Source organism: Luteimonas sp. e5, from assembly GCF_054031035.1.
In genome coordinates, this window is record NZ_JBSTRX010000002.1 from 223,299 (window position 1) to 280,300 (window position 57,002).

Annotated in this window: 51 protein-coding genes (2 of these 51 cut by a window edge); 34 read left to right on the plus strand and 17 right to left on the minus strand. The window is 67.8% G+C overall.

Translation table 11 applies throughout. The features are described from left to right. Together gltS and ACW11F_RS06525 are read right to left on the minus strand one after the other, a co-directional pair. Positions 1-1,173: the 5' portion of a sodium/glutamate symporter gene (gene gltS / locus ACW11F_RS06520; protein WP_456996105.1), read on the minus strand. 36 nt of this gene lie to the left of the window's left edge; only the first 1,173 of its 1,209 coding nucleotides appear in the window; its start codon is at positions 1,171-1,173; its stop codon lies beyond the left edge, outside the window. Positions 1,174-1,203: 30 nt separating this feature from the next. Continuing rightward, the gene (locus ACW11F_RS06525; protein WP_456996106.1) at positions 1,204-1,380 is read right to left on the minus strand and encodes a hypothetical protein; all 177 of its coding nucleotides are present in this window, start codon (positions 1,378-1,380) and stop codon (positions 1,204-1,206) included. 110 nt (positions 1,381-1,490) lie between these two features. Between ACW11F_RS06525 and ACW11F_RS06530 the strand changes: the two genes are divergently transcribed. Further along, positions 1,491-3,773: an NADP-dependent malic enzyme gene (locus ACW11F_RS06530; RefSeq protein ID WP_456996563.1), complete on the plus strand. Its 2,283-nt coding sequence runs from the start codon at positions 1,491-1,493 to the stop codon at positions 3,771-3,773. A gap of 147 nt (positions 3,774-3,920) precedes the next feature. Further along, positions 3,921-6,611, plus strand: coding sequence for a pyruvate dehydrogenase (acetyl-transferring), homodimeric type (aceE, locus tag ACW11F_RS06535; protein ID WP_456996107.1), 2,691 nt, complete (start codon positions 3,921-3,923; stop codon positions 6,609-6,611). 58 nt (positions 6,612-6,669) lie between these two features. Here aceE and ACW11F_RS06540 read toward each other — a convergent pair whose 3' ends face one another. Then, positions 6,670-7,884 (minus strand): serine hydrolase domain-containing protein, encoded by a 1,215-nt coding sequence (locus tag ACW11F_RS06540; protein WP_456996108.1) that lies wholly within the window; start codon positions 7,882-7,884, stop codon positions 6,670-6,672. A gap of 176 nt (positions 7,885-8,060) precedes the next feature. On the opposite strand from ACW11F_RS06540, the gene ACW11F_RS06545 reads away from it, so the two are divergent. From ACW11F_RS06545 to ACW11F_RS06590, 10 genes are all read left to right on the plus strand, one after another. Then, complete coding sequence (locus ACW11F_RS06545; protein WP_456996109.1) at positions 8,061-9,074, plus strand: LLM class flavin-dependent oxidoreductase; 1,014 nt, start codon at positions 8,061-8,063, stop codon at positions 9,072-9,074. Between the two features lie 46 nt (positions 9,075-9,120). Beyond that, the gene (gene hslV / locus ACW11F_RS06550) at positions 9,121-9,672 is read left to right on the plus strand and encodes an ATP-dependent protease subunit HslV (protein ID WP_456996110.1); all 552 of its coding nucleotides are present in this window, start codon (positions 9,121-9,123) and stop codon (positions 9,670-9,672) included. 46 nt (positions 9,673-9,718) lie between these two features. Further along, entirely contained in the window at positions 9,719-11,092 is a 1,374-nt protein-coding gene (gene hslU, locus ACW11F_RS06555; RefSeq protein WP_456996564.1) for an ATP-dependent protease ATPase subunit HslU, read from the plus strand. A 105-nt stretch (positions 11,093-11,197) separates the two neighbouring features. Then, positions 11,198-12,484, plus strand: a complete 1,287-nt coding sequence (locus ACW11F_RS06560; protein WP_456996111.1) for an SDR family oxidoreductase — start codon at positions 11,198-11,200, stop codon at positions 12,482-12,484. A 3-nt stretch (positions 12,485-12,487) separates the two neighbouring features. Next, complete coding sequence (locus ACW11F_RS06565; RefSeq protein ID WP_456996112.1) at positions 12,488-12,952, plus strand: DUF2269 family protein; 465 nt, start codon at positions 12,488-12,490, stop codon at positions 12,950-12,952. Between the two features lie 114 nt (positions 12,953-13,066). Further along, positions 13,067-14,080, plus strand: a complete 1,014-nt coding sequence (locus ACW11F_RS06570; RefSeq protein WP_456996113.1) for a YVTN family beta-propeller repeat protein — start codon at positions 13,067-13,069, stop codon at positions 14,078-14,080. A 115-nt stretch (positions 14,081-14,195) separates the two neighbouring features. Next, positions 14,196-14,960, plus strand: a complete 765-nt coding sequence (locus ACW11F_RS06575) for a DUF4019 domain-containing protein (protein ID WP_456996114.1) — start codon at positions 14,196-14,198, stop codon at positions 14,958-14,960. A 145-nt stretch (positions 14,961-15,105) separates the two neighbouring features. Further along, positions 15,106-15,861 (plus strand): bifunctional demethylmenaquinone methyltransferase/2-methoxy-6-polyprenyl-1,4-benzoquinol methylase UbiE, encoded by a 756-nt coding sequence (gene ubiE, locus ACW11F_RS06580; RefSeq protein ID WP_456996115.1) that lies wholly within the window; start codon positions 15,106-15,108, stop codon positions 15,859-15,861. A gap of 97 nt (positions 15,862-15,958) precedes the next feature. Next, positions 15,959-17,890, plus strand: coding sequence for a M1 family metallopeptidase (locus ACW11F_RS06585; RefSeq protein WP_456996116.1), 1,932 nt, complete (start codon positions 15,959-15,961; stop codon positions 17,888-17,890). A 38-nt stretch (positions 17,891-17,928) separates the two neighbouring features. After that, positions 17,929-18,639 carry a hypothetical protein gene (locus tag ACW11F_RS06590; protein ID WP_456996117.1) on the plus strand — a complete coding sequence of 237 codons (711 nt, stop codon included), beginning with the start codon at positions 17,929-17,931 and terminating at the stop codon, positions 18,637-18,639. Positions 18,640-18,693: 54 nt separating this feature from the next. On the opposite strand, the gene ACW11F_RS06595 is transcribed toward ACW11F_RS06590, so the two are convergent. Then, complete coding sequence (locus ACW11F_RS06595; RefSeq protein WP_456996118.1) at positions 18,694-19,626, minus strand: carbohydrate kinase family protein; 933 nt, start codon at positions 19,624-19,626, stop codon at positions 18,694-18,696. A 147-nt stretch (positions 19,627-19,773) separates the two neighbouring features. On the opposite strand from ACW11F_RS06595, the gene ACW11F_RS06600 reads away from it, so the two are divergent. The 11 genes from ACW11F_RS06600 (at position 19,774) to lipB (ending at position 30,952) form a co-directional block, all read left to right on the plus strand. Next, positions 19,774-20,820 carry a rod shape-determining protein gene (locus ACW11F_RS06600; RefSeq protein ID WP_456996119.1) on the plus strand — a complete coding sequence of 349 codons (1,047 nt, stop codon included), beginning with the start codon at positions 19,774-19,776 and terminating at the stop codon, positions 20,818-20,820. A gap of 107 nt (positions 20,821-20,927) precedes the next feature. Further along, complete coding sequence (gene mreC / locus ACW11F_RS06605) at positions 20,928-21,863, plus strand: rod shape-determining protein MreC (protein ID WP_456996120.1); 936 nt, start codon at positions 20,928-20,930, stop codon at positions 21,861-21,863. Continuing rightward, positions 21,860-22,345, plus strand: a complete 486-nt coding sequence (mreD, locus tag ACW11F_RS06610; RefSeq protein ID WP_456996121.1) for a rod shape-determining protein MreD — start codon at positions 21,860-21,862, stop codon at positions 22,343-22,345. Before mreC ends, mreD begins: the two co-directional genes overlap by 4 nt. Before the next feature lie 3 nt (positions 22,346-22,348). After that, positions 22,349-24,325, plus strand: a complete 1,977-nt coding sequence (mrdA, locus tag ACW11F_RS06615; RefSeq protein WP_456996122.1) for a penicillin-binding protein 2 — start codon at positions 22,349-22,351, stop codon at positions 24,323-24,325. Further along, positions 24,322-25,431, plus strand: coding sequence for a rod shape-determining protein RodA (gene rodA, locus ACW11F_RS06620; protein WP_456996123.1), 1,110 nt, complete (start codon positions 24,322-24,324; stop codon positions 25,429-25,431). The genes mrdA and rodA overlap by 4 nt, the downstream gene beginning before the upstream one ends. A gap of 69 nt (positions 25,432-25,500) precedes the next feature. Further along, the gene (mltB, locus tag ACW11F_RS06625; protein ID WP_456996124.1) at positions 25,501-26,601 is read left to right on the plus strand and encodes a lytic murein transglycosylase B; all 1,101 of its coding nucleotides are present in this window, start codon (positions 25,501-25,503) and stop codon (positions 26,599-26,601) included. A gap of 2 nt (positions 26,602-26,603) precedes the next feature. Continuing rightward, a complete protein-coding gene (locus tag ACW11F_RS06630; RefSeq protein ID WP_456996125.1) occupies positions 26,604-27,881 on the plus strand; it encodes a septal ring lytic transglycosylase RlpA family protein in 1,278 nt (425 codons plus the stop codon). Positions 27,882-27,938: 57 nt separating this feature from the next. Further along, positions 27,939-29,177 carry a D-alanyl-D-alanine carboxypeptidase family protein gene (locus ACW11F_RS06635; RefSeq protein ID WP_456996126.1) on the plus strand — a complete coding sequence of 413 codons (1,239 nt, stop codon included), beginning with the start codon at positions 27,939-27,941 and terminating at the stop codon, positions 29,175-29,177. 158 nt (positions 29,178-29,335) lie between these two features. Next, on the plus strand, positions 29,336-29,836 hold the full coding sequence (locus tag ACW11F_RS06640) for a hypothetical protein (RefSeq protein ID WP_456996127.1): 501 nt from the start codon (positions 29,336-29,338) through the stop codon (positions 29,834-29,836). Positions 29,837-29,985: 149 nt separating this feature from the next. Further along, positions 29,986-30,264, plus strand: coding sequence for a DUF493 family protein (locus tag ACW11F_RS06645; protein WP_456996128.1), 279 nt, complete (start codon positions 29,986-29,988; stop codon positions 30,262-30,264). 43 nt (positions 30,265-30,307) lie between these two features. After that, positions 30,308-30,952 (plus strand): lipoyl(octanoyl) transferase LipB, encoded by a 645-nt coding sequence (gene lipB / locus ACW11F_RS06650; RefSeq protein ID WP_456996129.1) that lies wholly within the window; start codon positions 30,308-30,310, stop codon positions 30,950-30,952. Between the two features lie 113 nt (positions 30,953-31,065). Here the strand turns inward: lipB and ACW11F_RS06655 are convergent, their stop codons facing one another. Together ACW11F_RS06655 and ACW11F_RS06660 are read right to left on the minus strand one after the other, a co-directional pair. Continuing rightward, positions 31,066-31,449, minus strand: coding sequence for a hypothetical protein (locus ACW11F_RS06655; protein WP_456996130.1), 384 nt, complete (start codon positions 31,447-31,449; stop codon positions 31,066-31,068). 60 nt (positions 31,450-31,509) lie between these two features. After that, a complete protein-coding gene (locus ACW11F_RS06660; RefSeq protein ID WP_456996131.1) occupies positions 31,510-31,893 on the minus strand; it encodes a hypothetical protein in 384 nt (127 codons plus the stop codon). A gap of 116 nt (positions 31,894-32,009) precedes the next feature. Between ACW11F_RS06660 and lipA the strand changes: the two genes are divergently transcribed. The 3 genes from lipA (at position 32,010) to yedA (ending at position 36,458) form a co-directional block, all read left to right on the plus strand. Continuing rightward, complete coding sequence (gene lipA, locus ACW11F_RS06665; protein WP_456996132.1) at positions 32,010-33,014, plus strand: lipoyl synthase; 1,005 nt, start codon at positions 32,010-32,012, stop codon at positions 33,012-33,014. Positions 33,015-33,211: 197 nt separating this feature from the next. Then, a complete protein-coding gene (locus ACW11F_RS06670; RefSeq protein ID WP_456996565.1) occupies positions 33,212-35,431 on the plus strand; it encodes a carboxy terminal-processing peptidase in 2,220 nt (739 codons plus the stop codon). 115 nt (positions 35,432-35,546) lie between these two features. Next, entirely contained in the window at positions 35,547-36,458 is a 912-nt protein-coding gene (gene yedA / locus ACW11F_RS06675) for a drug/metabolite exporter YedA (RefSeq protein WP_456996133.1), read from the plus strand. 13 nt (positions 36,459-36,471) lie between these two features. On the opposite strand, the gene ACW11F_RS06680 is transcribed toward yedA, so the two are convergent. The 4 genes from ACW11F_RS06680 to ACW11F_RS06695 all read right to left on the minus strand — a co-directional run bounded on the left by ACW11F_RS06680 (position 36,472) and on the right by ACW11F_RS06695 (position 41,610). Then, positions 36,472-37,779, minus strand: coding sequence for an ABC transporter permease (locus tag ACW11F_RS06680; protein ID WP_456996134.1), 1,308 nt, complete (start codon positions 37,777-37,779; stop codon positions 36,472-36,474). A gap of 349 nt (positions 37,780-38,128) precedes the next feature. After that, on the minus strand, positions 38,129-39,289 hold the full coding sequence (locus ACW11F_RS06685; protein ID WP_456996135.1) for an ABC transporter permease: 1,161 nt from the start codon (positions 39,287-39,289) through the stop codon (positions 38,129-38,131). 390 nt (positions 39,290-39,679) lie between these two features. Further along, positions 39,680-40,378, minus strand: a complete 699-nt coding sequence (locus ACW11F_RS06690) for an ABC transporter ATP-binding protein (RefSeq protein ID WP_456996136.1) — start codon at positions 40,376-40,378, stop codon at positions 39,680-39,682. Continuing rightward, a complete protein-coding gene (locus ACW11F_RS06695; protein ID WP_456996137.1) occupies positions 40,375-41,610 on the minus strand; it encodes an efflux RND transporter periplasmic adaptor subunit in 1,236 nt (411 codons plus the stop codon). Before ACW11F_RS06695 ends, ACW11F_RS06690 begins: the two co-directional genes overlap by 4 nt. 151 nt (positions 41,611-41,761) lie before the next feature. On the opposite strand from ACW11F_RS06695, the gene ACW11F_RS06700 reads away from it, so the two are divergent. From ACW11F_RS06700 to ACW11F_RS06725, 6 genes are all read left to right on the plus strand, one after another. Further along, complete coding sequence (locus tag ACW11F_RS06700) at positions 41,762-42,685, plus strand: ATP-binding cassette domain-containing protein (RefSeq protein ID WP_456996138.1); 924 nt, start codon at positions 41,762-41,764, stop codon at positions 42,683-42,685. Then, complete coding sequence (locus ACW11F_RS06705) at positions 42,682-43,455, plus strand: ABC transporter permease (protein ID WP_456996139.1); 774 nt, start codon at positions 42,682-42,684, stop codon at positions 43,453-43,455. Before ACW11F_RS06700 ends, ACW11F_RS06705 begins: the two co-directional genes overlap by 4 nt. 13 nt (positions 43,456-43,468) lie before the next feature. Then, entirely contained in the window at positions 43,469-45,298 is a 1,830-nt protein-coding gene (locus ACW11F_RS06710) for a CIA30 family protein (RefSeq protein ID WP_456996140.1), read from the plus strand. Positions 45,299-45,368: 70 nt separating this feature from the next. After that, the gene (locus tag ACW11F_RS06715; protein ID WP_456996141.1) at positions 45,369-46,523 is read left to right on the plus strand and encodes a sensor histidine kinase; all 1,155 of its coding nucleotides are present in this window, start codon (positions 45,369-45,371) and stop codon (positions 46,521-46,523) included. Further along, positions 46,520-47,122: a response regulator gene (locus ACW11F_RS06720; RefSeq protein ID WP_456996142.1), complete on the plus strand. Its 603-nt coding sequence runs from the start codon at positions 46,520-46,522 to the stop codon at positions 47,120-47,122. The genes ACW11F_RS06715 and ACW11F_RS06720 overlap by 4 nt, the downstream gene beginning before the upstream one ends. Before the next feature lie 195 nt (positions 47,123-47,317). Then, positions 47,318-48,139, plus strand: coding sequence for an oxygen-binding di-iron domain-containing protein (locus ACW11F_RS06725; RefSeq protein WP_456996143.1), 822 nt, complete (start codon positions 47,318-47,320; stop codon positions 48,137-48,139). Between the two features lie 47 nt (positions 48,140-48,186). Here the strand turns inward: ACW11F_RS06725 and ACW11F_RS06730 are convergent, their stop codons facing one another. Genes ACW11F_RS06730 through ACW11F_RS06760 form a run of 7 tightly spaced genes read right to left on the minus strand, consistent with a single transcriptional unit; the run spans position 48,187 to position 54,264 of the window. After that, complete coding sequence (locus ACW11F_RS06730; RefSeq protein ID WP_456996145.1) at positions 48,187-49,569, minus strand: leucyl aminopeptidase family protein; 1,383 nt, start codon at positions 49,567-49,569, stop codon at positions 48,187-48,189. Then, the gene (locus ACW11F_RS06735; RefSeq protein ID WP_456996146.1) at positions 49,566-50,297 is read right to left on the minus strand and encodes an HAD family hydrolase; all 732 of its coding nucleotides are present in this window, start codon (positions 50,295-50,297) and stop codon (positions 49,566-49,568) included. Before ACW11F_RS06735 ends, ACW11F_RS06730 begins: the two co-directional genes overlap by 4 nt. A gap of 22 nt (positions 50,298-50,319) precedes the next feature. Beyond that, the gene (locus ACW11F_RS06740; RefSeq protein ID WP_456996147.1) at positions 50,320-51,435 is read right to left on the minus strand and encodes an AI-2E family transporter; all 1,116 of its coding nucleotides are present in this window, start codon (positions 51,433-51,435) and stop codon (positions 50,320-50,322) included. After that, complete coding sequence (locus tag ACW11F_RS06745) at positions 51,432-51,866, minus strand: hypothetical protein (protein ID WP_456996148.1); 435 nt, start codon at positions 51,864-51,866, stop codon at positions 51,432-51,434. Before ACW11F_RS06745 ends, ACW11F_RS06740 begins: the two co-directional genes overlap by 4 nt. 40 nt (positions 51,867-51,906) lie before the next feature. Beyond that, positions 51,907-52,455, minus strand: coding sequence for a phage holin family protein (locus tag ACW11F_RS06750; protein WP_456996149.1), 549 nt, complete (start codon positions 52,453-52,455; stop codon positions 51,907-51,909). A 5-nt stretch (positions 52,456-52,460) separates the two neighbouring features. Further along, positions 52,461-52,814, minus strand: a complete 354-nt coding sequence (locus ACW11F_RS06755; RefSeq protein WP_456996151.1) for a hypothetical protein — start codon at positions 52,812-52,814, stop codon at positions 52,461-52,463. Positions 52,815-52,839: 25 nt separating this feature from the next. Continuing rightward, positions 52,840-54,264, minus strand: coding sequence for a trypsin-like peptidase domain-containing protein (locus ACW11F_RS06760; RefSeq protein WP_456996152.1), 1,425 nt, complete (start codon positions 54,262-54,264; stop codon positions 52,840-52,842). Positions 54,265-54,700: 436 nt separating this feature from the next. On the opposite strand from ACW11F_RS06760, the gene ACW11F_RS06765 reads away from it, so the two are divergent. Both ACW11F_RS06765 and ACW11F_RS06770 read left to right on the plus strand, forming a co-directional pair. Then, the gene (locus ACW11F_RS06765) at positions 54,701-56,857 is read left to right on the plus strand and encodes an adenosylcobalamin-dependent ribonucleoside-diphosphate reductase (protein WP_456996153.1); all 2,157 of its coding nucleotides are present in this window, start codon (positions 54,701-54,703) and stop codon (positions 56,855-56,857) included. A 121-nt stretch (positions 56,858-56,978) separates the two neighbouring features. Beyond that, a protein-coding gene (locus ACW11F_RS06770) for a hypothetical protein (protein ID WP_456996154.1) crosses the window boundary here: on the plus strand, positions 56,979-57,002 show its 5' end (the start). The gene runs 612 nt beyond the window's last position; 24 of the gene's 636 nt are visible here — the first part of the coding sequence; it begins with the start codon at positions 56,979-56,981; the stop codon falls past the right edge of the window.

Sequence of the window (57,002 nt, forward strand, 5' to 3'; positions counted from 1 at the left end):
CAGCGCGTTGGTGAAGTCGATGAAGAACGCGCCCACCAGCGGCGCCACCATCCATGCGCGCGGCGCCGCACCGAAGCGCTGCACCAGTTTCTGCATCACCGCCATCGCGTTGGCAGTGGTGCCGAGCATGAAGCCGATGAAGCCACCGGCCATCACCGCGCCATCGTAGTCGCGTCCCATCAACCGGTACACCGGGCCGGCCACCAGCACCACCAGCACCAGCTGCACGGCGAGGATGACCAGCAGCGGCAGGGCGAGGCCCGCCAGTTCCCACAGTTTGAGGTTCATCAGCGCGACCGCGAGGAACAGGGCCAGGCAGATGTTGCCGATCATGTCGGTGGTCTTCATCGACAGCCCGAACCAGCCGGTGTAGTCATCGATGTTGCGCACGATCGCGCCGACCATCATCGCGCCGATGTAGGCCGGCAGGGTGATCGCATGCGACTTCAGCCAGCCGTCGATCACCGAGCCGATCCACAGCGCGACCAGCATCAGCACGATGCTCTTGAGCGCGATGTGCTCGCGTTCGTGCTCGTCGGCCGGCACCAGCGCGAGGTCCTGCGCCGGGGCGTCGCCGGCGTCCTTCGGCGTCGCCGCGCCGGGCACACGGATGCCGGCGCGGCCGATCAGCCGGGTGACCACCGGGCCGCCGACCAGCCCGCCCAGCACGATGCCGGCCATGGCCGCGGTCACCGCGATGGAATCGGCGCCGCGCACCCCGGCCTGCTCGAACAGCGGGGCGAAGGCCAGGCCGGTGGCCGGGCCGCCGGTGAGGGTGGCAGAGCCGGCCAGCACGCCGAACATCGGATGCAGGCCGAACACCGTGGCCACACTGATGCCGACCAGGTTCTGCACCGTGGCGAACACGCTGCAGATCAGCAGGAACAGCGCCACCTGCGGCCCGCTGACCTTGAGCAGGGACAGGCTGGCGTTGAAGCCGACGCTGGTGAAGAAGGCGATCATCAATGCCGATTGCAGCGAAGTATCGAGCTGGAACAGGGTGGCGCCGCGCGAATGCGCGGCCCAAGCGACGAGGGCGATCACCAGTCCGCCCACCACCGGTTCGGGAATGCTGTAGCGCTGCAGCACGCCGATGCGCTGGCACAGCCAGTAGCCGAGCATCAGCACCACGCCGGCGAAGGCGAGTGTCTGCACCGGGTCGAGTTTGATCATGTCATCACCATGGGAAGGGTCACAGGCAGGTCACCGGCAGATGATCCACGATGCATGCGACGGCGTCGCGGCGACATCTGCGGTCGCGGAATCCGCCAACGCGCAGCGAGGTGCACGGGCGATCCCGGCCACGGCGGTTGCCGCCGGAATCGTCCGGCGCACTGCCCGGATGAAGCGGAAAAGGGTTGGCCAGCGCGGCTTGCTCATGCGGTCGTGGAGTTGCAGGGCCCCGCCAACGGTGCCCTGTTGCCATGCACGACGCAAGACAGTGGCGCGAGGTGGGTAGAATGCGGGTGGACCGATTGTGACGGATGCCCATGGCCAGCCAGGACGATTTCAAGAAAGCCGCACTCGAATATCACCGGCAGTTTCCGCCGGGCAAAATCAAGGTGACGGCAACCAAGGCCATGGTCACGCAGCGCGACCTGTCGCTGGCCTATTCCCCCGGCGTGGCCTATGCCTGCGAGGCGATCGTGGAGGACCCGAACGTCGCCAGCGACGTCACCGCGCGCGGCAACCTGGTGGCGGTGATCACCAACGGTACCGCGGTGCTGGGCCTGGGCGACATCGGTCCCTTGGCCGGCAAGCCGGTGATGGAAGGCAAGGGCGTGCTGTTCAAGAAGTTCGCCGACATCGACGTGTTCGACATCGAGATCGACGAGCGCGATCCGGACAAGCTGGTCGAGATCATCGCCTCGCTGGAGCCGACCTTCGGTGGCATCAATCTCGAGGACATCAAGGCGCCGGAGTGCTTCATCGTCGAGCGCAAGCTGCGCGAGCGGATGAAGATCCCGGTGTTCCACGACGATCAGCACGGCACCGCGATCATCGTCGGCGCCGCGGTGACCAACGCGCTGGAAGTGGCCGGCAAGAAGATCGAGGACGTGCGCATCGCCACCACCGGTGCCGGTGCCGCCGGCATCGCCTGCCTCGACATGCTCGTCGCGCTTGGCGCGCGGCGCGAGAACATCACCGCGTTCGACCGCGAAGGCGTGATTTACCACGGGCGCCCCAACCTCGACCCGGACAAGGCGCGCTACGCCAGCGACACCGACGCGCGCAGCCTGGAGGAGATCGTCGCCGGCAGCGACGTGTTCCTCGGCCTGTCCGCCGGCGGCATCCTCAAGCCGGAGATGGTGCAGACCATGGCCGAGCAGCCGATCATCCTCGCGCTGGCCAACCCGCACCCGGAAATCCTGCCCGAGGACGCGCAGGCGGTGCGTCCGGACGCGATCATCGCCACCGGCCGCAGCGACTACCCGAACCAGGTCAACAACGCGCTGTGTTTCCCCTACATCTTCCGCGGTGCGCTGGACGTGGGCGCGACCGAGATCAACGAGGCGATGAAGCTGGCCTGCGTGCGTGCGATCGCCGCGCTGGCACGGATGGAAGCCAGTGACCTGGGCAGCGCCTACGGCAACGAGATTCCGCGTTTCGGCCGTGAATACCTGATCCCGCGGCCGTTCGATCCGCGCCTGATCCAGGTGGTCGCACCGGCGGTGGCGCGTGCGGCGATGGAGTCGGGCGTGGCGCGGCGCCCGATCACGGACATGCCGGCCTACGAGGAGCGCCTCGCCCAGTTCATCCACAAGACCGGCCTGATGATGAAGCCGGTGTACGAGCGTGCGCGTTCGGACATCAAGCGCATCGCCTATGCCGAGGGCGAGGAATACACCGTGCTGCGCGCGGTGCAGATCGTGGTCGACGAGACGCTGGCGCGCCCGATCCTGATCGGCCGCCCGGCGGTGATCGAGAATCGGATCGAGAAGCTCGGCCTGCGTCTGCGCGCGGGCGAGGACTACGAGCTGGTCAACCTCGACGACGATCCGCGCTTCAACGATTACTGGCAGCACTACCACCGCCGCAATGAGCGCAACGGCATCAGCGAAGAAGCGGCCAAGACCCTGGTGCGCTCGCGTTCCACGCTGGTGGCGGCCCTGATGGTCGAACGCGGCGACGCCGACGCGATGATCTGCGGCCTGGTCGGACGCTTCCACAAGAAGCTCGGCTATCTGCGCTCGGTGTTCGATTTCGAGCCCGGGATCACCGGCACCTCGGCCATGACCGGGGTGATCAACGACCACGGTGCGTGGTTCTTCACCGACACCCATGTGCAGCCCGACCCGACGGCCGAGCAGATCGCCGAGGCCACCTTGCAGGCGGCGTGGCGGCTCAAGCAGTTCGGCGTCGAGCCGCGTATCGCGCTGCTCTCGCACAGCAATTTCGGCAGCCACGGTGATGCTTCGTCGACCAAGATGCGACGCGTGCGCGAACTGGTGCTGGCGCGTGCACCCAAGCTCAACCTCGACGGCGAGATGATGGCGGACACCGCCTGGGACGAAGTCCTGCGCCATCGGATCTTCCCCAACACCACGCTCAAGGGGCGCGCCAATCTGCTGGTGATGCCGAACCTGGACGCGGCCAACATCGGCTACAACCTGATCCGCGTCGCCACCGGTGGCGTCGCGCTGGGGCCGATCCTGATGGGCCTGGACAAGCCGGCGCACATCCTGACCCAGGCGGCCACTCCGCGGCGGGTGGTCAACATGACCGCGATCGCCGCGGTGGATGCGCAGATCCGCGCCGCACGCCAGCGCTGAGGCCCACTGCCGGGCGGCTTGCGCGCCGCCCGGGCAGCGGGAAACCACATTCGCAAATAACCCCCGGGTAAAATTGCGCTGCAACACGGAGCGTACGGCCTGCTTGCTAGACTCGTCAGTTCCCAAGCTGAACTGAGCGGTGCGCGCATGAACTGGCTGAGCGAAATCCTGCACGACGATCCGGATCCGACCGAAACCCGCGAATGGGTCGAGTCGATCAAGGCGGTGATCGACCAGCGCGGCCCCGAGCGCGCCCACCAGCTGTTGCAGGGCATGGTCGAGCTGACCCGTCGTGCCGGTGCGCACATGCCGTTCGCGCCGACCACCGACTACATCAACACCATCCCCGCGCACCTGGAATCGAAGATGCCCGGCGATGCGCAGATGGAATGGCGCATCCGTTCGATGATCCGCTGGAACGCGATGGCGATGGTGGTGCGCGCCAACCGCAAGCCCGGCGAGCTGGGTGGCCACATCGCCAGCTTCGCCTCCTCGGCCACGCTCTACGACGTCGGCTTCAACCACTTCTGGCGCGCGCCCTCGGCTGATCACCCGGGTGATTTGCTGTACATCCAGGGCCACAGCTCGCCCGGCATCTACGCCCGCGCCTTCCTCGAAGGCCGCATCAGCGAATCGCAGCTCGACAACTTCCGCATGGAGGTCGATGGTCAGGGCATCAGTTCCTATCCGCACCCGTGGCTGATGCCGGATTTCTGGCAGACCGCCACGGTATCGATGGGGCTGGGGCCGATCGCCGCGATCTATCAGGCGCGCAACTGGAAGTACCTCGAGGCGCGCGGCCTGATGCCGAAGACCGACCGCAAGGTGTGGTGCTTCATGGGCGATGGCGAAACCGACGAGCCCGAATCGCTGGGCGCGATCTCGGTCGCCGGGCGCGAAGGCCTGGACAACCTGGTGTTCGTGATCAACTGCAACCTGCAGCGCCTGGACGGGCCGGTGCGCGGCAACGGCAAGATCATCCAGGAACTGGAAGGCCAGTTCCGCGGCGCCGGCTGGAACGTGATCAAGCTGGTCTGGGGCAGCTACTGGGATCCGCTGCTGGCGGCCGATCGCGACGGCATGCTGAAGAAGCTGATGATGGAAACCGTCGATGGCGAGTACCAGAACTGCAAGGCCTTCGGCGGCGCCTACACGCGCGAGCACTTCTTCGGCAAGTACCCGGAAACCGCCGCGCTGGTCGCCAACATGAGCGACGAGGACATCTGGCGCCTGAACCGCGGCGGCCACGATCCGCACAAGGTGCACGCGGCCTACCAAGCGGCGATGAAGCAGGAAGGCATGCCGACCGTGATCCTGGCCAAGACGGTCAAGGGCTATGGCATGGGTGCGGCCGGCGAGGCGCTGAACCCGACCCACCAGACAAAGAAGCTGGACGACGATGCGGTGCGCATCTTCCGCGACCGCTTCAAGCTCGACATCCCCGACGAAGCGTTCGCCGACGGCGCGGTGCCGTTCCTGCACCCGGGCAAGGATTCGCCGGAAGTGGAATACATGCTCGAGCGCCGCCGCGCGCTGGGCGGCTTCCTGCCGCAGCGCCGGCGCAAGGCCAGCGATTCGCTGCAGGTGCCGGGGCTGGAGGCATTCGAGCGCCTGACCAAGGCCACCGGCGAGCGCGAGATCAGCACCACCATGGCCTTCGTGCAGGCGCTGGCGGTGGTGTTGCGCGACAAGCAGATCGGCCCGCGCTGCGTGCCGATCGTCGCCGACGAGGCGCGCACCTTCGGCATGGAAGGGCTGTTCCGCCAGCTCGGCATCTACGCCCCGCAGGGGCAGAAGTACAAGCCGGTGGATGCCGACCAGCTGATGTTCTATCGCGAGGACCAGGCCGGTCAGGTGCTGCAGGAAGGCATCACCGAGGCCGGTGCGTTCGCCTCCTGGCTGGCCTCGGCCACCAGCTACAGCGTGAACGACCTGCAGATGCTGCCGTTCTACATCTACTACTCGATGTTCGGCTTCCAGCGCGTCGGCGATGCCGCCTGGCAGGCCGCCGACATGCGTGCACGCGGCTTCCTGCTCGGCGCCACCGCCGGGCGCACCACGCTCAATGGCGAGGGCCTGCAGCACGAGGACGGGCAGAGCCAGTTGCAGGCCAGCTTCATCCCCAACTGCCGCAGCTACGACCCCACCTTCCATTACGAAGTGGTCACCCTCCTGCAGCACGGCATGCAGCGCATGCTGGCCGAACAGCGCGACGAGTATTGGTACCTGACCCTGATGAACGAGAACTACCCGCACCCGGAAATGCCCGAGGGCAGTGCCGAGGGCATCATCAAGGGCATGTACCTGCTCAGCGATGCCGGCAAGGCGAAGAAGGGCGAGCTGCGGGTGCAGCTGATGGGTTCGGGCACGATCCTGCGCGAGGCGATCGCCGCGGCCGAGCTGCTGGACAAGGAGTTCGGCATCAAGGCCGACATCTGGTCATGCCCCAGCTTCACCGAGCTGGCGCGCGACGGTGAGGAGGCGGTCCGCCACAACCGGCTGAACCCGGAAGCGAAGCAGCGTCGCGTGCCCTACGTGACGGAACTGCTCGAAGGCCGCGCCGGCCCGGCGATCGCCGCCACCGACTACGTGCGCAGCTTCGCCAACCAGATCCGCGAGTTCGTGCCGATGCGCTACGTGGTGCTGGGCACCGACGGCTTCGGCCGCTCCGACACCCGCGCCAACCTGCGCCGCCACTTCGAGGTCGATCGCTTCCACATCGCCCAGGCCGCGGTGCACGCGCTGGCCGAGGACGGCAAGCTCACCGCCAAGGACGTGGCCCGCGCCAACAAGACCTGGGGCATCGCCAGCGACACGCCGTACCCGCTGTACGCCTGAACAGGCGGGCCGCGTGGCGTGTTCGCGGCGGCGTGCACGTGCTGCCGCCGAAGGGGCGTCACCAGCCGCTGGCGCCCTGCTCCTCGATGTGGCTGAAGGCCGAGTGCTGGCCGGTGGAGTCGTTGGGCACGCCGGTGGCGAAGTAGGCCACGCCGGTGCCGGCCCTGGGGTCGATCCACAGGCCGGAGAGCAGGCCGTAGGCGTTGCCGGAATGGCCCACCCGCGGGCGGGCGTCGCCGAACAGGTCGTCGCGGCATTCGCGGCCATCGCCACGCGCGATGTGCTGGGTGGCGAGGCCGTACGCGCAGAAGAAGCCGCCGCGATCGGGTTCGTCCTCCTCGCCGATCACCCCGTTGTGACCGTCATAGACCCACATCGGAGTCAGCAGCTGGCGCACCGAGCGGCGCTTGAGCACGCGCACGCCATCGAGCCGGCCGTTGTTGAGCAGCATGCGGCCAATGCGTGCCAGGCCGTTGGCGGAGATGCGCATGCTGCCCTGCGGCCCGAACATCGCACCGTTGGAACCGGGCCGCCAGTGCGCGTCGATGTCGCAGCCGCCATCAGCGCTGCGCATCACCGGGCATTCCGGTCGACGGCCTTGCAGATTGTCCACCTGCGGCTTGCGCTCGGTGTCGTACAGCACCACGGCGCGCGCGATCGCTTCGTCGCTGCAGCCCGACCAGTTGTGGCAGGCATCGATCTTCAGCGGCTCGAACACCAGGCGCCGCATCAGCCGGTCGAAGCGCTCGCCGCTGGCGCGTTCCATGACCTGGGCGATGAGGGGGAAGTTGAGGTTGCTGTAGCGGAAGAAGCGGCCCGGCGCGTGCGTGGTGTCCCACGCCGCCTCCTTGCCGAGAATGGAGCGGATGTCGCCATCCAGCGGCACGTTCCAGTAGCCGGCGTTGTCGGTCAGGCTGGAGGTATGCGAGAGCAGCATGCGCAGGGTGATCGGCACTTCGGGATGCGCCGGGTTGCGCAGGGCCCAACCCAGTTGCTGCGAGACGTCCTGATCCAGCTTCAGCTTGCCCTGCTCGACCAGACGCATCACGCCGATCGCGGCGGCGAGCTTGCTCACCGAGGCGATGCGTGCCGGGTCGTCGGCACTTATCGCGCGCCCGCTGGCGATGTCGGCCAGACCCTCGGCATGCGAGTCGGTGATGCCGTGGCGATCGAAGGCAACGCGGACCCGCGCCACCGGCTCGGCAGCCTGCGCAAGGCCGGCGCATGCAAACAGCAGCAGCGCAAACGCCGCCTTTTTCGCGATCAACGTCATGTCGTGTCCTTGTCCCGGGGGATATGGTTGGCACGGCCAGCGTAACCCGCCGTTGCAGGCGGCGAAAGGCCGTGGCAGGCGCGCGATTGCATCGCCGCCGTTGCGCCACCATGTCATGCCAAGGCGCGTGGCATGAGTGCGCGTGCATTCGTTCCGGCAGCGGACAGGAGATGACGATGCTTGCTCTTTCCATCCTCGACCTCGCCCCGATCATCGAAGGCGGCAGTGCGGCCGAGACCTTTGCCAACAGCGCCGAGCTGGCGCGCCAGGCGGAGGCCTGCGGCTATGCGCGCTACTGGCTGGCCGAGCACCACAACATGCCCGGCATCGCCAGCGCCGCGACGGCGGTGCTGATCGGCCATGTCGCGCAGGCGACCTCGCGCATCCGCGTCGGTGCCGGCGGCATCATGCTGCCCAACCACGCGCCGCTGCAGGTGGCCGAGCAGTTCGGCACGCTGGCGGCGTTGCATCCGCGGCGCATCGATCTCGGCCTCGGGCGTGCGCCGGGCACCGACCAGGCGGCGGCACAGGCGCTGCGCCGGTATTACCAGAGCGCCGAGGAGTTCCCGCAGGACGTGATCGAACTGCTGTCGCTGTTCGAGCCCGCACAGCCGGGGCAGCCGGTGCAGGCGGTACCCGGTGCCGGCGAGGAGGTCGAGGTATGGATTCTCGGCTCCAGCCTGTTCGGTGCCCAGCTCGCGGCGCGCCTGGGCCTGCCGTATGCGTTCGCCTCGCACTTCGCCCCGCAGATGCTGGAGCAGGCGCTGGCGGTGTATCGCGAAGGTTTCCGGCCGTCGCTGCGGCTGTCGGCGCCGCGGGTGATGCTGGCGATGAACGCGATCGCCGCCGAAAGCGATGCGGAGGCACGGCGCCTGTTCACCACCCAGCAGCAGGCGTTCCTGCGCCTGCGCCGCGGACAGGCCGGGCGCATGCCGCCGCCGCTGGCGTCGGCCGAGGCGATGGACGCGCTGTGCACGCCGCAGGAACAGGCGGGGCTGGCGCAGGCGCTGGCCTGTTCGGCGATCGGCACGCCGGAGCAGGTCGCCAGCGACATCCGCGCCTTCGCAGGCCGGCACGCCGCCGACGAGATCATCCTCACCTGCAACGTGTTCGACCACGCCGCGCGCATGCGCTCGCTGGCGATGACCGCCGCCGCCTGTGGCCTCGCCGCGAGTCCGGCATCGGCTTGAACCCGCGGCGCACGCCCCCATCTGTATCACTCGACGCGGAGGCCACATGCATCCCAGTGACAATCCCAATGTGTTCCACGCCACCACCATCGTCTCGGTGCGCCGCGACGACAGGGTGGTGATCGCCGGCGATGGCCAGGTCACGCTCGGCCATACGGTGATGAAGTCCAATGCGCGCAAGGTGCGCCGCCTGGGCGAGAACGGCCAGGTGCTGGCCGGTTTTGCCGGTGCCGCGGCCGATGCGTTCACCCTGTTCGAGCTGTTCGAGGCCAAGCTGCAGAAGCACGGCCAGCTGACCCGCGCCGCGGTCGAAATGGCCAAGGACTGGCGCACCGAACGGCGCCTGGGCAAGCTCGAGGCGCTGCTGGCGGTGGCCGACAGGGACACCTCGCTGATCATCAGCGGCACCGGCGACGTGATCGAGCCGGAGGATGGCCTGATCGCGATCGGCTCCGGTGGCATGTACGCGCTGTCCGCGGCGCGCGCCCTGCTCGCGCATACCGCGTTGTCGGCGCGCGAGATCGCGCAGGAAGCGCTGCAGATTGCCGGTGACGTGTGCATCTACACCAACCGCAACATCGTGCTGGAAGAACTCTGAGCCGCCCGCTGCCCGGCACCGCCGTGCGACCCGAGACGCCATGACCATGCAGAAGATCGACAACAGTTCCGCCTCCATGACCCCGCGCGAGATCGTCGCCGAACTCGACCGCCACATCATCGGCCAGCAGGACGCCAAGCGCGCGGTCGCCATCGCCCTGCGCAACCGCTGGCGGCGCATGCAGCTGGACGCGGACATGCGCCGCGAGGTCAGCCCGAAGAACATCCTCATGATTGGCCCGACCGGGGTCGGCAAGACCGAGATCGCGCGGCGCCTGGCGACGCTCGCCAATGCGCCGTTCGTCAAGGTCGAGGCGACCCGCTTCACAGAAGTCGGCTACGTCGGCAAGGACGTCGAGCAGATCATCCGCGACCTCGCCGATTCCGCGGTCAAGCTGTACCGCGAGCAGGCCAAGCAGCGCGTGCGCACGCAGGCCGAGGAGCGTGCCGAGGACCGCATCCTCGATGCCCTGCTGCCGCAGCGCGATGCGGGGAGCAGCTTCGGCTTCAACATCGACGAGGCGACCCGCGACGAACCCTCGCGGGTGGAGAGCGACACCCGTCGCAAGCTGCGCCAGCAACTGCGCGCGGGCGAGCTGGATCGTCGCGAGATCGAAATCGAAACCGCGGTCAACATGGGCGTGGACATCATGGCGCCGCCGGGCATGGAGGAAATGGGCCAGCAGTTGCGCTCGATGTTCTCCCAGCTCGCCGGCAACCGCACCCACAAGAAGACCCTGAGCATCCAGGCCGCGCGTACGCTGCTGACCGAGGAAGAGGCCGGCAAGCTGGTCAACGAGGACGATGTGCGCGAAGCGGCGATCGAGGCCTGCGAGCAGCACGGCATCGTCTTCATCGACGAGATCGACAAGGTGGCCAAGCGCAGCGAGGGCATGGGCGCGGACGTCTCGCGCGAGGGCGTGCAGCGCGATCTGCTGCCGCTGGTGGAAGGCTCCACGGTCAGCACCAAGTACGGCCCGGTGAAGACCGACCACATCCTGTTCATCGCCTCCGGCGCGTTTCACCTCGCCAAGCCCAGCGACCTGATCCCCGAGATGCAGGGCCGCTTTCCGATCCGGGTCGAGTTGAGTGCGCTCAGCAAGGACGATTTCGTGCGCATCCTGACCGAACCCAAGGCCGCGTTGACGCGGCAGTACGTGGAGCTGATGGGCACCGAGGGCGTGCGCCTGCGCTTCACCGACGATGCCATCGAACGCCTCGCCGCGATTTCGGCCACGGTCAACGAGCGCCAGGAAAACATCGGCGCGCGGCGTCTGCACACGGTGCTCGAGCGCCTGCTGGAATCACTCAGTTTCGAGGCCCCGGACAAGGGTGGCGAGGTGGTGATCGATGCCGCCTACGTGGATGCGCACCTGGACGAACTGGTCAAGGATCCGGATCTCTCGCGCTACATCCTGTAAGACTTTCCCACGCCACACACGTGGTTTGCATGACTCCGCCGGCTTGCTGTGCGGCAACGCGCGGCGCATGATGCGCAGCCGATGAGGGCTGCGAGAGGGCAGGGGATGGCAGGCACGGTGCTGGTGCTGGGCGGCAACGGGTTCATTGGTGGCTACATCGTCGCCGCGCTGCGCGAATCCGGTTGGTCGGTGATCAAGGGCGTGCGCCCGCATGGGCAGCCGCCGGCCGACGACGAGTGCCATTGCGACCTGATGCGCATGCAAGCGCCGCAGGACTGGGCGCCGTTGCTGGAAGGCGTGGATGCGGTGGTCAACGTCGCCGGCATCCTGCGCGAGGAACAGGGCCAGACCTTCGCCGGCCTGCATGTCGATGGCCCGCTGGCGCTGGCCGAAGCCTGCGTGGCGCAGGGCGTGGACTGTTTCGTGCAGGTATCGGCGCTGGGCGCGCCCGAGGATGGCGACTTCATCGCCAGCAAGCATGATTTCGATCAGCGCCTGCTGGCGCTGCCGCTGCGCGCGGTGGTGCTGCGGCCCTCACTGGTGTACGCCGCAGCCGGATCCTACGGCGGCAGCTCATTGCTGCGCGCACTGGCCGGGTTTCCCGGCTTCCAGTGGTTGCCCGGACATGCGCGCTGGCTGGTGCAGCCGGTGGCCGCCGAAGATGTCGGTCGCACCGTGGTGGTGGCGCTGGTCTCCAAGCGTACGCGAGGCGTGTACGAAGTCGGCGGGCCGCAGCGCATGAGCCTGGCCGAGTACCAGTCGGCCTGGCGGCGCTGGCTGCGCATCCCCGGGCGGCGCGCGTTGCATGTGCCCGAGCCGCTGGTGTCGATGCAGGTCGCGCTGTGGGAGCGCCTGGGCCGTGGCCCGGTCGGTCAGACCATGTGGCGCATGCTGCGGCGGGGCAATGTCGCCGCGGACAATGCCCTGCCGCGCCTGCACGATGACCTCGGCATCGAGCCGCGCAGTCTCACTGCCGCGCTCGCTGCGCAACCGAGCCAGGTGCAGGACCGCTGGCAGGCGCAGTTGTATTTTCTCGTGCCCACATTGCGCTTGGCGGTGGTGGTGCTGTGGCTGATCTCGGCCTGGGCCGGCTGGCGCACGCCGGCCGCGGAAATCGAGCAGCTCACGGCGGGCAGTGCACTCGCCACGCTGGAACCGGTCGCGCTGGCGCGCATCGCCGCAGGCATCGACCTGGTGCTCGCGCTGTGGCTCGCCAGTGGCTGGCGACCGCGCCTGGTACTCGGCCTGATGGGGATTTCGGTGCTTGCCTACACCGTGGTGTTCGGCCTGCTGTTGCCCGGCCTGTGGCTGGAGCCGCTGGGCGGGCTGGCCAAGAATCTGGTGCTGCTGCCGGCGCTGGCGGTGTTGTGGGTTCTGGTCGAGAGGCGTTGAGAGATGCTGTACACGGCATTGACGGTGGTGCACATCCTCTCCGCGGCGGTGCTGTTCGGCACCGGCATGGGCATCGCCTTCTTCATGTGGATGGCGCATCGGCGTGGCGATGTCGCGCACATCGCCTCCACCGCGCGGCTGGTGGTGATCGCCGATGCCTGCTTCACCGCCCCGGCCGTTCTCGTGCAGTTGGGCACGGGTCTGGCGATGATGCATATCGCCGGCTGGACCTTCGGTTTCACCTGGCTGCGCTGGGCCTTGATCCTGTTCCTGTTCGTCGGCGCCTGCTGGCTGCCGGTGCTGTGGCTGCAGTGGCGCGTGCGCGACCTCGCGCGCGAAGCCGCCGCCGCCGGCCAGCCGCTGCCGCCGCGCTACCACCGCTACATGCGCATCTGGTTCTGGCTGGGCTGGCCGGCCTTCCTCAGCGTTGTCGCCATCTACATCCTGATGGAGTTCAAGCCGTCCTGATCCTGCGCGGCGGCGACCACCGTGATGCAGGGCGAGCCGGGGCCGGATGCGGGTCGACGGGCCATGGCCTGCATCGGCGCTATGCTGGAACTCCGTTCCCACGCATGCATCGCCATGAACCGCCTGCTGCTTGTCCCCGTGCTCCTGCTTGCACTCGGTGCCTGCACCTCGCTGCCCGCGACCGAAACCGGGGAGCTCCTGGTCGGCAACAAGTCGGCGGACACGGTGTGGCGGTTGTCGCTGGCCGATGGCCGCAAGCTCGGCGAGTTTCCCACCGGCCACCAGCCGCACGAGATCGCGGTATCGGCGGATGGCGGGCGCATCGTGGTCAGCAATTACGCCGACCATGCGCGCGGCAACAGCCTGAGCGTGATCGACCGTGGCGCCGCGCCACGCAGCGTGCCGCTCGGCGAAAAACGCCGTCCGCATGGCATCGCCTTCATTCCTGGCAGCCGCAGCGAGCTGCTGGTCAGCGCGGAAGGCACCGGCAGCCTGCTGCGGGTGGATCTGGATGCCGGTCAGGTGACCGCCGACATCGACGTCGGCGAGGGCATTGGCCACATGCTCGCGGTGTCGCCGGATGGCCGCACCACCTACGTCAGCAAGATCCGCGCGGGCACCGTGGTGCGCGTTGACCTGGACACCGCGCGCAAGACCCATGAAGTCGCCAGCGGCGCCGGCGCGGAAGGCATCGCCGTGCATCCGCACAGCGGCGAGGTCTGGGTCGGCAATCGCGCCGATGACAGCGTCACCATCCATGACCCGGACACGCTGGAGCTGCGCGCCAGGCTGCCCAGCACCGGCTTCCCGATCCGCGTCGCGTTCACCGCCGATGGCAGACACGCGCTGGTCACCAACGCCCGCGCCGCACGCCTGGCGGTGTTCGATGTCGCCCAGCGCAGGCAGGTCGCCGATGTGCGCATCGATGAGGACGGCGCGCAGTACGGCAAGAGTCTGCTCGGCGATACCGCACTGCCGATCGGCGTGATCGTCGATCCGCAGCGCCCGCGCGCCTATGTCGCGATCAGCGGCGGCGACGAGGTCGCGGTGGTCGATACCGCACGCTGGCAGGTCATCGACCGCTGGCCCACCGGCAAGGAGCCGGATGCGCTCGGCATCGTGCGCTGAATGCCCGAGCCCTGTTGCCGGCAGGCATGCCGTGGTGCACCGGCGCCGGGTGCGACAATCCGCTTGACGCTGGCTCCAGTCTGACCGCGGGGGAGAGATGAAGAAACTCGTTGCCATGACCCTGCTGGTGCTGGCGGGCGCCGCCCATGCCACCGATGCGATCACCCTGCAGAGCGATGGGGAAGGCGGCTTCACCGCCATCCTGAAAGCCGATCGGGCCCTGAGGACCGAAGATGCGCAACGCCGGCTGTTGCCGACACTGGCACGTGCATGCGGTGCGCTCAGCCCGGTGATGGGCCGTTACCGCTTCACTTCACGCAGTGACGTTTCCGCTGCGGCCGAAGATGCGGCCAGCTACGAGTTCATCCAGAACTTCACCTGCTCCGCGCAGATCGAATCCGGATCCACCGGGTCGACGCCGATCTCCATTTCGCAAGCGGAGCAGGAGCGCCTGGCGTCGCTGGTCGCCAGCCAGACCCGCAATTGGCTCGCGATGACGGAGGCCGAGCAGCTGCGCGCGTTCCATGACCGGTTTTCCCCGACGCTGGACGCCATGCTCCCGCTTGCGCAATGGCTGGATCAGCAGGCCCGGTTCCATCAGCAGGCGGGGCCTCTCCAGCCCGAGCCGGCACTCAAGGTCACCCCCTACATCGATCCGCCTGGCGCCCCCGAGCCGGGGATCTATCTTGCCGTCGATTTCCAGGCGAGTTACGCGCGTGCGCCCTTCCGCTGCGGGTACGTGATGTGGCTTCATGATCGGCAGTCGAGGCTGTCGATACTGCGCATCGAGGACGGTTTCGTCGATGCCGACCAAGCGGCCTCGCTGAGTGAAGCACAGCTGTCCCGGATCAAGGCCGGGTTCCGCTGTATCGCGCCGTGACTGCCGGTCATGGCGGTGATCGAGCGGCCTGCGTCCATGCGCCGGGGGGCTGATGTGCGCGGCGGACAAGTCGGCTTGCACTGTCGCTGCCGCGAACATGAACCCGCCCCTGTGGCGCTTCCCGGGTCGGTGCGATAATCCGCGCATGAACGAACACGAGCAGGGCACCACCCACTTCGGTTTCCGTGACGTGCCGGTGGGCGAGAAGCAGAAGCTGGTCGGCGAGGTGTTCACCTCGGTGGCCGGCAATTACGACCTGATGAACGACCTGATGTCGCTGGGCATCCATCGGGCGTGGAAGCGCTATTTCGTCGCCACCGCGCAGGTCAAGCCGGGCGATCGGGTGCTGGATCTGGCTGGTGGCACCGGCGACATCGCCGCGCTGCTCAAGCCGCGCGTCGGCGATGCGGGTGAGCTGGTGCTGGGCGACATCAATGCCTCGATGCTCAAGGTCGGGCGCGACCGCATGACCAATCGCGGCCATGTGCGCGGCTTCGAATACGTGCAATGCAATGCGGAAAAGCTGCCGTTCCCGGATGCCAGCTTCGACCTCGTCACCATCGCCTTCGGCCTGCGCAACGTCACCGACAAGGATGCCGCGCTGGCGCAGATGCATCGCGTGCTCAAGGTCGGTGGCCAGGCGCGGGTGCTGGAGTTTTCCGAGGTCACCGCACCGTGGTTCAAGCCGCTGTACGACTTCCACAGCTTCAAGGTGCTGCCGCGGCTGGGCAAGCTGTTTGCGCGTGATGCCGACAGCTACCAGTACCTCGCCGAGTCGATCCGCAAGCACCCGCCGCAGGAAGCGCTGAAGGCGATGATGGAAGCGGCCGGGTTCGCCCGGGTCGGCTACCGCAACCTGTCCGCCGGCATCGTCGCGATCCATACCGGCTACAAGGCCTGAGCTGCCGCGCCGGACGCTCGTGGCCTTCAGCCGCGGGCAGGGCGGGGCTGCGGCGGCCGCGCTAAACTCCGGGGTTTCCATTGCCATGGGTTCCCCGATGCGCCATTCCGTGTTGATGCTGTCCATCGCCAGCGTGCTGCTCGCCGCCGGCTGCACCCCATCCGAAGCACCGGCACCGGCCACGCCGGGCGCGAGCACACCGGCGGCGGCAACCGCGGCCGCGGAAAAGATCATCGATGACCACTCCTATGCCGAGGCCGACAAGGTCCGCACCAAGGACCTGGCGCTGGATCTGGACATCGACTTCGCCAAGCACGAGCTGGCCGGCACCGCGACCTACACCCTGGAATGGCTTGACCAGAGTGCCACCCAGCTGGTGCTTGATACCCGCGACCTCAGCATCCAGAAGGCCGAAGGCGAGGCCGCCGATGGCCAGTGGCAACCGCTGGAGTTCGCCCTGGCGCCGACCGCAGACAAGGTGCTCGGCACCAAGCTGACCGTGCAGACCCCGCAGCGTCCGGGCAAGGTGCGCGTGACCTATCGCACCTCGCCGGAGGCCTCGGGGCTGCAGTGGCTGACCCCGGCGCAGACCGAAGGCAAGAAATCGCCGTTCATGTTCAGCCAGTCGCAGCAGATCCATGCGCGCAGCTGGGTGCCGCTGCAGGACACGCCGCAGATCCGCTTCACCTACTCGGCCACCGTGCGCGCCCCGCAAAATGTGATGGTGCTGATGAGCGCGGACAACGACCCGTATGCGGCGCGTGATGGCGAATACAGCTTCCGCATGCCGCAGCCGATTCCCTCCTACCTGCTCGCCATCGCCGCCGGCGACCTGGTGTTCAAGCCGATCAGCGCGCGCAGCGGCGTCTGGGCCGAGCCGGCGATGGTGGACAAGGCGGTGCGCGAGTTCGAGGACACCGAGAAGATGATCGAGGTGACCGAGAAGCTGTACGGCCCCTACCGCTGGGACCGCTACGACATGCTGGTGCTGCCGCCCTCCTTCCCCTATGGCGGCATGGAGAACCCGCGCCTGACCTTCGCCACGCCGACCGTGATCGTCGGCGACAAGTCGCTGGTGTCACTGATCGCGCATGAGCTGGCGCACAGCTGGTCGGGCAACCTGGTGACCTTCGCCACCGACCGTGATGCGTGGCTCAACGAAGGCTTCACCACCTACGTCCAGGGCCGCATCACCGAAGCGCTGTATGGCGAGGACGCCAAGGACATGGAGGACGTGATCGACCGTGACGAGCTGCGTCGCGAATACCAGACCCTGGACAAGAAGCTGCAGGTGATGGCGCTCAAGCCCGGCGAGCTGGGCGATCCGGACGGCTCGTCCTCGGCCACCGTCTACACCAAGGGCGCGTGGATGCTGCAGTGGCTGGAGCGCACCTTTGGCCGCGAGGTGTTCGATCCGTTCCTGAAGGGCTATTTCGACCACTTCGCCTTCCAGTCGATCACCACCGGGCAATTCCTCGATTACCTGAAGACGCATCTGATCGACAAGAATCCGGGCAAGGCGACCATGGAACAGGTCGAGCAATGGGTGTACGAGCCGGGCGTGCCCGACTTCGCGCCGCAGGTCAGCGCGCGCCCGTTCGGCGTGGTCACCACCGCACGCACCGCCTGGCTTGGCGATGGCACCATGCCGGCGCGGCAGTTGACCGATGCCTGGTCCACCCACGAGTGGGTGCATTTCCTCGAAGGCATGCCCGAGACGCTGGAGCACGAACAGCTCAAGCAGCTTGACGACGCGTTCGGTTTCACCGGCACCCCGAACGGCGAAATCGCCATGCGCTGGTATCCTCTGGCGGTGCGCAGCGGTTATGCCGAAGCCAATGACGAGATGGCGAAGTTCATCGAGCGCGTGGGCCGGCGCAAGCTGATCATGCCGATCTATGCCGAGCTGGTGAAGACGCCCGAGGGGCTGGCGCTGGCCAGGCAGGTGTATGCCCGCGCCAAGCCCGGCTACCACCCGATCACCAGTGGCTCGGTGGAATCGGTGATCGCCAGGGCCGAGGGCAAGTGATGCCGCGGGCGCGCGCCGTGACAAGGCGGGGAGCGGCGATGCCCGCCCTCGCCGGCATGCTGGCGACGGGCCTGCTGCTGGCGGCGTGCACCCCCGCCGAGGATCCGGAGGTGGTGGCCGCGCGCGAGGCCGAGGCACGCGAGGCCGCCGCCGCGCCGGCAAAGAAGACGCTGGACGAGGCGCTGGCCGAGGAGAAATGGGAGCTGGCCTACGCGCAGGCCGACCTGCTGCGCCGCGAGTACGCCGGAACCCGCGCCGCCGGCGAGGCCGAGGCCCGATTCGAGGAAATCGAGGGCAAGGCCAAGGCATTGCGTGCCGAGCGCCGGCTCAAGGGGCTGTGGGATTACCAGAGCAACCCTGCGGGCAAGGGCCAACAACACACCGCGGCGATCAATGCGCGCAAGCGCATCGAGCTCGATGGCGGGCGCACTCCGGTCAAGCTGATCTTCCGCGATCATCCCGAATGGGGACGCTCGAGCTACCTGGTGCTGGAGCGTGGCGACTTCAACTGCTACGCCGGCTGCACCCTGAAGCTGGACGTGGACGGCACCGCGCGCACCTTGCGCGGCTCGCGTCCGGACACCGACGAGGCCATCGCCATGTTCATCAAGGACGAAAAGGCGTTGTGGCGCATGTTCAAGTCCGCGCGCGAGGTCAGCATCGAGTTCCCGGTCAAGCCTTCCGGCACGCGCAGTGCGACCTTCGAGGTCGGCGGTATGGATCCCGCGCGCATGCCCGGCTGGAACTGAGCCGGCCTCGCTGTTGCCTCACCGCCCGGCGCCCGCAGCGGCGCCGGGGCGGACTCAAAGCGCGTAGCCGAACTGGCGCTGGAACTCGGCGGCGAACTCCTCGTGGGTGAAACGCTGGTTCTGCGTGCCGTGGCAGCTGATCTTCAGTGCGCCCATCAGGTTGCCGACGCGGCCGATGGTGGCCCAGTCCATGCCGCTTTGCAGGCCGTGGATCAGGCCGGCACGGAAGGCATCGCCGCAGCCGGTCGGATCGATCACCGCTTCTTCCTGCGCCGGCGGCACGTTGAGGCTGACGCCATCGTGGAAGATGTCGCAGCCGCGCGGGCCGCGGGTGATGATGAAGGCCTTGACCCGATTCGCGATCTCGCGCTCGTTCCAGCCGGTGCGCTCCTGCAGCAGGCTGGATTCGTAATCGTTGGTCACCACGTAATCGGCCAGGTTCACGAATTCGCGGAACTCCTCGCCATTGAACAGCGGCATCGCCTGGCCGGGATCGAAGATGAAGGGGATGCCGGCCTCGGCGAACTCGCGTGCGTTCTGCAGCATGCCCTCGCGCCCGTCCGGGGCGACGATGCCCAGCGTCACCCCTTCGGTGTCGCGCACGTGGTTGAGATGGCTCTGGCCCATCGCGCCGGGGTGGAAGGCGGTGATCTGGTTGTTGTCGTGATCGGTGGTGATGAAGGCCTGCGGCGTGTACGCATCGGACAGCTCGCGCACATAGGTCAGCGGGATGCCGAGCGCCTCGAAATGCGCGCGATAAGGGCCGAAATCCTGGCCCACGGTGGCCATCGGCAACGGCTTGCCGCCGAGCAGGTGCAGGTTGTAGGCGATGTTGCCGGCACAACCGCCGAACTCGCGGCGCATCCGCGGCACCAGGAAGGACACATTCAGGATGTGCACCTTGTCCGGCAGGATATGGTTCTTGAATTGGTCGGGGAAGACCATGATGGTGTCGTAGGCCAGGGACCCACAGATCAGGACGGACATCGCAGGTGCTCTCGGGAAACCGGGACAGGGTAGCCGCATGTGCCGGCGAAGGCCATGCCGCGGCCGCGCGGGAAGCGCCGGCGGCACGGTTTTTCGCTAGACTGGCGTGCTTCCCGAACCCTCCCCCCGACACGAGCGCCCCACCCGATGTTCAAGAAGCTGCGTGGCCTGTTCTCCAACGACCTCTCGATCGACCTCGGCACTGCCAACACGCTGATCTACGTGCGCGGCCAGGGCATCGTGCTCAACGAGCCCTCCGTGGTCACCGTGCGCCAGGACCGGGTCACCGGCGCGCCGCGCTCGGTGGCGGCGGTCGGCACCGATGCCAAGCAGATGCTGGGTCGCACCCCGGGCAACCTGACCACCATCCGACCGATGAAGGATGGCGTCATCGCCGACTTCACCTATACCGAGGAAATGCTCAAGTACTTCATCAAGAAAGTGCACAAGAGCCGTTTCCTCAAGCCCAGCCCACGGGTGCTGATCTGCGTGCCCAGCGGCTCGACCCAGGTCGAGCAGCGCGCGATCAAGGAGTCCGCGCTGGAGGCGGGTGCGCGCGACGTGTCGCTGATCGAGGAACCGATGGCAGCGGCCATCGGCGCCGGCCTGCCGGTGACCGACGCCTGCGGTTCGATGGTGATCGATGTCGGTGGCGGCACCACCGAGGTGGCGGTGATCGCACTCAACGGCATCGTGTATTCGTCCTCGATCCGTTCCGGTGGCGACCGCTTCGACGAAGCCATCATCAACTACGTGCGCCGCCACCACGGCATGCTGATCGGCGAAGCCACCGCCGAGCGCATCAAGGTGGAGATCGGTTGCGCCTATCCGCAGGAGGAAGTCCGCGATACCGAGATCTCGGGCCGCCACCTCGCCGAGGGCGTGCCCAAGGTGATCAGCATCAATTCCAGCGAGGTGCTCGAGGCGTTGCGTGAGCCGCTGTCGACCATCGTCGCCGGGGTCAAGCAGGCACTGGAGCAGACCCCGCCGGAACTGTCGGCCGACGTCGCCGAGCGCGGCATCGTGCTCACCGGTGGTGGCGCCCTGCTGCGCGATCTTGATCGCCTGCTGTCCGAGGAAACCGGCCTGCACGTGATGGTGGCCGATGATCCGCTGACCTGCGTGGCGCGTGGCGGCGGCAAGGCACTGGATCTGCTGGACAAGCACGGCAACGAGTTCTTCGCCAACGATTGATGCCGTGAGCCCGCGCCCGCGGTGGTGCAGCGGGACGGGCGGCCAGGGCAGGCCGCAGGCAGCGCCACACGCACCTTTTCCCTTCCAGCCGCGAGCCGTTCCAGATCGTGTCTTCCTACGCAGGCCCCGCCGCACCCCGCCCGCAGGACATCGCCGGCAGCCTGCGCCTGCTTGGTTATCTGGCGCTGTCCCTGCTGCTGCTGTTCCTCGATCATCGAGGTGGATGGCTGGAAAAGGCGCGCGATGTCGGCAACCTGGCGATGCAGCCGGTGTGGCAGGTGGCGGCATTGCCTTCGCGCCTGGGCGAAACCATGCGCAGCGATGCCGCCTTGCGTCGCCAACTGGCGCATGACAATCGTGTGTTGCGCAATGCGCTGCTGATTTCGGGTGCACGGGTGGCGCGACTGGAATCGGCGGCGGCGGAAAACGCCCGCCTGCGGGCCATGCTCGGCATGGTCGCGCAGGGTGGGGTGGACGTGCAGCTGGCGCCGATCCTCGACGTCGATCTCGACCCGACGCGGCAGCGCCTGCTGCTCGGCGCCGGCAGCCGACAGGGCGTGCATGCCGGACAGACCGTGCTCGATGCCGGCGGCGTGCTGGGCCAGGTGATCCACGTGCAGGCGAATACCGCCATCGTGTTGCTGCTGACCGATCCGGACCACGCGGTACCGGTGGAAGTGGCGCGCAACGGCGTGCGTCTGGTGGCCTACGGCCAGGGCGATGGCATCGCGCTCGGCAACATCCCGCGCAGCGCCGATGTACAGGTTGGCGACATCGTGCAGACCTCGGGCCTGGGCGGGCGTTTCCCGCCGGGTTTCAAGGTCGGCACGGTACAGGCGCTGCAGCCCGATGACAGCCGCGCCTTTCTCGTCGGTACCTTGACCCCCGCCGCAGCGCTTGACCGTGGCCGTGAAGTATTGCTGCTGCGCGAGATGCCGGCGCAGCCGTCGGTGGATTCCCCGGCGGATGGGGATGCAGCGCCCGCCGATGCCTCTGCCGCCGCCGAAGCCGGCGATGCGCCCGCGCCCGGGGATGCCCGATGAAGCGCATGCGCCATGGCCGCGCGTGGATCGTGGCCAGCGTTGTTCTTGCCATCGTGCTCACGCTGGTGCCGTTGCCGCCGCTGCTGGCGCCGCTGCGGCCGTACTGGCTGGCGCTGGTGGTGGCTTATTGGGTACTGGAGGCGCCCGAACGCGCCGGCCTTGGCCTTGCCTTCTTCTCCGGGCTTGTTGCCGACTTCGCGCATGGCGCGATGCTCGGCGAGCAGGCACTGCGGCTGGTGATCCTGGCCTTCATCCTTGATCGCTTCCGTACCCGCCTGCGTTTCTTCCCGCTGTGGCAACAATCGCTGGTGATGGCCGGGTTGCTGCTCAACGACCGCTTGGTGGCCGCCGCCATCCATGGCATGGCCGGGGCGCCGCAATGGCCGGCAGCGTATTGGCTGTCGCCGATCACCGGCGCGTTGCTGTGGGGGCCGGTGTTCATCGTGCTTGACGCGCTGCGCCGTCGGCGCGGGCGCGCCTGAGTCATGTGGGGGCAGCGCCGCCGTCTGGTCAAGAACCGGGCCCTGGAGGCCGAGCAGTTCCGCCGTCGTGCGTTCTTCGGTTTCGCGCTGGTTGCGTTGGCCCTGTTCGGCCTGGGTGGGTGGTACTTCCGCCTGCAGGTGCTGCAGCACGAGCAGTTCGCCGCGCAGGCCGAGGCCAACCGGGTCAAGCCGCGCCCGATCGTGCCCGGCCGCGGCCTGATCTACGATCGCAAGGGGCGCGTGCTGGCCGACAACGTGCCCGCGTTCCGCCTTGATGTGACGCCCGAGCGCGCGGGTGACCTGGACCAGCTGCTGGAGCGCCTCGGCGAGGTCATCGAGTTGTCCGAGGATGAGCGCGAGGCGTTTGCCGAGGCACGCAAGGGCGTGCGCCGGTTCCGCCCGATCCCGCTCAAGCTGCGTCTGAGCGATGAGGAAATCGCCCGCTTCGCGGTGGATCGCTGGCGCTTCCCCGGCGTCGAACTGGTGCCGTACTTCAGTCGCGTCTATCCCTATGGCGAGCTGTTCGCGCACGTGGTCGGCTATGTCGGTCGCGTCGATGCGCAGGATCGCGAGCGCCTCGACGAGAGCGCGGCGGCATTCAGCCACATCGGCAAGACCGGGCTCGAGCGCTATTACGAAGACCGCCTGCGCGGCGCGGTTGGCCATGAGCGCATCGAAACCAATTCCGATGGCCGCGCGCTGCGTGTGCTCGGCACCCAACCGGCCACCCCCGGCGCCGACCTGCAACTGTCGATCGACATCGATCTGCAGCGCGCGATGGTGGCGGCGTTCGGCGAGCTCGAAGGCACCGCGGTCGCGGTCGATCCGCGCAATGGAGAAATCCTCGCCCTGGTCAGCCTGCCCAGCTACGACCCCAACCTGTTCGTCAACGGCATTTCGCACGCCGACTACAAGGCGCTGAACGAGAATCCGTCGCGGCCGCAGTTCAACCGCGCGGTGCTCGGCGGGGTCGCGCCCGGCTCCACCATCAAGCCGATGGTGGCGCTGGCCGGCCTCGACAGCGGCCTGCGCCGACCCGAGGATCGGGTGCTGTCCACCGGCATGTTCCGCCTCGGCAATCAGCGCCGTGGTTATGGTGATGCCGCGCGTGGCGGCCATGGCTGGACCGACCTGTACAAATCCATCTACGCCTCGGTCAACACCTATTACTACCGGCTGGCGCTGGATCTGGGCATCGAGCGTTTCGACCATTACATGGATCTCTACGGCTTCGGCAAGCCGACCGGGGTCGATCTGTCGGGCGAAATCGGCGGCATTCTGCCGTCGCCGGAATGGAAGGCGAAGAACGCGCCGCAGCAGGGCCGCTGGTATCCCGGTGACACCGTGATCAGTGGCATCGGCCAAGGCTTCTGGAAAGTCACCCCGCTGCAACTGGTGCAGGCCACCGCCGCACTGGGCAATGGTGGCTGGTTGCGCAGTCCGCACCTGGTCAGCGCCGAGCGTCACGGGTTCGCCGCGCCCTGGCAGCCACTGCCGCAGCCTGCGCCGGTGCGCATCAGCAACAGCCCGGCGCACCTGGAAGCAGTGCGCCAGGGCATGATCGCCACCGTGCACGGGCCGGGTACCGCGACCAATATCCGCCACGGGCTGGAGTACCAGATCGCCAGCAAGACCGGTACCGCGCAAGTGGTCAGCCGGCGCGGCTCGGCTGCGGTCAACCCGCGCAGCCTGCCGATGCACCTGCGTCACCGCGCGCTGTTCATCGGTTATGCCCCCGCATTGGAGCCGACCATCGCGGTGGCGGTGGCGGTGGAGGGCGGTGGCTATGGCAGCGCCACCGCGGCACCGATCGCGCGCAAGATCCTGGATGCCTGGATCACCGGCAAGCTGCCGGACGGCGTGGACGCGGAGCCGGAGGCCGATGCCCGTGCCGGCGGCGTGTCGGTGGCCTCCGCCGGTGACCATGGCGGGGACGAGTCGCCAGCCACCGCGCCCGCCGCGCAGGACGGGACGCGATGAATCCGCTGCTGCGCTGGCTCACGAACGTGGTGGCGCGCATCCTGCGCAGCGTCGACCTGCCGCTGCTCGCCGCACTGGTCGGGTTGATGCTGGCCAGCCTGCTGGTGCTGCACAGTGCAGGTGGCGGCAGCACGCGGCTGATGCTGGCCCAGGGCGCGCGTTTCGCGGTGGGCATCGCGGCGATGTGGGGCATTTCCCGTTTCAGCCCGCCGACGCTGCGCGCGATCGCGCCGCATGCGTATTTCCTGTCCCTGCTGCCGCTGGTGGCGGTGCTGTTCGTCGGCACCGGTCGCCATGGCGGGCACTGGCTCAACCTTGGCGTGTTCTATTTCCAGCCGGCGGAACTGCTCAAGATCACGCTGCCGATGATGCTGGCCTGGCAGCTGGATCGCGCCGTGTTGCCGCCGCGCCTGCCCACGCTGCTCGCCGCCGGTGCGGCGATCGCGGTGCCGGTGGCGCTGATCCTGCTGCAGAAGGACTTCGGCACCGCCATGCTGGTGCTCGCCAGCGGCGTGTTCGCGCTGTTCCTGGTCGGGTTGTCATGGTGGTGGTTCGTTGCCGCCGCCGGCGCGGTGCTGGCACTGGCGCCGGTGGCCTGGTTCTGGCTGCTGAAGCCCTACCAGAAGGATCGCATCCTGATGTTCCTGGACCCGGAGAGCGACCCGCTGGGTGCAGGCTGGAACATCATCCAGTCGAAGATCGCGATCGGCTCCGGCGGCTGGTTCGGCAAGGGCTGGGGCCACGGCACGCAATCGCACCTGGATTACCTGCCCGAGCACACCACCGACTTCGCCTTCTCGGTGCTGTCCGAGGAGTTCGGCTGGGTCGGCGTGGTGGTGGTGCTGGCGCTGTACCTGGTGGTGATCGGGCGCTGCCTGTGGATCGCGGTGGAAGCGCGCGACGGCTTTTCGCGCATCATCGCCGGCACCCTCGGCCTGTCGCTGTTCGTCTACGTGCTGGTCAACGGCGCGATGATTTCCGGCCTGCTGCCGGTGGTCGGCGTGCCGATGCCGCTGATTTCCTATGGCGGCACCTCGGCGGTGGCGATCCTCGCCGGCATGGGCCTGGTGATGGCCGCCGGCAGCGACGCGCGGCGGCGAAAGTGACCCGGGAGATGCTGTCGCGACAGTGAATCCCGTCTCGTCGCTTTTTTGCTTGCGTGATAACCTGCGGCGATGATCCGACGCACACTCGCCCTCGCGCTTCCCCTCGCTCTGGCCGCCTGTGCCACCCACGCGCCACCGCCGCCTCCCGTCGGCAGTGAAGCCCCGCCGCCGAGCGAGACGCCGCCGCAAGGCGTGACCTTGCCGCCGCAGCCCGCCGAGCGTCCGCAGGCGCCGGCCTCGGTCACCGATCCGTCGATCCCGCGCGCGCAGCGCGAAGCCGCGTTCGTCGATTACACCGCGCACACCTATGGCGTCGAGCCGGCGTACATCCGTTCGATCCTGGCCCAAGCCAAGGCACAGCCGCGCATCGTCGAGATCATCTCGCGCCCGGCCGAGGCCGTGCGGCCGTGGAAGGACTACCGCCCGATCTTCCTCAACGAGAAGCGCATCAGCGGCGGTGCCGCGTTCTACCGCGAAAACCGCGCGGCACTGGAGCGCATCGCGGCCGAAACCGGGGTGCCGGCGGAGATGATCGTCGCCATCATCGGCGTGGAGACGCAGTACGGCGGCAACATGGGCAGCTACCGCGTGCTCGACGCGCTGTACACGCTGGCCTTCGACTTCCCGCGCCGCGCACCGTTCTTCGCCGGCGAGCTGGCGCAGCTGTTCGCGCTGGGCAAGGCCGAGCCGCAACTGGACATCACCGCGCTCAAAGGCAGCTATGCCGGTGCGATGGGCATGGGCCAGTTCATGCCGTCCAGCTACCGGTTGTGGGCGAAGGATGGCGATGGCGATGGCCGCCGCGACCTGCTCACGCACAAGCCGGACGTGTTCGCTTCCATCGCCAATTACTTCGTGGTGCACGGCTGGCAGCGTGGCGAGCCGGTGGTGGCGCGTGCGCAGAAGGATCCGGGCCGTGCAGAGTGGGTGCCGGACGATCTCGACCCGGTGCACACCTTGGCCGAGCTGCAGGCGCATGGCTATCGCCCCGTCGCCGGCGAGCCGCTGCGTGAAGGTGCCACCGTGCTCAATTTCGAGGGCGATGGCGGACGCGAATACTGGATAGCCTACGGCAACTTCTACGTCATCACCCGCTACAACCGCTCGCCGATGTATGCCCTGGCGGTGCACCAGCTGGCGCAGGCGATCCGCGCCCGGGCGGGAGGCTGAGGATGAGTCTGCGCCTGCCACTGCTGCTTGTGCTGGGGCTGCTGCTCAGTGCCTGCGCGGGCGCGCCGAAGAAGGCGCAGGCCCCGGCCGGCAAGCAGACGCAGCGGACGGAAGCCGGCCGCCAGGCGCCGCGACAGGCGCGGCGCACTTCGCCGTATGCGCCGGCGCAGGAAGACCCATCCAAGCGTGGTGATTACGCCGCCGGCGGTCTGTATGCACCGGGCGTCAAGGACACCGTGCCGGATTACATTCCCGACGTCGACGCGATCCCCGAGCCCGAAGTGGTGCACCTGCCGCGCTCGCGCTACGGCAACCGCTCGCCGTACCAGGTGCTGGGCAAGAGCTATACCGTGCTCGACGACCATGCCGGCTATGTCGAGCGTGGCCGTGCCTCGTACTACGGCAACAAGTTCCATGGCCGGCGCACCTCGAATCAGGAGGTGTACGACATGTATGCCTTCACCGCCGCGCATCGCAGCCTGCCGCTGCCGAGCTTCGCCCGCGTCACCAACCTGGAGAACGGCAAGTCGGTGATCGTGCGCGTCAATGACCGCGGCCCGTTCCATTCCGATCGCCTGATCGACCTCAGCTATGCCGCAGCGGTCAAACTCGGCTACCGCGAAAGCGGGACGGCCCAGGTGGAAGTGCGCGCCCTGCTGCCCGGCGAGGAAACCACACTCGACCGCGCGCTCGCCGCTGGTGCGGTAGCCGCCACGGCGCCGGCGCCAGCCACAGTGGCCATGAACACCACCGCCGCCACGGTCACGACTGCCTCCACGCCGCCGCCTGTGGCATCCACATCACCCGCGGATGCGACCGCGCCGGTGGCGCAAGGCGGAGATTACCGCTTCGACCTGCGCCGCGACGGGCGGGTGATGAGCGCCGATGAATTCGATGCGTGGATGCGCGAGCGTCAGGTGCGCATTGCCACCGGGGTGCCCGGCAAACCCGTGCCGCGCGCCGTTTCCACGGCGGCCACCACGACTGCCGCGCCGACGCCAGCACCGGCTGTGGCGGCTTCACGACCCCGTGCCACCGGTACCGGCGATGCGGGCGTGCAACTGCAAGTGGCGAGTTTCGCCAGCGCCGACAATGCGCAGCGTGCGCTGGCGCGCCTGCTGCAGGCCGGCGTGCCCGGTGCGCGTCTGCTCGACGCGGTGGTCGATGGCCGTCGCATCTGGCGCCTGCGCGTCGGCCCGCTGGCCGAGCAGGAAGCCTCGCCGCTGGCCCTGCGCATCGCCGGCCTCGGCTTCGGCGAGCCGGCGCGCGTGCGCGAATGACGCACGACCACGCCTGATTCATCCCCCTTTTTTCTTCGAGAGCGATCCTTTCCGTCCATGAAACCGTTCCCCCTTGTTGTCGCCAGCGCGCTGGCCGTCGCGTTCACCGGCTTCGCCATCGCCCAGCAGCAGCCGGCCACGCCGTCCAGTGCGGCGCAGCCGGCCGCCACCACGCCACCCGCGGCCGTGGCCAGCGGCGCGCTGCCGATCCCGCCCGCACCGGTGCCGCGCACCGCCAAGGCGTGGTTGCTGATGGATGCGGCCAGCGGCGAAGTGCTGGCCGGCGACAACGTGGATGCACCGCTGGAGCCGGCCAGCATCACCAAGGTGATGACCAGCTACGTGATCGCCGCGGAAATGGCCAAGGGTCATCTCAAGCCGGACGATGCGGTGATGATGACGGAGAACGCCTGGCGCAAGGGCGGCGCGCGTACCGATGGCAGCTACTCCGGCTTCGAGGTCAACAAGACCGCACCGCTGGTGGAGATGGAAAAGGGCATGGTGGTGCAGTCCGGCAATGACGCCGCGATCGCCCTGGCCGAGCACGTGGCCGGCAGCGAAGAAGCCTTCGCCAGCCTGATGAACAGCTATGCCAAGCAGCTGGGCATGAAGAACACGCAGTTCCGCAATGCCACGGGCTTGCCCGAAGAAGGGCATTACGCCAGCGCCCACGACCTCGCCCTGCTGGGCCGCGCACTGGCGCGCGATTTTCCCGAGGCCTATGCCTACAACAGCCTCAAGGAATTCACCGTCGGCCCGATCACCCAGCCCAACCGCAACCTGCTGCTGTGGCGCGACAACTCGGTGGACGGGATCAAGACCGGGCATACCTCGGGTGCCGGCTATTGCCTGATGGCCTCGGCCAAGCGCGGCGACCAGCGCTTGGTGTCGGTGATCCTCGGCGGTGCCAGCGAGGAACAGCGCGCCACCGATTCGCTGGCGCTGCTCAACTGGGGCTTCCGCTTTTACGAAAGCCATCGTCTCTACGATGCCGACACCGCGATCGCTACCCAGCGGGTCTGGAAAGGTGCCGCCAACGAGGTCAAGCTCGGCCTCACCGCGCCGCTGGTGGTGAGCCTGCCGCGTGGCCGCTATCCGCAGATGAAGTCGAGCATGGACGTGCCGACCCATCTCGAGGCGCCGGTGGCCAAGGGCCAGCCGATCGGCAGCGTCAAGGTCACCCTGGATGGCAAGGAGATCGCCACCGCGCCGCTGGTGGCGCTGGAAGCGGTGGAGCAGGGCGGCTTCTTCAAGCGCCTGTGGGATGGCATCCGCATGTGGTGGGCGTCGCTGTGAGTCGGCACCTGTAACCTGCGGCCTGCCTCGCAGAACACGATAAAAGAACGGCCCGCGATTGCGGGCCGTTTGCATGCTGTGGCAACGAGCGGGATTGACCCGCCTGAGCATGCAAAACAAGCCTTGTTTGCGGTATCGTAACCGCCAGTAACCGGTGCATGGTTGCTGACTTCAACCACAGTTTGGGGGATATGGAAATGCAACGTTTATTCATGGGTGTGGTCATTCTGGTCGGCATGCTGTTTTCTCTCGGGAGTGCCGCACAGGAAGTTTCCTTTCGCAATGGCGTGATCACCGGGATTTCCAGCATGGAAGTGCCGGCGCAAGGGCAGCAGCGCGCCCGTGCCGGGAACAGTGCGACGAGCCGGGCCCTGGGTCGCACGCTGGGGCGTTTTGCCGGACGCGCGATGGCCAAGGTGGGTGGCGGTGAATTCGCCGGCGATGCGTACGACGTGGCATCGGGCGTTACTCAGGATGCCCTGGCGAACACCGGCAACAGTTCGTCGCAAGGCGGCATGGTGACGGTGGCCATGATCATCGTGAGGTTCGACAATGGTGAAGAGTCGGGTATCCAGATGCCTTCTTCGCAAGGACTTCGTGTGGGTCAGAAGGTGCGCGTTTTCGGCTCGGGCAGCGGCGCACGGGTTGTCCCGCAATAACGCCTGAGTATTCCGATTCGTGATGCGCCCGCGTCCAGGCGGGCGCATCACGCACGTGCCGATCCGGATGGATGTCGGCGGCGCACGATCACGGCATGCGACTGGCCCTCGCCAGTCCGTGCCGTGTCCGGGTGTCGCATAATTGGCGAATGAGCATCCATTCCGACAATCCCGAACACGGCTTCCAGTTTCCGGGCGTATTCGAAATCACCGCGATGGGTCCATCGGAAGCAGGCCTGGAGGACGAGATCCCGCGCCTGCTGGAGCAGGCCGGCATCACCGTGTTGCATGAAACGGTGCGCCGCCGGGACTCCTCCGGAGGCAAGTACGTCTCGATCCGCCTCAGTTTCGAGGCTGCCGATCGCGAGCAGTACGAGGCCGCGCATGTCGCGCTGCGCTGTCACCCGGAAGTGAAGTGGACGCTGTAATCGGCACTGTCCCGCTCTCGTCTGCGCATCGGAATCCGGTCTGATGCGCGCCTTGGTGCGTGAGCTCGGCCGTCAGGCCTACGAGCCGGTGTGGCGCGCGATGCAGGGCTTCACCGACCAGCGCGATGCCGATACCGCGGACGAGCTGTGGCTGGTCGAGCACGACCCGGTGTTCACCCTCGGCCAGGCCGGCAAGCCCGAGCATGTGCTGATGCCCGGCGCGATTCCGGTGATCCATGTCGATCGTGGCGGCCAGGTGACCTACCACGGCCCCGGTCAGATCGTCGTCTACCCGCTGCTCGACCTTAAACGCCTGGGCATCGGCGTGCGCGAGTACGTGCATCGCATCGAGCAGGCGATCATCGACACGCTGGGTGAATGGAACATCGGCGCGGAACGGCGCGAAGGCGCGCCGGGGGTCTACGTCAATGGCGCCAAGATCGCTGCGCTCGGCATCCGCGTGCGCCGCGGATGCACCTTCCACGGCCTGGCTTTCAACATCGCGATGGATCTGGAGCCGTTTTCGCGCATCAACCCCTGCGGCTATGCCGGGCTCGAGGTGGTGTCGCTGTCCGACTTCGGCGGCCCCTCGTCAATGGAAGCGGTAAAGCCGGTGTTGCTGGCGGAACTGGCAAGACAGTTCGGCTTGACGCTGGAGGCGGCCCCGGCGTCGGGGCTGGCCTGCTGAATCCCGCGCTCGCCGCTGCAGGCGAGGCTCGATGAAGGCAACCGGCGCGGTGCGGCCTCGATCGAGCTCGACGCACCGGGGCCTTGCGCGCGGAAGTCGAAGCCCGGAGTGGCTCAGGGCCGCTGTCTTCTTCGCGCTTCCTGACGGGCTTCGCGCAGTTCCATTTCCTGATGGGCTTCGCTGGCCTGGCACTTGAGTTGCCGCTCGAACGGCGCCAGTTTCGCAATCCCGGCCTCGCTGCGCTCGACTTGTTTGCTGAAGATTTCATCCACTTCGCCACTTGGCATCCGGAACTCATGCTGCCTTTCGATGGATGCCACGTGTGATCGCATCTTGCGCTCCAGGATGGTGGCCAGTTCGAAATGGCCGCAGCCCCGCGCCACCCCGGCACGCGAGGCCGTCATGGCCACATGCAGGCGGATCGGCTGCCGATAGCCCTCTGCGTTGCGGCTGCCTTGCTGCGCGTGGGCGCTTCCCGCCAATGCCAGTGCCGGCATGGCCAGGCTCCATGCCAGTCCTTTCAGGTTCATGTCCCATTCCTTGTCAAGATTCGGGGATCACTTCAGCAAGGCGTCGTCTCGCACCATCAGGCGGATGTTGTCGCAGGTGAGCTCCCTGCCTTGTTCCCGATCCTCGTGCCATATCGCCTTGGCACGTCGCTTGCCCTCCTCGATCCATTCGCTGAGTTCGGCATCGCTGATATTGAATTGATCGATGAACTTGCCGTAGCGTCGGCGCACATCGCGGATGGCATCGCGATCGAAATCCGCAGCCAGCTGCGGGTAGCCGCACAGCTCCGCATCGGCCACTGCACCACCCGCGCCCCGTACGTTCAGTTCGAGTGACTCGCGCAGGAATTGCTCGTCGCGATCGGATTGCGCAAGCGCGCTGAACGGGGCCAGGACGGCGATCAGCAGGATAAAGCGGGTGATGGTTTTCATCGTCATTCCTTTGTCGGTGTTTTCATGCAGGCAAATGGGCGCTGCCTGCCGGCGAGGTTGAGCGGTGCCGACGGCGGCACTTCAGCTTAGCGCGCAAAAGGGGCGATAATCCATCCATGGACGAATCGCGCAGCATCCCGCTTTCCGTCGTCGAGGACGCGCCTGCGTCCCTGACGCCGGGTGAGAAACAACTGGCCGGTGACAAGATCAGCCGCAGTCCGGTGGAGTTCGTGGAGGCGCCGGTGCTGCGCAAGCCGGGCTGGATCCGGGTGCGCATCCCCTCCGGCAATGCGGTGCAGAAGCTGAAGGCGCGGCTGCGCGAGAACCGCCTGGTGACGGTGTGCGAGGACGCCTCCTGCCCGAACATCCACGAGTGCTTCAGCCACGGCACCGCCACCTTCATGATCATGGGCGATATCTGCACGCGTCGCTGCAGCTTCTGCGACGTCGCCCATGGTCGGCCCAAGCCGCTGGACGCGGACGAGCCGCGGCGCCTCGCCGAAACCATCGCCGACATGCGCCTGAAGTACGTGGTGATCACCAGCGTCGACCGGGACGACCTGCGTGATGGTGGCGCACAGCATTTCGTCGATTGCATCCGCGAGATCCGGGCCGTGGTGCCCGGCATCCAGATCGAGATCCTGACCCCGGATTTCCGCGGCAAGGGGCGCATGGAGCGGGCGCTGGCGATCCTTGCCGACGCGCCACCGGACGTGTTCAATCACAATGTCGAAACCGTGCCCGATCTGTACCGCAACGTGCGTCCCGGCGCCGATTACCAGTGGTCGCTGACCCTGCTGCAGAAGTTCAAGGCACAGCACCCGGAAATCCCGACAAAGTCCGGCATCATGCTCGGCCTTGGCGAGAGCCTGGAGCAGGTGCATGGCACCTTGCGCGATCTGCGCGCGCATGACGTGGACATGATCACCATCGGCCAGTACCTGCAGCCTTCGCCGGCGCATCACCCGCTGCTGCGCTACTGGACCCCTGACGAGTTCAAGGCGCTGGAGGTGTTCGGCATGGAGCTGGGCTTCAGCCATGTCGCCTCCGGGCCGATGGTGCGCTCGAGCTATCACGCCGACCGTTCGGCGATGGAGGCCGGGTTGGCGCCGGCGGGCTGAGCCGGCGTTCAGCCACGCGCGGCCCGGCACGGCTACCCTGAAAGCGTAGGGATGGCACGCGCCGCGAACTTCCGGCACTGTTGTGTTGTCCATCCTGACGGGCATGCTGCCCATCACGACGATTGCGAGTGCTGCCGATGAAGTTGCGTCAATCCCTGCTGGTCCTGGCCCTGATCGCACCGATTTCGCTGTTGGCGATGGCGCGCGGACTGTGGTTGCCGCCGGAGCCGGTCGAGCCGTCCCCGCTTCTGGCCAGCCTGCAGGCGCCACCGGTTGAAGCTGCACCCGCGCGTGACGCGGCCGGCAAGTCGACGCCGACGGCGTTCGCCACCACCCGCGAACAGGCCGAGACCTCCGCGCTGGTGCACGGCTTGCTGTCGGAAAGCCGTTACGCCTACCGCCCGCGCACGCTGGATGCCGCACTGGGCGCGGACGTATGGAAGCGCTACCTGGAATCGCTCGACCCGTCCAAGATGTACCTCACGCGCAGCGACGTCGAGGCGATGGGCGATGCGTCGCAGCAGGCGATGAACGCGGTGCGCGGTGGCGACTTCGCCCCGATGTATGCGGTGTTCGAGACCTATCTCAAGCGGGTCCGCGAGCGTTCGGAATATTCCCGTGCCCTGCTCAAGCAGGACATCTTCGATTTTTCCGCCGACGATCGCTTCGCCTACGACCGCAAGGACGCCCCCTGGGCCGACGCGGCCGAGCTGGACGCCTTGTGGCGGCAGTCGGTGCGCTCGGACTGGCTGCGGCTGAAGCTGGCCGGGCGCAGTGCCGATGAGATCCGCGGCACGCTGGACAAGCGCTATGCCAACGTCGTCAAGATGATGGGCGACTACAACGCCGAGGACGTGTTCCAGATCGCGCTCAATGCCTATACCGGCGCGATCGACCCGCATACCGGCTATTTCAACCCGCGCGCGGCCGAGCGCTTCAACCAGGCGATGTCGTTGTCGCTGGAAGGCATCGGCGCGCAGCTGCAGAAGCGCGAGGACATCGTCACCATCATGGAGCTGATCCCCGGCGGCCCGGCCGCACGCGACGGCCAGCTCAAGCCCGGTGATCGCATCATCGGTGTCGGCCAGGGCCGGGATGGCGTGATGGAGGACGTGGTCGGCTGGCGCATCGACGACGTGGTGGCCAAGATCAAGGGCCCGAAGGGCACCGTGGTGCGGCTGGACGTGCTGCCGGTGGAGGCGGCGATGGATGCCGCGCCGCAGCGCATCGTGCTGACCCGCGACAAGGTGGTGATCGCCGAGAGCCGCGCCAAGCGCGAACTGATCGAGCTGCCGGCGGCGCAAGAAGGCCAGCCGGCGCGGCGCATCGGCGTGATCAAGCTGCCCTCGTTCTACCAGGACTTCGGCGCGCGTCGCAGCCGCAATGCCGATTACGTTTCTTCCTCCGCCGACGTGGCGCGCCTGCTCGGTGAATTGCGCGAGGAAGGCGTGGACGGCGTGCTGCTCGACCTGCGCAACAACGGTGGCGGCTCGCTGGACGAAGCGGTGCGCATCACCGGCCTGTTCATCGACCAGGGCCCGGTGGTGCAGGAGCGCCAGGCCGGGGGCCGCATCAACGTGCGCCGCGACCGCGATCCCGGCGTGACCTGGGACGGCCCGCTGGCGGTGCTGATCAACCGCACCTCGGCTTCGGCCTCGGAAATCGTCGCCGGTGCGATCCAGGATTACGGGCGCGGCCTGATCATCGGCGAGACCAGCTTCGGCAAGGGCACGGTACAGGCGATGGTCGATCTCGACCGCGTGGTGCCCGGTCGTGACGGCAAGCGCTACGGCGAGGTCAAGCTGACCATCGCCGAGTTCTTCCGCCCTGGCGGTGCCAGCACGCAGAACCGTGGCGTCAGCCCGGACATCGCCTTCCCCTCGACCATGGACGAGGACGAGTTCGGCGAAAGCACGTTCGACAATGCCCTGCCGTGGTCGAAGATCGACCCGGTCGAACATGTTGCCTACGGGCATTTCTCCAACGTGCTTCCGCAGCTCGAGCGCATGCACCAAGCGCGCGTCGCCGATGACGTGGAATACCAGTGGCGGCTGCAGGATGCGGAGGAATCCCGCGTGCAGCGGGCGCGCAAATGGATCAGCCTGAGCGAGTCCGAGCGCCGTGCCGAGCGCGAGAAGGACGAGGCCAAGCGCAAGTTCCGCCAGGCCGAGCGCGAGCGCCTGGGCCTGGCGCTCGATCCGCTGGCCGACGAGCGTGCCGACGACGGTCTGCAGTCGATCGAACGCGACGTGGTGCGCCAGGCCGAGCGTGAAAAACTGGCGGAAAAGGTGCCCGATCCGCTGCTCCACGAGGCCGCGGCGATCCTCGGCGATGCCGCGCGCCTGCTCGACGAGGACCGTGGCCTCGCGGCCAAGGTGCTGCCGCAATCCAGTGGCCCGGGGCGCTGGGCCGACTGAGTTCGTGCGCGGGCATGCGCATGTCCGCGGTGGGCAAATGACGGTGTGCAGGCGGCGGCCGCGGCGATGTTGAATCCGCGCCCCCGGATCGGTATTGCTGCGGCACAATGGCGCCATGTCCGATCCCTCATCCATGGCGCCGCGGCCGCTGGCGGTCGCGCTGGCGCTGGCCATCCTGTACCTGATCTGGGGCTCGACCTACCTCGGCATCCGCTTTGCGCTCGAGGGCGGGTTTCCGCCCTTCCTGCTCGGCGCCACCCGCTTCCTGTTCGCCGGCGGCTTGATGCTGGCGGTCTTGCGCCTGCGCGGCACGCCGATGCCGACGCCGCGGCAATGGGGCAACCTCGCGGTGATGGGCGTGTTGCTGCTGGCGCTGGGCAACGGCATGGTCAATTACGCCGAGCAGACCGTGTCCTCCGGGCTGGCCGCGGTGGCGGTGGCGTCGGCGCCGATCTGGATGGGGCTCTTCGCCATGCTGCGTGGGGATAAGCCCACGCGCATCGAGTGGGTCGGCATCGCGATCGGCTTCGTCGGCGTGGTCTGGCTCAATACCGGGGGCGCATTGAGCGGCTCGCCGCGTGGTCTCGTTGCCTTGCTGGTGGCGTCGGTGGTGTGGTCGTTTGGATCGATCTGGTCGCGCGGACGTGACTTGCCGGCCCCGGCGATGGCCGCCGCGGGACAGATGCTGTGTGGCGGCGTGGCGATGCTGCTGATCGCGCTGGCCACCGGCGAGCGCCTCGAAGCGATGCCCACGGCCAAGGGATGGGCGGCATGGGCGTACCTGGCGGTGTTCGGCTCGATCGTCGGCTTCTCGGCCTATGTCTGGTTGCTGGCCAACGTGCGTCCGGCGCTGGCTTCGAGCTATGCCTACGTCAATCCGGCGATAGCGGTGATGCTGGGTGCCTGGCTGGCCGGCGAACGCGCAACGCCCGAGGAGCTCGGTGCGATGACGGTGATCCTCGCCGGCGTGGTGGTGATCACCCTGGCCAGGGCGCGCCGGCGGCGGCCGCGGCCGGCACCGGCTTGAGCGACCCGCGCCGCTACAGCGCCCGCAACGCCTCGGTCACCGGAATCCGCGCCGCGCGCATGGCCGGGAACAGCCCGCCGACCAGGCCGATGCCCAGCGCCCATTTCAGCCCGGTCCACAGCACCTGCGGGGTGACCTCGAAGGCGAACATCACCTGACTGAAGTTCGCGCTCATGGTGGCCACGCTGTAGCCATTGAACACCAGCCAGGCCAGGCCGCAGCCGATCACCCCGCCAAGCAGTGCCAGCAGCATGGTTTCCAGCATCACCGCGGCCACCACCGGCAGGCCGCGGAAGCCCAGCGCGCGCAGCGTGGCGATCTCGCGCGCGCGGGTGGCGATCGCCGCGTACATGGTGTTGAGCGCGCCGAACACCGCGCCGATCGCCATGATCGCGCCGATCACCGTGCCCAGCACTTCGATCAGGGTGCTCATGTTGGAGGCCTGCTTGCCGAAGTATTCGCGGGTGGACAGGGCATCGAGCTTGAGCCGCGGGTCGGCATCCAGCGCCTGCTGCACACGCGACAGCGCCTCGGCGCCCTGCAGCTTCATGGTCACCGACTGGTAGGCGCTGCGGCGGTAGAACGAGGACAGCGTTTCGATGTCGGTCCACAGCTCCGAATCCATCGAATCGCCGCTGGCGAAGCGCCCGACCACGGTCCATTCCTGATTGCTCAGGCGCAGGGTGTCGCCGATGCCGACGCCGCGATACTGCCCGGCCACGCCTTCGCCGACGATCACTTCGCGCAGTCCCGGCTGGAAGCGCCGGCCCTGGACCATGCGCACGTTGGGGCGGATGCTCCAGGCCAGCGGCCCGACCCCGCGCAACTGCACGTTGGCATCGGTGCCGTCGGCCAGCGTCGGCAGGTTGATCACCTGCGCCAGCTCCGCCGAAATCAGCGGCCGGCCATCGCGGCTGCGCGCCACGCCATCGAGATTGGCCAGCAGCACCGCCTGTTCGCGGGTGACCACCGAGTTGATCTCGACCTGCGAGCCGCCGCGCAGCACGATCGCGGTATCGTCGCTGCCGCTGGCATTGAGCGTGCTGCGAAAGCCCGCCGCCATCGCCAGCATCGCCACCAGCACCGCCACCACCCCGGCAATCCCGATCACGATCACCGACGCCGCCCCCCAACGCTGCGGCAGGCTGCTGATCCCCACCCCCGCCGCCGCCAACGCCAACCGCCCCTGCCGACTGAACCGCAACCACACCCCGACCCCCGCTACCAGCACCACCACCCCCGGCCACGGCAGCACTACCCAGATGCCTAGGAGCAGCAGCAGGGCGAGGGTGGTGAGGGGGGTGGCGAGGTTTGAGGACACGAGCGAGGAGATAGTGCAGAGGAGTGAGGAGTGAGAGAAGGCGGAGGAGGGCGCGGAGGTGTTTGGGGAGGGTGGTCGGGGAGAGAAGTGAGTGCAGAGGAGTGAGAGCGAGAAGTGAGTGCAGAGGAGTGAGGAGTGAGAGAAAGCGGGGAAAGGTGTTTGGGGTTTTGGGATTGGGGGCGGGAGTCAGGCGTATGGAGTTGTGGTCGAAACAGAAACAGGCACGGTCATGGCCGAGTCACCACCTGCCACCCCCGAGCCGTTGCTCTTTCTCACTTCTCACTCCTCTCCACTATCTCTTCGCTTTCCCTCCTCTCACTCCTCACTCCTCTGCACTCACTCCTCGCCCCTATCTTCCCGCCAACGCATCCACGATGCTCAGGCGCATCGCGCGCAGGGCGGGGAGCAGGCCGACGAGGACGCCGATCAGCAGCATCAGTGCCAGGCCCAGCAGCCAGGTTTCCGCGGGGATGCCGCCAAGCGGGATCATGCCGCCGCTGGCCTTGGCCAGCACCGGGATCAGGGCGCGGGCAAGGCCCATGCCGAGCAGGCCGCCTGCGACGATCAGCAGCACCGCTTCGGCCAGTACCAGCCACAGCACCGCGCGGTTGGTGAAGCCCAGGGTCTTGAGCACGGCCAGCTCGGGGATGCGCTCGCGCACCGCCTGCGCCATCGCATTGCCGGTCAGCAGCAGCAGGGTGAAGAACACCGCGGCCATGATCGCGGTGACGATCAGGCCGATGTCGGCGAACTGCTTGGCGAAGGCCTGATTGAACGCCTGCTCGGTCTGGGTTCGGGTTTCGCGGTCGGAGTTCTCGGAGATGCGGTCGATCGCCAGTGCGACCTCGCTGGCACGCTGCGGGTCGTCCATCTGCACCGCGTACCAGCTCACCGCGTTCTTCATGAAGATGTTGGATTCGTTGAAGTAATGCCAATGCATGAACAGCTGCTGTTCCTCGCCGCGGCGCTTGGCATCGCGCACGTCGAAGATCGCGCGCAGGGTCAGCGGCCAGTTGTTGCTGCCGTCGGCATTGGGAAAGATCGTCGCCTGCAACGGGATCACCTCGCCGATCTTCCAGCCGAACTTGTCCGCCAGCATGCGCCCGACCACCGCGCCGCCGGGATCGGTGTCGAAGGCGCGGCGTTGCGCTGGATCGATCACGTATTCCGGGTACAGGTCGAGGTAGCCCTCGCCGATGGAGAAGTTGGGGAAGAAATTGCGCGGGTCCTGGTAGATGCCGCCGAACCACGTCCCCGAGGCGACCTTGCGCACCCCCGGCACCGCCGCGATTTCGCGCTGCAGCGCCGCCGGCAGCATCTGCGTGATCGACAGCTTCGACGCCACCACCAGCCGGTTGCTGCCATCCAGCCCACCCCCGGAATTGAACACCACCCGCACCGAATCCAGCAGCCCGAACAGCAGAAACGCCGTCACCACCGACAGCAGGGTCAGCGTGGTGCGGGTCTTGCTGCGTAAGAGCGAGGAGAGGATGAGGGACAGGTATTTCATAGAAGCGAGAAACGAGTGGAGAGGAACGAGGAACGAGTAAAAGCGGGGACTCTCGCTCCATCCACTCGTTTCTGCACTCGTTGCTTTACTCGTGTTTCTCCCATCGATCTGCGTTTCTCCGACCAATCCGCTCCGGATGAACATGCATTGATGAAAGGCCCAGAACGAGTAAACGCCCGCGTGTTCGCAATCTGCACTTGTACCTCGCTGTTCATCGCTGGATGCAAGCAGGAGTCAGAAACGAATGCCTCGGCTTCTACTCGTTCCTCGTTCCTCTCCACTCGTTCCTCGCTGTTCATCGCCGGGTACTCAATGGATCCAAGTGGGCGTCAGAAACGAGTGCCCCCGCTCTCACTCGTTCCTCGTTCCTCTGCACTCGTTCCTCGCTCATCACGCCAGATCGCCCTTGTCCAGATGAATCACGCGTCGTGCCACCTCGGCCGCTCGCGGATCATGCGTGACCATGATGATGGTCTTGCCGTGGTCGCGGTTGAGGGTTTGTAGCAGGGCCATGATTTCTTCCGCGGACTGGCGGTCCAGGTCGCCGGTGGGTTCGTCGCAGATCAGGAAGGTCGGGTCGGAGACGATGGCGCGGGCGATGGCGACGCGTTGCTGCTGGCCGCCGGACAGTTCGTTGGGGCGGTGGCTGCGGCGGTCGGACAGGCCGACCAGGGCCAGCGCGATCGCGGCGTGGCGTTGCCGCTGGCGGGCGTTGAGCGAGGTCAGCAGCAGCGGCAGTTCGACGTTGCGCTGCGCGGTCAGGGTCGGCATCAGGTTGTAGAACTGGAACACGAAGCCGACATGGCGGCTGCGCCACTGCGCCAGCTGGCGTTCGTTCATCTGGTCGATGCGCTCGCCTTCGATCAGGATCTCGCCGCCGCTGGGCGTGTCCAGCCCGCCGATCAGGTTCAGCAACGTGCTCTTGCCCGAGCCGGACGGCCCCATCAGGGCGACGAAGTCGCCGTGCGGGATGTCCAGATCGATGCCATGCAGCACCTGCAGCCGCTCCGGGCCGCGGCGGTAGGTCTTGTCCAGCCCGCGAACCCGCACCAGCGGCGCGGGCGCGGCGTCGGCGGGCAGCGTGTTCATGGCTGCACGGCCACATTCACCTGTGCGCCATCGGCCAGCTCCGGCGCCGGGTTGCGCACCACGGCTTCGCCCGCGGCCAGGCCCTGCAGCACTTCGCGTTCGCTGCCCAGCGCGCGCCCCGGGGTGACTTCGCGCCGCGTCACGCGACCATCGGCATCGACCACGAAGGCGACATCCTTGCCATCGCGCTGCACGATGGCTTCCTCGGCCACGCGCACCGCCGTGGCCGCGCCGGCGCCGGCCGGGGCCAGGGTTTCCAGGAAGCCGACCTTGACCCCCATGTCGGGGACGATGCGCGCATCGCGGGCGTTCAACGCGATGCGCACCTTGACCGTGGCCTTGCCGCGGTCGGCGGTGGGGATGATCGCGATCACCTCGGCCGGGATCTTCCAGTCCGGATAGGCATTGAGCGTGGCTTCCACCGGCATCCGCGGTTGCACGCGGCCGATGTAGGCCTCGCCGACGTCCACTTCCACTTCCAGCGAATCCATGTCGACGATGGTGCCGATGCCGGTGCGGGTGAAGCCGCCACCGGCGGACAGCGGCGAGACGACCTCGCCCGGCTGCGCCGCCTTGGCGATCACCACCCCGGCGAAGGGCGCGCGCACCACGGTGTTTTCCACGCCGATGCGGGCGATGCGCAGGCCGTCGGCGGCGACCTCGGCATTGCGCCGCGCGGTCTGCAATTGCGCACGCAGCGCATCACGCGCGGCGATCGCCTGATCGTATTGCGCGCGCGAGACCAGTTGTTGCTGCAGCAGCGGCTGCAGGCGGCGGGCGTTGGCCTCGGCTTCGGCCAGCTGCGCCTGGACGCCGGCGATCTGGCTGCGCGCCGCCGCCAGCTGCGACTGCGACAGCGCGCGCTGGGCATCGGCATCCAGCGGCTCCAGCCGCGCCATCACCTGGCCTTCCTCGACCTGCATGCCTTCTTCGATCAGCACCTCGGCCACCTTGCCGGTGACCTTGGCCGAGACCGTGGCCATGCGCCGTGCGACCACATAGCCGCTGGCATCCAGCACCGAGACCCGCTCCGGCGCGCCTTCGCCGACCAGCGCGCGAACCGGCGCGGTCTCCACCTCCAGCGTGCCGCGACCGCGGCCCAGCCACAGCGCGGCGAGCACCGCGGCCAGCAGCAGCGTCACCAGCAGCACGATCCAGCGCCGCCGTCGTGGTGCCGGCTCGTCTTCGCGCGAGATGCGCAGTTCCTGCAGCAGGTCGGTGGGTGTGTTCATGGGCGCGGACGTGGCGGCGACCCGGCCACTGTAGCGCGTGATCGATGACGGCTCGCACTGACATCTGTCATGTGTGTTGCTTGACGCCTTGCACTGCATGCGCTGGCTGCGGCTGCGGACACTGGCGCCATTCCCGAAAGTGGAGGCGGCAATGGACATCGGCAGGCAGCAATCACGTACGCCGCTGGCGCGTTTGTCGGGCGCGCGCAAGGCTTACGGCCCGGTGCAGGCGCTGGCCGGGGTGGATCTGGCGGTGCGACCGGGCGAGGTGCTGGCCCTGCTGGGCGCCAATGGCGCGGGCAAGAGCACGGCGATTTCGATCCTGCTCGGCCTGAGCGCGGCGGATGCGGGCGCGGCGCGGCTGTTCGATCAGTCGCCGCAATCGCTGCCGGCGCGGCGCGGGATTGGGGTGATGCTGCAGACCGCGGCGCTGCCCGAGGCCAATACCGTGGCCGAGCTGGTGGAGGCGGTGCGCGCCGCCTATCCGCAGCCGATGGCGCAGGACGAGTGCCTGAAGATGGCCGGACTTGCCGGGATCGAGCGCCGCCGTTACGGGCGCCTGTCCGGCGGCCAGCAGCGGCGTGTGCAGTTCGCGCTGGCGGTGTGCGGCAATCCGCGCCTGCTGTTTCTGGACGAGCCGACCACCGGCCTCGACATCGAGGCGCGGCAGGCATTGTGGGCGGCGATCCGCGCGCTGCGCGCCGGCGGTGCCGGGGTGCTGCTGACCACGCATTATCTGGAGGAAGCCGAGGCGCTGGCCGATCGGGTGGTGGTGATCGACAAGGGGCGGATCATTGCCGAGGGCAGCGTGGATGCGATCCGCGCACAGGTCTCGCGGCAACGCATCCGCTGTCGCAGCGGGCTGGACATCGCGCAGCTGCGCACGTGGCCGGGCGTGCGCAGCGCGCAGCGCGAGGGCGAGTGCATCGTCATCGAGGTCGAGGACGCGGTACCGATCCTGCGCCGCCTGCTGTCCGAACGGGTCGATCTGGGCGAACTGGAAGTCACTCGCGCCGGGCTGGCTGACGCCTTCCTGGCAATGACCAGCGACACCGACCTGGAGAAAGCTGCATGAACAGCATTCCGATCCCCATCGACTCTCGCGCACCTTCATTCGGCCGCATCGCCTGGCTGGAAGCACGCAACGAATTCCTGTCGAAGCTGCGCACGCCGGTGTTCGCCTTGCCGACGCTGCTGTTCCCGGTGGTGTTCTACCTGATGTTCGCGGTGCTGCTGAACCGTGGAAGTCCCGAGGCGGCGACCTACCTGCTGGCGACCTATGGCGTGTTCGGGGTGATGGGCGCGGCGATGTTCGGCTTCGGCGTCAGCGTGGCGATGGAGCGCACGCAGGGCCTGTTGCGCCTGCGTCGTGCGCTGCCACTGCCACCATCGAGCTGGCTGATCGCCAAGCTGGCCAGTGCGATGGTGTTTTCCCTGCTGATCGGCCTGATGCTGCTTGCGCTGGGCGTGGGCCTTGGCGGCGCCCGGGTCGGCCTTGCGCAGGCCTTGGCCCTGCTCGGCATCAATCTTGCCGGCAGCCTGCCGTTCGGCGCGATCGGCCTGTACATCGGCACCCGCAGCGGCGCCAACGGTGCGCCGGCGATCATCAACCTGGTGTTCCTGCCGATGGCGTTCCTGTCAGGGCTGTGGCTGCCCTTGTCGATGCTGCCCGGCTGGCTGGAAAAACTGGCGCCGCTGTGGCCGCCGTATCACCTGTCGCAGTTGGCCCTGAAGGTCGTCGGCAAGGACGACGGGCACGCGGTCTGGCTGCATGTGGCGGTGCTTGTGGTGGTCACCGGCGTGTTCGCGCTGCTGGCCCGGGCGCGGCTGCGTGATGCCGAATAGGAGAGGACGCAACATGAAACGCATCGAATGGCTTGCGGCACTGGTACTGGCGTTGACCCTCGGCGGCGCGGCGTGGTGGCTGGGGCGCGGTGAGGCCGCCGGCGCGATGACACCGCAGGTCGATGGCGCCGGGACCAACAGTTTTGCGATCCGCGACGTGCGCGTGTTCGATGGCGTAGGCGTGATCGACAACGCCAACCTCCTCGTGCGTGACGGACGCATCGCCGCGGTCGGCACGGGTGTCGCGATTCCTGACGGCATCGAAGTCATCGATGGCCGCGGCAAGACCGTGTTGCCTGGCCTGATCGACGCGCATGTGCATGCCTGGGGCGAGGCGCAGCGCGATGCCTTGCGCTTCGGCGTCAGCACCGAGCTGGACATGATGGGCGCGGCGCAGTCGCTGCCGGAGTTGCGTGCACAGCGCGAAACGATGACGCGCAGCGATCGCGCCGACGTGTTCAGCAGCGGCGCGGCGCTGACCGTGCCGCACGGGCATGGCACCGAATACGGCTTTGCGATGCCGGAGCTGAAGCCGGGCGATGACGTCGATGCCTTCGTCGCCGCGCGCGTGGCCGAAGGCAGCGACTTCATCAAGCTGATCGTCGATGACCTGCATGCCTTCGGCGGCAGCCAGCGCATGCCGACGCTGGACCGTGCGCAGATCGAGGCCGGCATCGCTGCCGCGCGCCGTCGCGGCCTGCTGTCGATCGTGCACGTGTCGGCACTGGACGATGCGCAGCATGCGCTGGATGCCGGCGCCGATGGCTTGGCGCATGTGTTCGTCGATCGCATCGCCGATGCGGCATTGCTGGCCTCGGCCCGGGCGCGTGGTGCCTTCGTGGTGCCGACCTTGTCGGTGATCGCCGGCTTCCAGCGCAGCGGCGAGGGCGCCGCACTGGCCGAGGATGCGCGGCTGGCGCCGCGGCTGTCGCCGGCCCAGGTCGCCATGCTGAAGGCGCGTTTCCCGGACAGTTTCCCGGCGATCCCGGCGTTGGATCATGCGCTGGAAAGCACGCGCCGGCTGCATGAGGCGGGCATCGAAATCCTGGCCGGCACCGATGCCGGCAATCCCGGCACCACGCATGGCGCCAGCCTGCATGGCGAACTGGCGCTGCTGGTGCGCGCCGGGTTGAGTCCGCGGCAAGCCCTGCAGGCTGCGACATCGAAACCCGCCGCACGTTTCGGTCTGCACGATCGCGGTCGCATCGCACCGGGCATGCGCGCCGACCTGCTCTTGGTCGAGGGCGACCCGACCGCCGACATCCACGCCACGCGGGCCATCGCGCGGGTATGGAAGAACGGCTACCCGGTCAGCGCCGAACCGCAGGCAGCGCAAGCGGCAGGGCTGCGCGAATCCGATCGGCTCGTCTCGGACTTCGAGGACGGCAACCTGTCCAGCCGCTTCGGCAGTGGCTGGCAGGCGAGCAGCGACCAGTTCATGGGTGGACGCTCCAAGGCCAACATCCGCTGGCTCGAGGGCGGCGCGGCCGGCTCGCGCGGTGCGATGCGCGTCGAGGGCGAAGTGGTTGCCGCCGGCGCGCAGCCCTGGGCCGGGGTGATGTTCTCGCCGGGCCCGGCGGTGATGCAGCCGGTCGACCTGGCTGCGCGCACAGCGATCACCTTCAAGGTCCGAGGGGATCAGGGCCAGTACGCGCTGGTCCTGCTCAGCGGTGGCGGCCAGCCGGTCGGCCATCCGCTGGAGGTCACCGGGCAATGGCGCGAAGTGCGCATCGCGCTGGCCGATATCGAGGGACTGGATGCCGCGCAGGTCGCCGCGATCATGCTGACCCGCAACTCGCCGGGTGCGTTCGAGTTCGAGCTTGACGACGTGGCCATCGAATGAGCCGGGACTTCCCTCGCGCCGCCGACTGGTTGATGCTGTCGGCGATGATCGCGCAAACACCGCCATGCCCGTGTCCCGATCGCCCCTCGTGAAGCTGCGCCACTGGTTCTCGCCGCCGGGCGAGGACCACGGCTGGATGCCGCTGGCCTCGCTGGCCTATCTGGCGTTCCTGTTCATGCCCTTGCTGATGCGCGCCTTCGGCGGGCGCACGTCGGACACCTGGCAGATGCTGCCGTTCGAGCTGGGCGCCACCTGGCTGTCGGTGGCACTGTTTTTGCCGCTGTACCTGCGCGCCTGGCGCGGCCGCGACCGTATCGGTGCCCTGTGCGTGGCGGGCATTGCCGTGCTCGGCTTCGCCTTGCTGCCGTGGAATGCCTTCGCCAATACCTACATCATCTACGCGGCGGTGTTCCTCGGCATGTGGGCGACGCCGTTGGGGCAGCGGCTGGCGCTGCTGGCGGCGATGTTGGCGTTGTTCGGCCTGGCCATGCTCGGCCTGCGCTGGCCGGTCGCGGTGATCGTTTTCATTGTCGCGGTCACCACGATGGTGTCCTTCGCCGCGTTCTTCGGCACCCACTTCCAGGTCATGCGCGAGCGCAAGCAGGCCGAGTTGAAACTGAGCCATGACGAAGTGCGCCGTATCGCCGCGGTCGCCGAGCGCGAACGCATCGGCCGCGATCTGCATGACCTGCTGGGCCATACGCTGTCGATGATCGCGCTGAAGGCCGAGCTGGCCGGCAAGCTGGCCACGCGCGATGCGGAGGCGGCGCGGCGCGAGATCGACGAGGTCGCCCACGTGGCCCGCGATGCGCTGGCGCAGGTGCGCACCGCGGTCAGCGGCATCCGCAGCGCGGTGCTGGCGGCGGAGCTGGCGTCGGCGCGGGTGCTGCTGGAGGCCGAGGGCGTTGCGGTGAGCCACGAGATCGACGCAATCCCGATGTCGGCCGAGATCGAATCGGCGCTGGCGCTGGTGTTGCGCGAGGCGGCGACCAATATCCAGCGCCATGCCCGCGCGCGGCATGCGCGCATTCGCCTGCGCGCGGAAGGTGACGCGCTGCGTCTCGATATCGAGGACGACGGCCGTGGCGGCACGCCGCGCGCCGGCCATGGCATCGCCGGCATGCACGAGCGCATCGCGGCATTGGGCGGCACGCTTGCCATCGAACCGTGCGCACCGCACGGCCTGTGCGTATCGGCCCGGGTGCCGAGGCAGGGTGCGGGATGATCCGGGTGCTGATCGCCGAAGACCAGGCCATGCTGCGCGGCGCGCTGGCGGCGCTGCTGAATCTGGAAAGCGACATCGAAGTCGTCGCCGAAACCGGCGATGGCGAAAGCGCCTGGCGCGAGCTGCAGCGCATCAAGCCCGACCTGCTGTTGACCGACATCGAAATGCCCGGCCTGACCGGGCTGGAACTGGCGCAGCGCGTGCAGCGCCATGCACTGCCGGTCAAGGTGGTCATCGTGACCACCTTCGCGCGCGCGGGCTTTTTGCGCCGCGCGCTGGATGCGGGCGTGCTCGGTTACCTGCTGAAGGACGCGCCGGCGGAGAAACTGGCCGATGCCCTGCGCCAGGTGCATCGCGGTGGCCGCGCCATCGACCCGCAGCTTGCCCTCGAAGCCTGGGGCGAGGCCGACCCGCTGACCGATCGCGAACGCCAAGTGCTGCGCCTGGCCGGCGAAGGCCTGCCGGCCGGCGAGATCGCCGCGCAACTCAAGCTGTCACCCGGAACCGTGCGCAACTACCTGTCCGAAGCCATCGGCAAGCTCGGCGTTGGCAACCGCATCGAAGCGTATCGGCTTGCGCGGCAGAAGGGCTGGCTGTAGGCAACCCGGGAAGAGGTCGCGGCTGCCGGTTGGCGTGGTCGGAGCGGGGATGCCCGGGGCTTCATCGATCAGAGGGCGTGGATGACGGAGCAGCCACATCGCACGTGACCGGCGACACATGCCGGCTGAGACAATTTTCGCGCCGATGGTGTAGTGTCCCGCTGTGATCGGGTTCACGCATCGAGCGGAGAAAGCATGGCGACGGTACTTTTCGAAAACATGGGTCACCGCTGCGTGGCGTTCAGTGGGCTGGTCAAGGAGGATGACGGCATCCAGGCCAACCAGTTCCTGATCCAGGATGCCGGCAAGTCCGCGATCATCGACCCGGGTGGTGACCTGTTATATACGCCGCTGTGGTTGGCGATGTGCCGTTACACCGAGTTGAGCGACATCCGCTGGTTGCTGCCCTCGCACCAGGACCCGGACATCATCGGTGCGCTCGGGCGCTGGCTGGCCAATACCCCGGCGCAACTGGTGTGTTCGCGCCTGTGGGGCCGTTTCGTGCCGCACAACATCTCCGCCCTGCAGCAGAGCAAGCTGGGCGATGACCGTTATCACCTGCTCGCCGACACCGGCGGCACCATCGCGCTCGGCAATTGCGTCCTGCATGCACTGCCCGCGCACTTCCTGCATTCGGTCGGCAACTTCAGCTTCTATGATCCGTTGAGTCGGATCCTGTTCTCCGGTGACATCGGCTCCTCGATGGTGGATACCGAAACCCCCTATGCCCCGGTCACCGACTTCCAGGCGCACACGGAGAAGATGCGCGGCTTCCACCAGCGCTACATGGCCTCGACCCGGGTCGCCAGGCTGTGGGTGAACATGGTGCGTGATCTCGACCCGGTGATGATCGTGCCGCAGCATGGTCTGCCGATGGATCAGAACACCATCCCGCAGTTCCTCGAGTGGCTGGCCAATCTGCCCTGCGGCATCGACATCATGGACGAGGAAACTTTCCGGCTGCCGCCCGAACTTGGTGGACGCAAGCGATCCGGCAGCGGGGTCCAGGCGTTCTGATCCGCGTGGCGGGTTGCCCGCCACGTTGGTGCCGCGGTTGCTGAGCCTCAGCCGCCGAAGCGCTGCTTGAGCATCGCCCAGGCCGCGCGCAGGCCCTGCGCTTCGCCACCGGCCGGGCGGCCTGGGCGGTCGTTGTCGTTCCAGGAATACACGTCGAGGTGTGCCCATGGCTGTTCCCGTGCCACGAAGCGCTGCAGATACAGGGCGGCGGTGACGCTGCCGGCCATCGGCGTGTTGCTGGCGTTGGCGAGGTCGGCGATGCCGCTCTTGAGGTAGCGCAGATAGGGCTGCCACAGCGGCATCCGCCACAGCGGGTCGAAGTGCTCGCGACCGGCGGCGAGCCAGGCCTCGGCCACGCCGTCTTCATTGGCGTACAGCGCCGGCAGGTCCGGCCCCAGGGCGACGCGTGCGGCGCCGGTGAGGGTGGCGAAGTCCAGCATCAGTTCGGGGTGATCCTCGCCGGCGCGGGTCAGTGCATCGCACAGCACCAGTCGGCCTTCGGCGTCGGTATTGTCGATTTCCACGCTCATGCCCTTGCGTGTGGCGATGACTTCACCGGGGCGCAGCGCGTCCGGGCCGACCGCGTTTTCCACCGCGGCCACCAGCAGCGACAGGCGCAGTGGCAGCCGCCGCGCCATGATCAGTTCGGCCAGCGCGATCGCGTGCGCGGCGCCGCCCATGTCCTTCTTCATGTTGCGCATGCCGGCGCTGGCCTTCATGTTGAGGCCGCCGGTATCGAAGCACACGCCCTTGCCGATCAGCGCCAGGTGCGGGGCATCGGACTGGCCCCAGTGCAGCCGGATCAGGCGCGGCGCGCGATGCGAGGCGCGACCGACCGCATGGATCGCCGGATAGTTCTGTTCCAGCAAGGCATCGCCACTGATGACCTCCACTTCGGCGCCGTGCGCCCGGGCGATCCCGCGCACCACCTGTTCCAGCTGATCCGGGCCCATGTCTTCGGTCGGCGTGTTGACCAGATCGCGCACGCGCAGGCAGGCGGCGAGGACGTCCAGCGTTTCGGCATCGGCATCATCGTCCAGCAGCAATCGTGCCGGCTGCCGGCCGGGTTTCTTGTAGCGGTCGAAGCGGTAGCTGCCCAGACCCCAGCCCAGCAGCAACGCCTTGCGCGTCGCGTCGTCCAACTCGCCGGCCACGCGCCAGCTGCCCTCGGGCAGGGCGAGCGGGGCATGCGCATGGCAGAACGGATCATGCGGATTCCCGATGCCGATCACCGCACCGGCGAGGGTGCCGTCATCGGCGGGCAGCAGCGCGTGGCTGCCGGCCTTGGCGCTGAACGCCTGTGCCTGCAGCCAGTGCCGCACCGCTTCGGGCTGCGCATCGCGCCAGGCATCGAAGCCCTCGCACGGCACGCAATGCAGGGGCAGGGCGGTGGCATCGGGATCTCGGCGCAGGCCGGGCAAGTCGTTCATGAGTGTTCCTGGGTCGGGGGCGAAGCGTCCAGCCAATCGGCCAGTGCCGCCAGGGTGGGGAATCGGAGATCGGGGACGAAATCGCGGCGTGGCCAGGTCGGATGGCGTTCGCGTGCGTCCTCGCGGTGCAGCCAGCAGGTCGCGAGGCCCGCGCGCCGCGCGCCGGCGACGTCCGCCTCGACGTCGTCCCCGACGTGCAGCACCTCGCCGGGCGCCAGGCCCAGCCGTTCGCAGGCGTGCAGGAAGATGCCCGGATCGGGCTTGGCCGCGCCGAATTCGCGCGCGCTCACGCGCAGCACGAACAACTGGCCGATGCCGATGACATCGAGGTCGGCATTGCCGTTGGTCAGCGCACACAGCGGTCGCCGTGCGGCGATGCGGGACAGCGCCGCGGCCGCATCGGGGTAGAACTCCACGCGATTGCGTTCGGCATAGAACGTGGCGTAGGCGGCCTCCGCCAGCGCCGGATCCTCGCCGCTTTCGGCCAGCGCCAGCTCGATCCCGCGGCGGCGCAGCCAGCTCGGGTCATGCGCCTTGTCGGGATGGCGCTGCATCACGCGCTCGCGCAGGCGGCGCATGGCGGGGATCGGGAATTGCGCCGCGGTGCGCGGAGCGTGGCGTTCGAACCATGCGTGCAGGACGCGCTCGATGCGTGCGCCGATCGGCGGGAACGGCCACAGCGTGTCGTCGAGGTCGAGGGTCAGCGCGCGGATATGGTCGGGTTGCACGCGTGCATTGTAGGCCGCTGATTTATTCCAGCAGCCTGGCCCAGCCTTCCCAGCCCTCGATCCGGGCGAGCACGATCTTGACGCAGACCAGCAGCGGCACCGCCAGCAGCAGACCGATGATGCCCCAACCCCAGCCGAACACCATCAGCCCGATCACCAGGATCAATGGCGAGATCGCCATGCGCTTGCCGAGCACGATCGGGGTGATGATCTGCCCTTCCACCGTATGCAGACCCAGGTACAACGCCGCCGGCAACAGCGCCGGACCGATCTCGGCATGGGTGATGAAGCCCATCAGCAGGAACAGCAGTACGCCGATCAGCGGGCCGACATAGGGCGCGTAATTGAGCAGGGCGGCGATGGTGCCCCACAGCAGGGCCTCGGGCATGGCCATGCCGGTGACGAAGCGCAGCAGCAGGGCCAGCACCAGGCCGACGGCGAAGTTGATCACGCTGATGGTGAGCACATAGCGCGACATCTCGCGCTCGATCGATTGCAAGATGTCGACGGTGATGCGTTTCTGCTGCCGGCTGGGCAACAGATCCAGGGCGTGTTTCTGCAGGTTCTGCCCGAAGATCATGAAGAACAGGGTGAGCAGGATCACCGCCAGCACCTGGGTCAGGAACTTGGGCGTCGCGGTCAGTGCCCGGTAGGGGTCGTTGATCTCGGTCTTGACCACCTGCGGCGGAGCCTTGTTCACGTTCTCGCCACCGGCGGCACGGGCGATGTTTTCCGCCACCTTGTTGGCGTCCTGCACCGGTTTGGCGAGCGTCTGCAGCTTCGGCGCCAGCTTGCGCATCTGCTGCGGCACCTCGCTGAACCAGGCGGCGGCAGGCTGCACCAGTTGCCGACCGAGGGCGAAGGCCAGCGCCAGGCCACCGAGCAACACCAGGATCGCGGCCAGCGGACGCGGCAGCCACAGTTTCTGCAACAGCCGGATGATCGGGTTGCCGATCAGTGCGAAGAACAGTGCAAGCAGGATCGGCAGCACGATCTCCTGCGTGGCCCACAGGGTGAAGCAGACTGCCAGTGTGGCGAGCACCAATTGCGCAATGCTGGCGCGTGGGCGCGGGGGTGGTTCCTCGGGTGCGGTCGCGATCCCCCCCGTCGCGGTCGGCATGCCCGGTGCGTTGCTCATACCAGCCCGCTGCGGCGCAAGCGCTCGTGGGCCTGCAGGCGTTCGGCGTGCGCGCGTGCCTCGGCCTGCAGCGCATCTTCGTATGCACGCGTCGCCGCCTCGCTGTCGGTCATGGCAGGTGCATCCGCCCCTTCCGCTGCGCGCGCGGCCTGATCGGCACCATCCGCCGCCGCGGCTGCATTGCCGCTGGCGACGATCCCGGCCAAGGCGCTCATCAGTTGCAACGCACCGCCGCCGGTGACCTGGCGCATGGGCCGGGCACGGCCCACCAGGAAGCCGCTGGCCAGCCCGGCGACCACGATCCGCCCCGGGGTCCAGGCCGCCTGCCAGGAGCGCACCAGCTGCCGCCAGTCGGCGCCGACGCTGCGCTCGCGCGCTTCCAGTGCCTGTTCGGCCTGACTCACCTTGTCGATCAGTTTCTCGAAGCCCATGTCGTCTCGTGCAAGCGGGGGTGGCGGCCGTGGCCGCGGGTCAGGGCGGGGTGACGTCCACGCCCTGGCGATCCTTGACCGGGGTGCCGTTGGCATCCTCGCAAGGCAGTTCTTCGGTGGCCTCCTTGGCCGATTGCGCATCACCTGCATCCGGTGTGTGCTCGGCCAGCTCGCCAATGCCCAGGCGTGCCAGCTGGCGCCGTGTCGCCTTCATCCGCGTGTGCTCGAAATAGCGCATCGCGCGCCAGCCGGCGAGCGCGGCGCCAAGCAGGCACACCAGGCCGACGATGGCCAGCGACAGCGACCATGGCAGCCCGAGCTTGATGGCGAGGAACACCACCAGCGCCGCGGTCAGCAGCAGTCCGGCCACCGAGCCGAACACGATCGCGACGCCGGTGAAGGCCAGCGTGCGACCGAAGGCGCTGCGCGCCAGCGACACATCGGCCGCGACCAGGGTGCGCAGGGCCTTGCCGGCATCCTTGGCCGCGCCGAGGCCGGCGCGGCCGGTGGCGCCGACCTGACGGAAGGCTTCCAGCAGGTCGGCGGGCTCGTCCGTGTGTTCGGGCCCGGGAGCGGAGGCGTCGGCCACCGCGCTTACTTGTCGTCGCCGCCGGAGCGCGCCAGCTTGGCGATCGCCCAGCCGGTGGCGAAGGCGATGCCGAACGCGGTCAGCGGACGCTCGCGGATCAGCTCGGCGGCGCTGTCGATCATGTCGCGGCTTTTGTCCATCAGCACGTCCATCTGCTCCTTGGCGGCGGCGCCCATCTCCTCGGCCGCGTTGAGCCCGGCCACCGCGCCATCGGCCAGTTCCGCCTTCATGTTGGCGCGGCCCAGGCGCAGCTCGTCACCGGCAGCCGCTGCGGCGCCCTTGATCGATTCGCCGGCATGGCTGGCGGCCTGCTTGAGGTGGCTGCCGGCTTCGCTGAGGTTTTCTTTCACATTGCTCATGGTGGTGCTCCTGTGGGGTGGTGTGTCAGGGGATGACGAGGGTGCCGATGCGGTTGCCATCGCGCCAGATGCGCAATGCCAGTTGCGGCGGCGGTTGCTGGAAACTGGCACGGAAACCGGCCAGGTCGTTGAAACGTCCGCTGCTGGACTCGAGGACGACGTCGCCGGCGCGCAGGCCGGCACGGGCGGCGCGGCTGGAAGCCTCCACCGCGCTGACCTGGATCCCGCGCGCACCTTGGCGACGCAGGGTTTCGGGCAGCTCGGCGAAGGTCACCCCGGCCAGGCGCGGGTCCAGGCTGGCGCCGTCACGCGGCTGCTCCTGCAGGCCGGCACTCAGCCGCAGCGGCTGGCCGTCGCGACGGATGTCGAGGGTGACGCGCGCGTCGGCGGCCTGCAGGCCCTGGAAGTTGCGGAAGTCCTCCGCGCTGGCGATGCGCCGGCCATTGCCGGCGACGATCACGTCGCCGGCACGCAAGCCGGCGCGTTCGGCCGAGGAGCCCGGATACACGCGCGTGACCAGCGCGCCGCTGGCCGATTCCAGGCCCAGCGCGCGCACGTCACGTGCGCTGATGTCGCGGGTGTCGATGCCCAGCGAGCCGCGCCGCACTTCGCCGCGGGTGGCGAGCTGGCGCATGATGTCGCGCGCGAGATTGCTGGGGATGGCAAAGCCCAGGCCAATGTTGCCGGCCATCGAGCCGCGCGGATTGAAGCTGGCGGTATTGATGCCGACCAGGCGCCCATCCAGATCGACCAGTGCACCGCCGGAATTGCCCGGGTTGATGCTGGCATCGGTCTGGATGAAGTTCTGGAAGCCGAGCCCCGGCAGGTTGCTGCGCCCGACCGCCGAGACGATGCCCGAGGTCACGGTCTGGCCGACGCCGAACGGATTGCCGATCGCGACCACGAAATCGCCGACCCGCAATGCGCCGCTGTCGGCCAGCGTCACCGCGGTCAGGTCCTGCGCCGGGATCTGCATCAGCGCGACGTCGGTATCGCGGTCGGAGCCGAGGAAGCGCGCGGTCAGCGTGCGGCCATCGGCGAGGGTGACGGAGACATCGTCGGCGCCTTCGATCACGTGATGATTGGTCAGCACGTAGCCGCGCGCGGCATCCACGATCACGCCCGAGCCCAGCGATTCGTTGATGCGCTCGGCGGGGATGCCGAACATGCGGCGGAACACCGGGTCATCGCCGAACGGGGTATTGATGCGCACCCGTTGCTTGCTGTGCACGCTGACCACCGCCGGCATCACCCGCTGCAGCATCGGCGCCAGCGAGGGCAGCGGCTGGCCGCCGACCGCGGCGGGCAGGCTGGCGCCATTGGCGAGCGCCGCGGCCGGGGCTGCCTGGGCCTGGACCGGCTGGGTCATGGCATCGCGCAACGCAGTCGCCGCGAAACCGCCGAAGGCGGCCGCGGCGGCCAGAACCAGCAAGGTGGGCAGGGGGCGCATGGCGCGGCGTGGGGCGTGCTCGGGCATCGGTGTCCTTTTATCGCTGCAGACCGGTCGGCTTGGCGTGAACGCGCGACGGGGCATGTGCGGGCAGTGTGCCTCGATATGCCTGAGTGCGCGGTTAAACGCAGGCGATCTGCGCAATCGGGGGTGTCCGGCCCCGTGGCGCAAGCGGATTGCAAGATGAATGCGCGAGGCGGTTGACAGACCCATCGCCGCCTCTGTAGCGTTCCCTCCTGCGCCACAACATCTTGGGGTCGGGTTTTCCACGCACACCCAAGTATTGGGTTCCGACCCGCAGGCGCAGGGGAAGCACACCGACCCGCGTCCGGCGCCCGTGGTGGCCGGGGTCAAGGCCGGCGATGCCTTCCCGCAACACGGGCGCGCGATGTCGCGCGCGCACTGGTCAACTCGAGAACAAGGAGCAGTCAACAGCATGAGCAGCGTGCGCCTCGAAGCCGTCGGAAGCGACGCCCAGGGTCTGGTGGACATCGCGCTGCAGCCGGCGTCGCTGGACATCTGGGACAAGAAGTACCGGCTGAAGACCAAGCAGGGTGAGGCGATCGATGCCGACATCGAAGCCACCTGGCAGCGCGTGGCCAAGGCGCTGGCCGGGGCGGAAGCGACTCCGGAGTTGCGCAAATACTGGGGCGAGCGCTTCGCCTGGGCGCTGCGCCGTGGCGCGATCCCGGCCGGGCGCATCACCTCCAATGCCGGCGCACTGGAACACAAGCCGGCCACCAGCACCATCAACTGCACGGTGTCGGGCACCATCACCGACTCGATGGACGGCATCCTGGAGAAGGTGCATGAAGCCGGGTTGACGCTGAAGGCCGGTTGCGGCATCGGCTACGAATTCTCCACGCTGCGTCCGAAGGGCGCCTTCGTCGCCGGTGCCGGTGCCTACACCTCAGGGCCGATGTCGTTCATGGACATCTACGACAAGATGTGCTTCACCGTGTCCTCGGCCGGTGGCCGCCGCGGCGCGCAGATGGGCACCTTCGATGTCAGCCACCCGGACGTGCGCGACTTCATCCGCGCCAAGCGCGAGGACGGCCGCCTGCGCCAGTTCAACCTCAGCCTGCTGATCACCGACGGTTTCATGCAGGCGGTCGAGAACGACGCCGACTGGCCGCTGCTGTTCCCGCTCTCGCGCAAGGAGCTGGACGAAGTCGACCTGCAGGACGAAAGCCAGGTGCAGTGGCGCGAGTGGCCGACGCACGAGGGCTACGTGGTGCGCGAGGATGGCCTGGTCGCATGCAAGGTCTACGGCCATCTCAAGGCACGGCACCTGTGGGACATGATCATGGTCTCCACCTACGACTACGCCGAGCCGGGCTTCATCCTGATCGACCGCGTCAACGAAATGAACAACAACTGGTGGTGCGAGAACATCCGCGCGACCAATCCCTGCGGCGAGCAGCCGCTGCCGCCGTACGGCGCCTGCCTGCTCGGCTCGGTCAACCTGACCCGCTTCGTGCGCGATCCGTTCACCGACAAGGCGCGCTTCGACTGGGAGGAATACAAGGAAGTGGTGCGGGTGTTCACCCGCATGCTCGACAACGTGGTCGAGATCAACGGCCTGCCGCTGCAGCAGCAGCGCGAAGAGATCCTGCGCAAGCGTCGCCACGGCATGGGCTTCCTCGGCCTGGGCAGCACCATGACCATGCTGCGCATGAAGTACGGCTCGGCCGAATCGTGCGAGTTCACCGAGGCGATCGCGCGCGAGATGGCGCTGGCCGGTTGGGAAGTCGCGCTGCAGCTGGCGCGCGAAAAAGGCCCGGCGCCGATCATGGAGGAACGCTTCACGGTCACCGCCGAAATGCTGCGCAAGCGCCCGGAGATGGAGCGCGACGGCTGGCGTGTCGGCCAGCAGATTCCCGGCAAGGTGCTGCACGCGAAGTATTCGCGCTACATGCAGAAGGTCGCCGAAATCGCACCGGACCTGGTCGATGAACTGGCCGAGCATGGCGCGCGCTTCACCCACCACAGCTCGATCGCGCCGACCGGCACCATTTCGCTCAGCCTCGCCAACAACGCGAGCAACGGCATCGAACCGTCCTTCGCCCACCACTACAGCCGCAACGTGATCCGCGAAGGCAAGAAGAGCAAGGAAAAGGTCGACGTGTTTTCCTTCGAGCTGCTCGCCTACCGTGCGCTGGTCAATCCGTCGGCGATGCCCTATGCCGAGGAGCCGGGCAAGCAACTGCCGGACTACTTCATCGCCGCCGACGACATCAGCCCGAAGGAGCACGTCGACGTGCAGGCCGCGGCACAGAAGTGGGTCGATTCGTCGATCTCCAAGACCGCCAACGTGCCGACCGATTACCCGTACGAAGACTTCAAGGACATCTACCGCTACGCGCACCAGCAGGGGCTGAAGGGCTGCACCACCTTCCGTTTCAACCCGGCGGCGTTCCAGGGCGTGCTGGTCAAGGAAGCGGACCTGGAGAACACCACCTACCGCTTCGAGCTGGAGGATGGCGAAGTGGTCGAAGTGCGCGGCAACGAGGAGATCGAATACGACGGCGAGCTGCACACCGCGGCCAACCTCTTCGATGCGCTGAAGGAGGGGTATTACGGCAAGTTCTGATGGGCCATGCCGGGTGTCGCGCGATGGCGTCATCACGCGCCATTGCGGTGCGCAAGGGTATAGCATCGCGCGGGTAACACCCGAAAACCAACCATCAGCTTGACGCCCACAAGGAGGGCATATGGCCAAGAAGAAGAGCACCGGC

What these genes read in the sequence shown, in the direction of transcription:
- ACW11F_RS06560 (WP_456996111.1), top strand. Translation starts at nt 11,198, where the DNA reads ATGGCAGGCACGGTGCTGGTGCTGGGCGGCAACGGGTTCATTGGTGGC.
- ACW11F_RS06685 (WP_456996135.1), bottom strand. Translation starts at nt 39,289, where the DNA reads ATGAAATACCTGTCCCTCATCCTCTCCTCGCTCTTACGCAGCAAGACC.
- ACW11F_RS06575 (WP_456996114.1), top strand. Translation starts at nt 14,196, where the DNA reads ATGACCCTGCTGGTGCTGGCGGGCGCCGCCCATGCCACCGATGCGATC.
- ACW11F_RS06670 (WP_456996565.1), top strand. Translation starts at nt 33,212, where the DNA reads ATGGCGCGCGGACTGTGGTTGCCGCCGGAGCCGGTCGAGCCGTCCCCG.
- ACW11F_RS06760 (WP_456996152.1), bottom strand. Translation starts at nt 54,264, where the DNA reads ATGCGCCCCCTGCCCACCTTGCTGGTTCTGGCCGCCGCGGCCGCCTTC.
- ACW11F_RS06695 (WP_456996137.1), bottom strand. Translation starts at nt 41,610, where the DNA reads ATGAACACACCCACCGACCTGCTGCAGGAACTGCGCATCTCGCGCGAA.
- ACW11F_RS06595 (WP_456996118.1), bottom strand. Translation starts at nt 19,626, where the DNA reads ATGTCCGTCCTGATCTGTGGGTCCCTGGCCTACGACACCATCATGGTC.
- ACW11F_RS06585 (WP_456996116.1), top strand. Translation starts at nt 15,959, where the DNA reads ATGCGCCATTCCGTGTTGATGCTGTCCATCGCCAGCGTGCTGCTCGCC.
- hslV (WP_456996110.1), top strand. Translation starts at nt 9,121, where the DNA reads ATGCATCCCAGTGACAATCCCAATGTGTTCCACGCCACCACCATCGTC.
- ACW11F_RS06655 (WP_456996130.1), bottom strand. Translation starts at nt 31,449, where the DNA reads ATGCCGGCACTGGCATTGGCGGGAAGCGCCCACGCGCAGCAAGGCAGC.
- ACW11F_RS06600 (WP_456996119.1), top strand. Translation starts at nt 19,774, where the DNA reads ATGTTCAAGAAGCTGCGTGGCCTGTTCTCCAACGACCTCTCGATCGAC.
- ACW11F_RS06530 (WP_456996563.1), top strand. Translation starts at nt 1,491, where the DNA reads ATGGCCAGCCAGGACGATTTCAAGAAAGCCGCACTCGAATATCACCGG.
- ACW11F_RS06705 (WP_456996139.1), top strand. Translation starts at nt 42,682, where the DNA reads ATGAACAGCATTCCGATCCCCATCGACTCTCGCGCACCTTCATTCGGC.
- ubiE (WP_456996115.1), top strand. Translation starts at nt 15,106, where the DNA reads ATGAACGAACACGAGCAGGGCACCACCCACTTCGGTTTCCGTGACGTG.
- ACW11F_RS06640 (WP_456996127.1), top strand. Translation starts at nt 29,336, where the DNA reads ATGGTTGCTGACTTCAACCACAGTTTGGGGGATATGGAAATGCAACGT.
- ACW11F_RS06765 (WP_456996153.1), top strand. Translation starts at nt 54,701, where the DNA reads ATGAGCAGCGTGCGCCTCGAAGCCGTCGGAAGCGACGCCCAGGGTCTG.
- lipA (WP_456996132.1), top strand. Translation starts at nt 32,010, where the DNA reads ATGGACGAATCGCGCAGCATCCCGCTTTCCGTCGTCGAGGACGCGCCT.
- lipB (WP_456996129.1), top strand. Translation starts at nt 30,308, where the DNA reads ATGCGCGCCTTGGTGCGTGAGCTCGGCCGTCAGGCCTACGAGCCGGTG.
- hslU (WP_456996564.1), top strand. Translation starts at nt 9,719, where the DNA reads ATGCAGAAGATCGACAACAGTTCCGCCTCCATGACCCCGCGCGAGATC.
- ACW11F_RS06540 (WP_456996108.1), bottom strand. Translation starts at nt 7,884, where the DNA reads ATGACGTTGATCGCGAAAAAGGCGGCGTTTGCGCTGCTGCTGTTTGCA.
- ACW11F_RS06645 (WP_456996128.1), top strand. Translation starts at nt 29,986, where the DNA reads ATGAGCATCCATTCCGACAATCCCGAACACGGCTTCCAGTTTCCGGGC.
- ACW11F_RS06690 (WP_456996136.1), bottom strand. Translation starts at nt 40,378, where the DNA reads ATGAACACGCTGCCCGCCGACGCCGCGCCCGCGCCGCTGGTGCGGGTT.
- ACW11F_RS06565 (WP_456996112.1), top strand. Translation starts at nt 12,488, where the DNA reads ATGCTGTACACGGCATTGACGGTGGTGCACATCCTCTCCGCGGCGGTG.
- ACW11F_RS06590 (WP_456996117.1), top strand. Translation starts at nt 17,929, where the DNA reads ATGCCCGCCCTCGCCGGCATGCTGGCGACGGGCCTGCTGCTGGCGGCG.
- mreD (WP_456996121.1), top strand. Translation starts at nt 21,860, where the DNA reads ATGAAGCGCATGCGCCATGGCCGCGCGTGGATCGTGGCCAGCGTTGTT.
- ACW11F_RS06660 (WP_456996131.1), bottom strand. Translation starts at nt 31,893, where the DNA reads ATGAAAACCATCACCCGCTTTATCCTGCTGATCGCCGTCCTGGCCCCG.
- ACW11F_RS06740 (WP_456996147.1), bottom strand. Translation starts at nt 51,435, where the DNA reads ATGAGCAACGCACCGGGCATGCCGACCGCGACGGGGGGGATCGCGACC.
- ACW11F_RS06570 (WP_456996113.1), top strand. Translation starts at nt 13,067, where the DNA reads ATGAACCGCCTGCTGCTTGTCCCCGTGCTCCTGCTTGCACTCGGTGCC.
- ACW11F_RS06710 (WP_456996140.1), top strand. Translation starts at nt 43,469, where the DNA reads ATGAAACGCATCGAATGGCTTGCGGCACTGGTACTGGCGTTGACCCTC.
- rodA (WP_456996123.1), top strand. Translation starts at nt 24,322, where the DNA reads ATGAATCCGCTGCTGCGCTGGCTCACGAACGTGGTGGCGCGCATCCTG.
- ACW11F_RS06745 (WP_456996148.1), bottom strand. Translation starts at nt 51,866, where the DNA reads ATGGGCTTCGAGAAACTGATCGACAAGGTGAGTCAGGCCGAACAGGCA.
- ACW11F_RS06755 (WP_456996151.1), bottom strand. Translation starts at nt 52,814, where the DNA reads ATGAGCAATGTGAAAGAAAACCTCAGCGAAGCCGGCAGCCACCTCAAG.
- ACW11F_RS06725 (WP_456996143.1), top strand. Translation starts at nt 47,318, where the DNA reads ATGGCGACGGTACTTTTCGAAAACATGGGTCACCGCTGCGTGGCGTTC.
- ACW11F_RS06635 (WP_456996126.1), top strand. Translation starts at nt 27,939, where the DNA reads ATGAAACCGTTCCCCCTTGTTGTCGCCAGCGCGCTGGCCGTCGCGTTC.
- ACW11F_RS06525 (WP_456996106.1), bottom strand. Translation starts at nt 1,380, where the DNA reads ATGAGCAAGCCGCGCTGGCCAACCCTTTTCCGCTTCATCCGGGCAGTG.
- ACW11F_RS06630 (WP_456996125.1), top strand. Translation starts at nt 26,604, where the DNA reads ATGAGTCTGCGCCTGCCACTGCTGCTTGTGCTGGGGCTGCTGCTCAGT.
- ACW11F_RS06545 (WP_456996109.1), top strand. Translation starts at nt 8,061, where the DNA reads ATGCTTGCTCTTTCCATCCTCGACCTCGCCCCGATCATCGAAGGCGGC.
- ACW11F_RS06720 (WP_456996142.1), top strand. Translation starts at nt 46,520, where the DNA reads ATGATCCGGGTGCTGATCGCCGAAGACCAGGCCATGCTGCGCGGCGCG.
- mltB (WP_456996124.1), top strand. Translation starts at nt 25,501, where the DNA reads ATGATCCGACGCACACTCGCCCTCGCGCTTCCCCTCGCTCTGGCCGCC.
- aceE (WP_456996107.1), top strand. Translation starts at nt 3,921, where the DNA reads ATGAACTGGCTGAGCGAAATCCTGCACGACGATCCGGATCCGACCGAA.
- yedA (WP_456996133.1), top strand. Translation starts at nt 35,547, where the DNA reads ATGTCCGATCCCTCATCCATGGCGCCGCGGCCGCTGGCGGTCGCGCTG.
- ACW11F_RS06730 (WP_456996145.1), bottom strand. Translation starts at nt 49,569, where the DNA reads ATGAACGACTTGCCCGGCCTGCGCCGAGATCCCGATGCCACCGCCCTG.
- ACW11F_RS06700 (WP_456996138.1), top strand. Translation starts at nt 41,762, where the DNA reads ATGGACATCGGCAGGCAGCAATCACGTACGCCGCTGGCGCGTTTGTCG.
- mrdA (WP_456996122.1), top strand. Translation starts at nt 22,349, where the DNA reads ATGTGGGGGCAGCGCCGCCGTCTGGTCAAGAACCGGGCCCTGGAGGCC.